At 66.6% G+C, this 56,377-nt stretch carries 49 protein-coding genes, 9 tRNA genes and 1 pseudogene (2 of these 59 running past the window's edge); 34 read left to right on the top strand and 25 right to left on the bottom strand.

Features of this window, described 5'->3' with window-relative positions; all coding sequences use genetic code 11:
* Positions 1-1,537, top strand: a pseudogene (locus ABE472_RS06950) (response regulator); it begins 406 nt to the left of the window's first position.
* Between the two features lie 55 nt (positions 1,538-1,592).
* Entirely contained in the window at positions 1,593-2,381 is a 789-nt protein-coding gene (locus tag ABE472_RS06955; RefSeq protein WP_346465945.1) for a CHAD domain-containing protein, read from the top strand.
* A gap of 18 nt (positions 2,382-2,399) precedes the next feature.
* Here the strand turns inward: ABE472_RS06955 and ABE472_RS06960 are convergent, their stop codons facing one another.
* The 3 genes from ABE472_RS06960 to ABE472_RS06970 all read right to left on the bottom strand — a co-directional run bounded on the left by ABE472_RS06960 (position 2,400) and on the right by ABE472_RS06970 (position 6,893).
* Entirely contained in the window at positions 2,400-5,144 is a 2,745-nt protein-coding gene (locus ABE472_RS06960) for a UvrD-helicase domain-containing protein (protein WP_346465946.1), read from the bottom strand.
* A 146-nt stretch (positions 5,145-5,290) separates the two neighbouring features.
* Positions 5,291-6,505, bottom strand: coding sequence for an MFS transporter (locus ABE472_RS06965; RefSeq protein WP_313211126.1), 1,215 nt, complete (start codon positions 6,503-6,505; stop codon positions 5,291-5,293).
* 163 nt (positions 6,506-6,668) lie between these two features.
* The gene (locus tag ABE472_RS06970; protein ID WP_346465947.1) at positions 6,669-6,893 is read right to left on the bottom strand and encodes a hypothetical protein; all 225 of its coding nucleotides are present in this window, start codon (positions 6,891-6,893) and stop codon (positions 6,669-6,671) included.
* A 154-nt stretch (positions 6,894-7,047) separates the two neighbouring features.
* Between ABE472_RS06970 and ABE472_RS06975 the strand changes: the two genes are divergently transcribed.
* The gene (locus ABE472_RS06975; protein WP_346465948.1) at positions 7,048-8,043 is read left to right on the top strand and encodes a GAF domain-containing protein; all 996 of its coding nucleotides are present in this window, start codon (positions 7,048-7,050) and stop codon (positions 8,041-8,043) included.
* Between the two features lie 38 nt (positions 8,044-8,081).
* Here the strand turns inward: ABE472_RS06975 and ABE472_RS06980 are convergent, their stop codons facing one another.
* From ABE472_RS06980 to ABE472_RS06995, 4 genes are all read right to left on the bottom strand, one after another.
* Positions 8,082-8,321 (bottom strand): DUF1653 domain-containing protein, encoded by a 240-nt coding sequence (locus tag ABE472_RS06980; protein WP_313211129.1) that lies wholly within the window; start codon positions 8,319-8,321, stop codon positions 8,082-8,084.
* 64 nt (positions 8,322-8,385) lie between these two features.
* Positions 8,386-10,170 (bottom strand): EAL domain-containing protein, encoded by a 1,785-nt coding sequence (locus ABE472_RS06985; RefSeq protein ID WP_346465949.1) that lies wholly within the window; start codon positions 10,168-10,170, stop codon positions 8,386-8,388.
* Positions 10,171-10,280: 110 nt separating this feature from the next.
* Positions 10,281-10,649, bottom strand: coding sequence for a response regulator (locus tag ABE472_RS06990; protein ID WP_121037386.1), 369 nt, complete (start codon positions 10,647-10,649; stop codon positions 10,281-10,283).
* Positions 10,642-11,799 carry an ATP-binding protein gene (locus ABE472_RS06995; protein ID WP_346465950.1) on the bottom strand — a complete coding sequence of 386 codons (1,158 nt, stop codon included), beginning with the start codon at positions 11,797-11,799 and terminating at the stop codon, positions 10,642-10,644. Before ABE472_RS06995 ends, ABE472_RS06990 begins: the two co-directional genes overlap by 8 nt.
* A gap of 154 nt (positions 11,800-11,953) precedes the next feature.
* Between ABE472_RS06995 and ABE472_RS07000 the strand changes: the two genes are divergently transcribed.
* From ABE472_RS07000 to ABE472_RS07015, 4 genes are read left to right on the top strand one after another with little or no spacing between them, the layout of a single operon-like run.
* The gene (locus ABE472_RS07000; RefSeq protein WP_313211132.1) at positions 11,954-15,064 is read left to right on the top strand and encodes a response regulator; all 3,111 of its coding nucleotides are present in this window, start codon (positions 11,954-11,956) and stop codon (positions 15,062-15,064) included.
* Positions 15,037-15,885, top strand: coding sequence for a CheR family methyltransferase (locus ABE472_RS07005; RefSeq protein WP_346462618.1), 849 nt, complete (start codon positions 15,037-15,039; stop codon positions 15,883-15,885). Before ABE472_RS07000 ends, ABE472_RS07005 begins: the two co-directional genes overlap by 28 nt.
* The gene (locus ABE472_RS07010) at positions 15,885-16,469 is read left to right on the top strand and encodes a chemotaxis protein CheB (RefSeq protein WP_282257514.1); all 585 of its coding nucleotides are present in this window, start codon (positions 15,885-15,887) and stop codon (positions 16,467-16,469) included. Before ABE472_RS07005 ends, ABE472_RS07010 begins: the two co-directional genes overlap by 1 nt.
* Entirely contained in the window at positions 16,466-17,584 is a 1,119-nt protein-coding gene (locus tag ABE472_RS07015) for a hybrid sensor histidine kinase/response regulator (RefSeq protein ID WP_313211133.1), read from the top strand. The genes ABE472_RS07010 and ABE472_RS07015 overlap by 4 nt, the downstream gene beginning before the upstream one ends.
* Before the next feature lie 45 nt (positions 17,585-17,629).
* Here ABE472_RS07015 and ABE472_RS07020 read toward each other — a convergent pair whose 3' ends face one another.
* From ABE472_RS07020 to ABE472_RS07030, 3 genes are all read right to left on the bottom strand, one after another.
* Entirely contained in the window at positions 17,630-17,812 is a 183-nt protein-coding gene (locus ABE472_RS07020; RefSeq protein WP_313218681.1) for a hypothetical protein, read from the bottom strand.
* A gap of 61 nt (positions 17,813-17,873) precedes the next feature.
* Entirely contained in the window at positions 17,874-18,053 is a 180-nt protein-coding gene (locus ABE472_RS07025) for a hypothetical protein (RefSeq protein ID WP_313211135.1), read from the bottom strand.
* 175 nt (positions 18,054-18,228) lie between these two features.
* Positions 18,229-18,843: a TlpA disulfide reductase family protein gene (locus ABE472_RS07030; protein ID WP_346462617.1), complete on the bottom strand. Its 615-nt coding sequence runs from the start codon at positions 18,841-18,843 to the stop codon at positions 18,229-18,231.
* 241 nt (positions 18,844-19,084) lie between these two features.
* On the opposite strand from ABE472_RS07030, the gene mntR reads away from it, so the two are divergent.
* The 5 genes from mntR (at position 19,085) to ABE472_RS07055 (ending at position 22,936) form a co-directional block, all read left to right on the top strand.
* Positions 19,085-19,543, top strand: a complete 459-nt coding sequence (mntR, locus tag ABE472_RS07035) for a manganese-binding transcriptional regulator MntR (RefSeq protein WP_313211137.1) — start codon at positions 19,085-19,087, stop codon at positions 19,541-19,543.
* Complete coding sequence (tadA, locus tag ABE472_RS07040; protein ID WP_313211138.1) at positions 19,536-20,060, top strand: tRNA adenosine(34) deaminase TadA; 525 nt, start codon at positions 19,536-19,538, stop codon at positions 20,058-20,060. Before mntR ends, tadA begins: the two co-directional genes overlap by 8 nt.
* A gap of 100 nt (positions 20,061-20,160) precedes the next feature.
* The gene (gene orn / locus ABE472_RS07045; RefSeq protein ID WP_313211139.1) at positions 20,161-20,730 is read left to right on the top strand and encodes an oligoribonuclease; all 570 of its coding nucleotides are present in this window, start codon (positions 20,161-20,163) and stop codon (positions 20,728-20,730) included.
* 114 nt (positions 20,731-20,844) lie between these two features.
* Complete coding sequence (locus ABE472_RS07050) at positions 20,845-21,705, top strand: EcsC family protein (RefSeq protein ID WP_345784559.1); 861 nt, start codon at positions 20,845-20,847, stop codon at positions 21,703-21,705.
* A gap of 118 nt (positions 21,706-21,823) precedes the next feature.
* Positions 21,824-22,936 carry an alkene reductase gene (locus ABE472_RS07055; RefSeq protein ID WP_313211141.1) on the top strand — a complete coding sequence of 371 codons (1,113 nt, stop codon included), beginning with the start codon at positions 21,824-21,826 and terminating at the stop codon, positions 22,934-22,936.
* Positions 22,937-23,358: 422 nt separating this feature from the next.
* Here the strand turns inward: ABE472_RS07055 and ABE472_RS07060 are convergent, their stop codons facing one another.
* Together ABE472_RS07060 and ppsA are read right to left on the bottom strand one after the other, a co-directional pair.
* Positions 23,359-23,826: a transposase gene (locus ABE472_RS07060; RefSeq protein WP_346465951.1), complete on the bottom strand. Its 468-nt coding sequence runs from the start codon at positions 23,824-23,826 to the stop codon at positions 23,359-23,361.
* A 180-nt stretch (positions 23,827-24,006) separates the two neighbouring features.
* Positions 24,007-26,385 (bottom strand): phosphoenolpyruvate synthase, encoded by a 2,379-nt coding sequence (ppsA, locus tag ABE472_RS07065; protein WP_313211142.1) that lies wholly within the window; start codon positions 26,383-26,385, stop codon positions 24,007-24,009.
* Between the two features lie 143 nt (positions 26,386-26,528).
* Here ppsA and ABE472_RS07070 point away from each other — a divergent pair, with 143 nt between their 5' ends.
* From ABE472_RS07070 to ABE472_RS07080, 3 genes are all read left to right on the top strand, one after another.
* Positions 26,529-27,350 carry a pyruvate, water dikinase regulatory protein gene (locus ABE472_RS07070; protein WP_019184148.1) on the top strand — a complete coding sequence of 274 codons (822 nt, stop codon included), beginning with the start codon at positions 26,529-26,531 and terminating at the stop codon, positions 27,348-27,350.
* A gap of 83 nt (positions 27,351-27,433) precedes the next feature.
* Entirely contained in the window at positions 27,434-27,943 is a 510-nt protein-coding gene (locus tag ABE472_RS07075) for a DUF1249 domain-containing protein (RefSeq protein ID WP_313211143.1), read from the top strand.
* Between the two features lie 57 nt (positions 27,944-28,000).
* Positions 28,001-28,489, top strand: coding sequence for an 8-oxo-dGTP diphosphatase (locus tag ABE472_RS07080; RefSeq protein ID WP_313211144.1), 489 nt, complete (start codon positions 28,001-28,003; stop codon positions 28,487-28,489).
* A gap of 18 nt (positions 28,490-28,507) precedes the next feature.
* Here the strand turns inward: ABE472_RS07080 and ABE472_RS07085 are convergent, their stop codons facing one another.
* Positions 28,508-29,158, bottom strand: a complete 651-nt coding sequence (locus tag ABE472_RS07085) for a methyltransferase domain-containing protein (RefSeq protein WP_313211145.1) — start codon at positions 29,156-29,158, stop codon at positions 28,508-28,510.
* 377 nt (positions 29,159-29,535) lie between these two features.
* Here ABE472_RS07085 and ABE472_RS07090 point away from each other — a divergent pair, with 377 nt between their 5' ends.
* The 10 genes from ABE472_RS07090 (at position 29,536) to ABE472_RS07135 (ending at position 40,984) form a co-directional block, all read left to right on the top strand.
* A complete protein-coding gene (locus ABE472_RS07090; RefSeq protein WP_070474651.1) occupies positions 29,536-30,150 on the top strand; it encodes a CDP-alcohol phosphatidyltransferase family protein in 615 nt (204 codons plus the stop codon).
* Between the two features lie 52 nt (positions 30,151-30,202).
* A complete protein-coding gene (gene phaE / locus ABE472_RS07095; RefSeq protein ID WP_346465952.1) occupies positions 30,203-31,291 on the top strand; it encodes a class III poly(R)-hydroxyalkanoic acid synthase subunit PhaE in 1,089 nt (362 codons plus the stop codon).
* Positions 31,288-32,358: a class III poly(R)-hydroxyalkanoic acid synthase subunit PhaC gene (gene phaC / locus ABE472_RS07100; RefSeq protein WP_313211147.1), complete on the top strand. Its 1,071-nt coding sequence runs from the start codon at positions 31,288-31,290 to the stop codon at positions 32,356-32,358. Before phaE ends, phaC begins: the two co-directional genes overlap by 4 nt.
* Complete coding sequence (locus tag ABE472_RS07105) at positions 32,355-32,726, top strand: YfeK family protein (RefSeq protein WP_346465953.1); 372 nt, start codon at positions 32,355-32,357, stop codon at positions 32,724-32,726. Before phaC ends, ABE472_RS07105 begins: the two co-directional genes overlap by 4 nt.
* A gap of 47 nt (positions 32,727-32,773) precedes the next feature.
* Positions 32,774-32,977 carry a PspC domain-containing protein gene (locus ABE472_RS07110; protein ID WP_123729552.1) on the top strand — a complete coding sequence of 68 codons (204 nt, stop codon included), beginning with the start codon at positions 32,774-32,776 and terminating at the stop codon, positions 32,975-32,977.
* Entirely contained in the window at positions 32,974-33,432 is a 459-nt protein-coding gene (locus ABE472_RS07115; protein WP_313211149.1) for a hypothetical protein, read from the top strand. Before ABE472_RS07110 ends, ABE472_RS07115 begins: the two co-directional genes overlap by 4 nt.
* A gap of 159 nt (positions 33,433-33,591) precedes the next feature.
* Positions 33,592-33,807 carry a hypothetical protein gene (locus ABE472_RS07120; protein ID WP_313211150.1) on the top strand — a complete coding sequence of 72 codons (216 nt, stop codon included), beginning with the start codon at positions 33,592-33,594 and terminating at the stop codon, positions 33,805-33,807.
* Positions 33,808-34,013: 206 nt separating this feature from the next.
* Positions 34,014-36,389: a Tex family protein gene (locus tag ABE472_RS07125; protein WP_346462611.1), complete on the top strand. Its 2,376-nt coding sequence runs from the start codon at positions 34,014-34,016 to the stop codon at positions 36,387-36,389.
* Positions 36,390-36,640: 251 nt separating this feature from the next.
* Positions 36,641-38,839, top strand: coding sequence for a PAS domain S-box protein (locus tag ABE472_RS07130; protein ID WP_346462610.1), 2,199 nt, complete (start codon positions 36,641-36,643; stop codon positions 38,837-38,839).
* A gap of 297 nt (positions 38,840-39,136) precedes the next feature.
* A complete protein-coding gene (locus tag ABE472_RS07135) occupies positions 39,137-40,984 on the top strand; it encodes a methyl-accepting chemotaxis protein (RefSeq protein ID WP_313211153.1) in 1,848 nt (615 codons plus the stop codon).
* Between the two features lie 53 nt (positions 40,985-41,037).
* On the opposite strand, the gene ABE472_RS07140 is transcribed toward ABE472_RS07135, so the two are convergent.
* Positions 41,038-41,124 (bottom strand) — tRNA-Leu (locus tag ABE472_RS07140).
* Between the two features lie 124 nt (positions 41,125-41,248).
* Here ABE472_RS07140 and ABE472_RS07145 point away from each other — a divergent pair.
* Positions 41,249-41,629 carry a response regulator gene (locus ABE472_RS07145; protein ID WP_346462607.1) on the top strand — a complete coding sequence of 127 codons (381 nt, stop codon included), beginning with the start codon at positions 41,249-41,251 and terminating at the stop codon, positions 41,627-41,629.
* 7 nt (positions 41,630-41,636) lie between these two features.
* Here the strand turns inward: ABE472_RS07145 and ABE472_RS07150 are convergent, their stop codons facing one another.
* The gene (locus ABE472_RS07150) at positions 41,637-42,593 is read right to left on the bottom strand and encodes an SOS response-associated peptidase family protein (protein WP_313218660.1); all 957 of its coding nucleotides are present in this window, start codon (positions 42,591-42,593) and stop codon (positions 41,637-41,639) included.
* A gap of 105 nt (positions 42,594-42,698) precedes the next feature.
* Here ABE472_RS07150 and ABE472_RS07155 point away from each other — a divergent pair, with 105 nt between their 5' ends.
* On the top strand, positions 42,699-43,115 hold the full coding sequence (locus ABE472_RS07155; protein WP_102789523.1) for a GNAT family N-acetyltransferase: 417 nt from the start codon (positions 42,699-42,701) through the stop codon (positions 43,113-43,115).
* A gap of 50 nt (positions 43,116-43,165) precedes the next feature.
* Here the strand turns inward: ABE472_RS07155 and ABE472_RS07160 are convergent.
* From ABE472_RS07160 to ABE472_RS07205, 10 genes are all read right to left on the bottom strand, one after another.
* Positions 43,166-43,241, bottom strand: a tRNA-Glu gene (locus ABE472_RS07160).
* Between the two features lie 49 nt (positions 43,242-43,290).
* Positions 43,291-43,366: transfer RNA gene (locus tag ABE472_RS07165), tRNA-Ala, on the bottom strand.
* A gap of 104 nt (positions 43,367-43,470) precedes the next feature.
* Positions 43,471-43,546: transfer RNA gene (locus ABE472_RS07170), tRNA-Glu, on the bottom strand.
* A gap of 49 nt (positions 43,547-43,595) precedes the next feature.
* A tRNA-Ala gene (locus tag ABE472_RS07175) sits at positions 43,596-43,671 on the bottom strand.
* A 134-nt stretch (positions 43,672-43,805) separates the two neighbouring features.
* Positions 43,806-43,881, bottom strand: a tRNA-Glu gene (locus ABE472_RS07180).
* A gap of 50 nt (positions 43,882-43,931) precedes the next feature.
* A tRNA-Ala gene (locus ABE472_RS07185) sits at positions 43,932-44,007 on the bottom strand.
* Positions 44,008-44,231: 224 nt separating this feature from the next.
* Positions 44,232-44,307: transfer RNA gene (locus ABE472_RS07190), tRNA-Glu, on the bottom strand.
* 53 nt (positions 44,308-44,360) lie between these two features.
* Positions 44,361-44,436, bottom strand: a tRNA-Ala gene (locus ABE472_RS07195).
* Positions 44,437-44,518: 82 nt separating this feature from the next.
* Entirely contained in the window at positions 44,519-46,804 is a 2,286-nt protein-coding gene (locus tag ABE472_RS07200) for a heavy metal translocating P-type ATPase (RefSeq protein ID WP_346462700.1), read from the bottom strand.
* Positions 46,805-46,887: 83 nt separating this feature from the next.
* Positions 46,888-47,286, bottom strand: a complete 399-nt coding sequence (locus tag ABE472_RS07205) for a heavy metal-responsive transcriptional regulator (RefSeq protein ID WP_313218658.1) — start codon at positions 47,284-47,286, stop codon at positions 46,888-46,890.
* A gap of 210 nt (positions 47,287-47,496) precedes the next feature.
* Between ABE472_RS07205 and ABE472_RS07210 the strand changes: the two genes are divergently transcribed.
* The 7 genes from ABE472_RS07210 to ABE472_RS07240 form a co-directional block, all read left to right on the top strand.
* Positions 47,497-48,561, top strand: a complete 1,065-nt coding sequence (locus ABE472_RS07210; RefSeq protein ID WP_313218656.1) for a helix-turn-helix domain-containing protein — start codon at positions 47,497-47,499, stop codon at positions 48,559-48,561.
* A 114-nt stretch (positions 48,562-48,675) separates the two neighbouring features.
* Positions 48,676-49,476, top strand: a complete 801-nt coding sequence (locus ABE472_RS07215; RefSeq protein ID WP_313211158.1) for a TlpA disulfide reductase family protein — start codon at positions 48,676-48,678, stop codon at positions 49,474-49,476.
* A gap of 39 nt (positions 49,477-49,515) precedes the next feature.
* Positions 49,516-50,328, top strand: a complete 813-nt coding sequence (dsbG, locus tag ABE472_RS07220) for a thiol:disulfide interchange protein DsbG (protein WP_346465954.1) — start codon at positions 49,516-49,518, stop codon at positions 50,326-50,328.
* 487 nt (positions 50,329-50,815) lie between these two features.
* Positions 50,816-52,249 (top strand): DcaP family trimeric outer membrane transporter, encoded by a 1,434-nt coding sequence (locus ABE472_RS07225; RefSeq protein WP_313211160.1) that lies wholly within the window; start codon positions 50,816-50,818, stop codon positions 52,247-52,249.
* A 51-nt stretch (positions 52,250-52,300) separates the two neighbouring features.
* Positions 52,301-53,650, top strand: coding sequence for an arginine/agmatine antiporter (adiC, locus tag ABE472_RS07230; protein WP_121037144.1), 1,350 nt, complete (start codon positions 52,301-52,303; stop codon positions 53,648-53,650).
* A gap of 21 nt (positions 53,651-53,671) precedes the next feature.
* Positions 53,672-55,960 carry an Orn/Lys/Arg decarboxylase N-terminal domain-containing protein gene (locus ABE472_RS07235; RefSeq protein WP_346462606.1) on the top strand — a complete coding sequence of 763 codons (2,289 nt, stop codon included), beginning with the start codon at positions 53,672-53,674 and terminating at the stop codon, positions 55,958-55,960.
* 28 nt (positions 55,961-55,988) lie between these two features.
* On the top strand, positions 55,989-56,377 hold the 5' portion of the coding sequence (locus ABE472_RS07240) for a cation diffusion facilitator family transporter (protein ID WP_313211162.1). It continues 514 nt past the right edge of the window; 389 of the gene's 903 nt are visible here — the first part of the coding sequence; the start codon lies at positions 55,989-55,991; its stop codon lies off the right edge, out of view.

Consider the following 56,377-nt stretch of genomic DNA (forward strand, 5'->3'; position numbering starts at 1 on the left):
AGGCGCGGTTCCGCGAAATCTTCCGTCACATCAATGCCCCGATCGCGGTATTGGATGCGTCGCTCAACGCCCATGATGCCAACGATGCCTTTACCCGTCTGCTGGGTCAGCAGGCAGGACCAGGCCAACTCGATCAGCTGCTGCAGGATCAGCTCGCCCCGCTCAGTGCATTGAAAGTGGCGTTGGCCGAAGGCGAGCGCTGGCAGGGTACCTTCAGCCTTCGGGTCGGCGGGGTCCTGCGCATGACCGAATGGCGGGTGACCCCGTACCAGGCCGCCGGGCAGGGCCTGGTGCTGATCGAAGACACCACCGAACACCATGCGCGCGCCAACGAGCAGCGCCAGGAACTGGAAAGCGCCACGTCCGAACTGGCGTTCCAGATCGCCGAGCGCGAGCGCACCGAGATCGAGTTGATGCAGGCGCAGAAGATGGACGCGCTGGGCCAGCTCACCGGCGGCATCGCGCACGATTTCAACAACCTGCTGACCACGATCATCTCCGGGCTGGACATGATCGAGATCGCCGCCTCCAGCGGTAAATGGGACAAAGCTTCGCGCTACGTCGAGATCGCCACGGGCTCGGCACACCGTGCCGCTGCGCTGACCCAGCGCATGCTGGCGTTTGCCCGCAAGCAGCCGCTCGATCCGCAGACCTTCGATGTGGTCGCGCGGGTGCGCTCGCTGGAAGACATGCTGCAGCGATCGATCGGTGAGAACATCGAACTCGAGCTGGAACTGGGCGTTGAACCCCTGATCGCGGTCGCCGACCCGAACCAGTTCGAGAACGTGATCCTCAACCTGGTCATCAACGCCCGCGATGCACTGGCGGGCCAGGGGCTGATCCGCATCCGCGCCGGGCGGCCCGGATCGAGCGCGACCATGAGCTGGCGCCTGGCCACTACATCACCGTGACGGTGCTCGACAATGGCGTCGGCATACCCGCAGAGCTGTTGACCAAGGTATTCGAGCCCTTCTTCACCACCAAGCCGCAGGGCGAGGGCACCGGGCTGGGGTTGTCGATGACCTACGGGTTCGCGCGGCAGTCCGGTGGCAGTGCGCGCATTGCCAGCGAACGTGGCGAGGGCACCGAGATCGAGCTGCTGCTGCCCGAGGGGCAGCTCCAGTCTGCGGCCCACGACACATTGGCACCCGCACAGCTGACCCGTGGCAGCGCCGAGCGGATTCTGCTGGTCGACGATACCGATTCGGTACGCATGATGGTCCGGGAGATGCTGGTCGAGGCCGGTTACCAGGTCGTGGAAGCCATCAACGCACAGCAGGCCCTGTTGGAACTGCATTCGGACCGTGACCTGGACCTGCTGCTGTCCGATGTGGGTCTGCCGGGCATGAACGGCCGTGAGCTTGCCGATGCGGCTCGGGTGTTGCGCCCGCATTTGCCGGTGCTGTTCGTCACCGGTTACACGGAGAGTGCAGCCGTCCGCAATGAATTCCTGGGGCAGGGCATGTCATTGCTGCCCAAGCCGTTCAGCGTGAACGAGCTGCTTCGGGGCGTGCGGCAGATGTTCAACCCGGGCTGAGCTGGCGGACCGCCGGCATGGGTACAATCCCCCGACGCCTCCGGGGGAAACCGCCATGTCGCCACCCGCCATCGGCCCTGCCGCCCGCGCACTGGCAGACCGTGAGTGCAGGGCCATCGCCGCTGCGCTGGCGCTCCAGCCCGATGTCCACGATGCCGTGCATCGGGCGCGCAAGACGATCCGCCGCCTTCGCGCGCTGCTCGCCGTGCTGGAGAGCAGCGACCTTGAGACCGCCCGGACCGACGCGAGCCTGCGCCGGCTCGGGCAAGGGTTGTCGGCCTTGCGCGATGCCCATGTGGTGGTGGAGACCTGCCAGCACCTCGCCGCGCAGCAGCCCGCCCCGCCGTGGACGGAGGTGTGCAGGCGGTTGATGGCGCGGCGCGACGTAGTGCTCGCCCGGGCGCTGGCGCGCGACCCGGCGTTTGCGCGTCGTCACGCGGCGCTGCTGCGTATCGCCGGCGAACTCCAGGCGCAGCCATGGGACGCGCTGAGCGGGCGCGATCTCCGCAGGGGTCTGGCCCGCAGTGAACGCCGTACTGCCAAGGCGGAGAAGCGCGCTGCCCGCACTGGAGATCCGCAGGACCTGCATCGCTGGCGGCGCAGAGTGCGTCGCCTGCGGATGCAGCTGGAGGCGATGCCCGCGCTGGACAGTGCGCTTGCGGCCTCGATCAAACGGAAAGGGCCGGGCCACCAGGCGCGCGCGCTGCATGCGCTGGGTGATCAGCTTGGCAGGCAACAGGACCTGCGGATGGTCCGCAACCTGGTGCGGGTGATGCCGGGCGTGCCGGAACGGCGTGGCTTGCTTGCGCAGATCGATGCCGCACTGGCCGCTGCGCTCGGCTGAGCAAGGCAAGCGTATCCCTCAGGCCCCCGCGACCGTACGCACGCCGGCATGGCCCCCTGCCTTCGGCGGCTTGTACTCGCAGCGGGGATACGCCGAGCATGACTGGAACGCGCCATACGGCCCGGTGCGCGGCACGATCACCCCCACCTTGCAGGCGGGACAGGCCTGCTCGTGGATCGTGTCTCCGGCCATCGAGGTCACGCGTACCGCGCCGTCGTTGACCAGTTCGGTGAGGAACGCCGAACGTCGGCCCTGCACGGTGAACATCGCCACCGAACGGCGCGCGCGCGTCAGCGCGACGTAAAACAACCGGCGTTCCTCACCGAGCGGGTACGCATCGCCGTCGGGCATCGCCAGCGCCAGTACGGGGTCATCCGCGCGCGCGTTGGGGAAGCGGCGATCCAGCATGCCGGGCAGGATCACGTAGTCCGCTTCCATGCCCTTGGACCGGTGTGCGGTGAGGAAGCTGACCTGCATGTGCTGCCCGTAACGCGCGTTCCAGCTGGCCGGAAGCATCGCGCGCTCGGCGTTGTAGCGGCCCAGCACGAAGACGGTGACCTTGCCGTCCCGGCCTGGCGGTACCTGGCCGGTCAGCAGCTGCTGGTGCAGTCGTTCGAGGTACTGCTCGACCGCGCCGGCCAGCCGGTCGCGCGAGGCCACCTGGAAGGCCTGCAGCACCGCGCCATACGCCGGGGTGAGCGAGTGGACCTGCTTGGGTATCTGGGTTGGATTGCGTGACACGAACGCACTGGAGACATCGCACAGCGCCTGCGGGCAGCGGAACGTCTGTTCAAGCTTGAGCACCTGGCCCGGGCCGAACCAATCCAGGAAGCCGGTCATCACCGAGACGTCCGCGCCGGCGAACCGGTTGATCGACTGCCAGTCGTCACCGACCGCGAACAGATGTTTGCCCGGCGCCTGCACCAGCGCGCGGCACAGACGCGCCCGGGCGCGCGAGGCATCCTGGAATTCGTCGGCCATCACCAGGTCGAACGGCGCGACACAGCGACCCTGTTCCAGGTGCTCGGCAGCCTGGTTGAGCATGTCCTCGAAGTCGATCCCACCTTCCGCGACCAGCGCATCGTCCCAGCCGTCCAGGATCGGAATGATGAGCTCGAGGAACAGGCGGTAACGGTGTTTGAAGTGATCGTCCGGCAGCCCGCGCAGCCGCTCGACCATGTCCTGCACGTGCAGGCCGTTGCTCTTGGCGTGGCTGATGAAGGTCCGGACCAGGCCGATCAGGTCGGTATCCGGCATCGGTGTCGCGCCGCCCTCGGGCAGTTCGCGGTCGGGATTCGGGTCGAGCTCGAGACCGCGCTGTGACAGTGCATCGCCCAGCCGCAGGAACAGTTCGCCCGTGCGCAGTTCGTGCGAGGAGGTCTCGATCCGCTCGGCGCCGTGGGAGCGCGGGTGGCCATCCGGCGGCGCCGGCGACGGGCCGTGTCCATCCGGGGCGAGGTGGTCGTGGTTCAGCCCGATGCCCGGGTAGCAGAAATCCGGCCGGTACTGGCGGTACTCGTCCGTGCCGGCATCGAAGGCGTGCCGCCGGGCGTACGCATAGTCCACGCCGTTGTAGAACAGCCAGTCCGCGATCACGCATTCTTCGATGCTGCGCACGCGCTCACCCTGCAGCGTACGCACGTAGCCCTGCCCATCCTTGTCCCATTCCTCGGCATCCAGCGGCCCGCCGGTGACGGGCAGATCACGACCGAACACCAGCCGGAACAGGTCCCACTGGGTACGGAAATGGAGAGAGCGGTCCTTGAGCTGGTCGATGATCTCGGCCAGCCGGTGAAAGCCCTGCGTGGCATCCACGGCCCACTCCGGCACCTGCGGCATCCGCCCCGTGGCCTGGGCGATGATGTGCCGGCCCAGCGCGTGGAAAGTACGCGCCTCCACCCGGACCTCGCCCAGGCCAATGCGATGGAACGCGCGATCGGCGCGTGTCTGCAGTTCCGTGGCGGCCTCCTTGTTGAAGGCGAGCATGACGATGCGCTCTGGCGCGACGAGGCCGCGTTCGATCGCGTACGCCGCCTTGGCCACCATCGTCGAGGTCTTGCCCGAACCCGCGGCGGCCACCACCTGGACGCGGTTGTCGAAGCAGATCACTGCCCGGGCCTGCTCATCGGTGAGCGGGCGGCTTTCCACGTGATCCAGCAACGCACGGCTGGCCATCCGCTCGCGCGCCTGATGGGCCTCATTGCGGCGTGCCCACATCGCTGGCCAGTCGGCCAGCCACAGCATCAAGGTTGCTTCGATCGCAGCGGGATCACCCTCGAGTTGGCTGCGCAGCGCGGCGTTGTCGAACACCGCCCACAGCGCCTCTTCCTCCAGTGGCAGGGCGGGGCGCGCCTGCAGCAGCGCCTGTTGTTGCTCGTGGGTCAGCCACAGCGCTTCCTCGTCGGCCCGTTCGGTGGCGGTCTGCACCTGGCCAAGCCAGCGCTCGATCGCGGCGTAGGCCTGCTGGAACAGGGCGACATGGTCGCGCTGGCGCTGTTCACCGCGCAGCTCGGCCAAGGTGGAGGCCAACTGTCGAGCCGAAGCGGCGTTCAGGCCGCCGAGCGTCAGCGGGGCCTGCCCGTCGCGGTGCAGGGTAAGCCGTGCCCACGGCAGGCGCGGGTGCACCTGCAGTGCCTCCAGCGGCGCGGGGCAGGGGCGGCCGTCCACGGTCAGCACCAGCTGGTCGCCTTCCAGGCGCAGGCGCCAGTGCGGTGATCGCGTGAGGCGTTGACCCCAGTCGCTCGGGGCCCATTCGTACGTCATCGGTGTATCCAGGTGCGGCCATCGTTGCGGCCGTGGCCGGAACAGCACGGGTGGCGCGGTTTGATCGGATGCCCATGATAGGGGAAACCAAAAAAAATCCCTGCCTGGGCAGGGAGTTGAATTGGCCGACGGGGCTGGCGGTGCGCTTACTGCTGCAGCACCGGCACGCTGCGCGAGCGGCGATCCACCAGCATCGCCACGCCCCAGAGCAGCAGGCCGCCCAGCGCGGTGGCGGCGCCCACGTAACCGGTCACCGCCGGGCTGAAGCCGGCGCCGATCGCCATGCCGCCGAACCACGGCCCCAGTGCGTTGGCGGTGTTGAACGCCGCGTGGTTGGAGGCGGCCGCCAGCGTCTGCGCTTCGCCCGCCACATCCATCAGGCGGGTCTGCAGTACGGCCGCCAGGGCGCCCATGGTGCCGACGGCAATGATCATCGGGAACACGCTCCACACCGACTGCGCGGCCAGCGGGAAGGCGAGCAGCACCAGGATCGACCAGACCAGCACCACGGCCGCGGCGCGGAACTGGAAGCGGTCCACCAGCCAGCCCCCGGCCACGTTGCCGATGATCGCGCCGATGCCGAAAATGCCCACCGCCAGCGGCATCCACGATTCGGCCAGGCCGGTGACCTGCACCAGGGTCGGGGCGAGGTAGGTGAACACGCAGAACATGCCGGCAAAACCGACCGAACCGATCGCCAGCGCCAGCCACACCTGGGTGCGGTTGAAGGCGCGCAGCTCGCGCATCGGCGAGGTGCGGACTTCATCCGGATCGGGCAGCAGGAAGCGCGCGATCATGGCCACGGTGGCAATCGCCAACACACTGACCACCGCGAAAGCAGTGCGCCAGCTGAGCTGCTGGCCGAGCCAGGTGGTCAGTGGGTTGCCGACCAGGATGGCAACGGACAGGCCGAGCAGCACCTTCGAGACCGCCGCGCCGCGCTGGGCCGGGGGACTGATCGCGGCGGCCACCAGCATTGCCACGCCGAAATACGCGCCATGCGGCAGACCGGCGACGAAGCGGGCCAGCAACATCGTGCCGTAGTTCGGCGCCAGCGCGCTGGCCAGGTTGCCGATGGCATAGAACCCCATCAGCGCCAGCAGCAGGTTGCGGCGAGCGAAGCCGGCACCGGCAAAGGCCAGTACTGGTGCGCCGACCACCACGCCGACGGCGTAGGCACTGATCAGGTGGCCGACCTGTGTTTCGCTGATGGACAGACCACGGCTGATCTCAAGCATCAGCCCCATGCTGGCGAACTCGCTGGTGCCGATGGCGAAGCCGCCCAGCGACAAGGCCAGCAGAATCAGAGTGCGCTCGCGCGGCGAGAGCCGGGCGGCCAGAGGGACGGAGGAGGAGCTCATGCAGGCGGCGGCGTCGATCGGGGGAGCGCGGCATTGTACTGCTGCGGCGCAACATTAATCAGGCCCTTGGGTAGAACGCTGGATCCGCGGGACACTGCGCACCTGCGGCAAGGGCATCCGGGTCAGCCCGGGACGCCCGTCCTGATGGGCTGTTGTCGAGTCTTCACGGATAGCGCTCGGGCCTGAACGGCAGTCCCTCCGGCGTGTCCAGCGGGGGGCTGACCCCATGCGCACGGCTGAGAATCTCGTTGGTCCGCTTCTGTTCGGCCAGGATCTCCCGCAGCAGCCCCTTGATGCCGAAGATGGCGAAGGGAACGAAGATCCACAGCAGCCCGAACAGCGCCCAGCCGAGGCCAATCAACAGCGAGAAACCGTCCAGCACGTGCATTCCTTTGTCAGTGGCAGAGATGTCCGTGCGCGCATGATGGCCGCTGCACCGTTCGGGCGGCTTCGGTCAAGGCCAGTCTCGCTCATTCGTGCGACAATTTGCCTTCAAAGCCACCACCTGTCGATGGCTGCGCCATGTGGCCATAGGGGTTGTGATGTCTATCAGTACGGGCTTTCCAGCGCTCATCGGCTTTGATCTGCCCGGTCTGCAGGATGGGGCTGGCGCGTCACGCGTGATCGTCACCGCGCTTGTGGATGGCACGCCCCCCAGTGACTGGATGCGCATCCTGCACCGTCTGGCGTGGCCATCGCTGCGCCTGGATCACGGCGTCGAGCAGATCCGGCTGGTCGGGCAGGGCATCCATTTCGTGGGCGCCATCAAGGACCCGCGCGCGTTGTCCGCGTCGGTGCGCGGTCTCTTCAACGAGGTCAACGCGAAGGTGCTGGATCGCCGCTTGGCCGCGATGGAGAACCCGCTCGACGACGACGGTCCCGGCGCGGCGCCCTTGGCGGATCCTGCGATCTCGGCGGATCCACGTCTGGACGATGTCGCGGCGTTGCTGGCGATGCCTGCCGTGCCGGGCATGCTGGAACTGGCCAGTGCGATGACCGGCATGCGTTTCGTCGCCGTGGCACGCGTCACGGCGGATCGATGGACGGCATGCGCCGTCCATGACGGCCTCGATTTTGGTCTGCGGCCGGGCGAAGACCTGGTGCTGGAAACCACCATCTGCGATGAAATCCGTGAGCATCGCCATCTGGTGCAGTTCGATCAGGCCAGCACCCACCCGGTATTTTCCAGCCACCCCACGCCGGCGTTGTACGGGTTCGAGAGTTACATCTCGGTTCCGATGTTCCGCCGCGATGGCGGGTTCCACGGCACCCTGTGCGCGCTGGATCCGAATCCCTCCAGGCTCGATACCGCCACGGTGAAGGCATTCGAGATCCTGGCCGGCGTCATCGGCGCGCAGCTGGAGGTGCCGGAGGCATCCGCCGAGGCGGGCCAGAAGGTGGCCAGCATGAGTGATGCACTGTCGGTGCTGTCCGGTCAGGTCGACGCACTGGAGGCGGCGATGCTGCCGGAGCAGTTCCGCACGGTGACCGCGCGGTTGCGTGAGCTGGTGGACGCGCGAGGGGCAGTCCTGGGCTGATCGCGCCGCTGGGCAGCGCTGCGCAGGTCTTTGTCCCCTCAGCCGTCTACCTCGACCCGCGCAAAACGCGCACGCCACTGCCCGTCCACCTCCACCTGCGCGACGAACATCTCGAACGGACGCACCCACAGCCCGATCTCCGAATCCAGCGGCCGGTACAGCACCATCGGCGCCAGCGTTTCGCTGTGGCGGACAACGCCGATCACTTCGTAGTTGCCGCCTTTGAAATGGCGGTAATGGCCGAGCGGCAGGGCGGGCAGCGGGGTGAGATCGGTCATGGTCTGGCAGCGAGGCAGGCGGGCTGGCCATTATCGCCCGGGCTGCCGATGGCGTCGCGGGGTCTCAGCCGGCATCCGGCAACGGACCGGCGCGGCAGGCACTGACCAGCTGCAGCACCGCGTCAGGGTGCATGGGCCGCGCGAGGTGATAGCCCTGTGCTTCGTCGCAGCCCCACAGCCGCAACAGCGAGAGCTCGGCTTCGTTCTCCACGCCTTCGGCTACCGTGCGATACCCGAGCTGCCGCGCGAGCTTGATGATGGCCTCCACCTTGAGCCGCGCGGTGCGCGAGCGCGCCAGCCCGGTGACCAGCGTCTGGTCGATCTTGATGTGGCTGATCGGCACCTCGCTGAGGTAACCGAAATTGCTGTAGCCGCTGCCGAAGTCGTCAATCGCGATGCGCACGCCGGCAGCCGCCATGTCGCGCAACTGCGGCAACGCCGCAGGATGATGGTTGAGCCATTGGCCTTCGGTGATTTCGATTTCGATCACGCCGGGGGCGAGACCGTACGCGTGCAGTCGCTCCGACAGGACGCTCCATACGCATTGATCATCGAAGTCGCGTGGCGAAAGATTGATGGAGAGGCTGAAGCCGGGCACGCGCTCCTGCCATTGCGCGGCCTGGGCCAGGGCGTGATCGATGACCCAGCGGCTGATCGCCGGCATCAGCGCGGTGCGCTCGAGCACCGGGATGAATTCGCCGGGGCTGACCGGACCCAGCATCGGGTGGGTCCAGCGCAGCAGTGCCTCGGCCGATACCGGCAGCCCGTCGAGCAGATCGAAGCGTGGTTGGTACACCAGGCTGAACTGGTGCTGGGCCAGCCCGCGCCCGGCGTCGGAGGCCAAGCGGTAACGCCGGCGAAGGGCATCGTCGCGTTCCTGCGAGTACCAGCACAGGCAGGCATCGGTCTGGATCGCGTGGTGCATGGCGACCAGGCATTTGCGGACCAGATCCGCGGTCTGGCCCGGGACGGGGCGGAAGTCGCATACACCGGCGTGGAACTGCGGCGACATCGGAATGCGGCCGGCCATCAGCGGCCGGCGCATACGGATGCGCAGGCGCTCAAGCAGTGCCTCGGTCTGGTGGTGCGAGTGGTCCGGCAGCAGGAAGGCGAAGCGGGTCACGCCCACGTGATAGACCTGTGCGATATCGCGCAGCACGTCCTGCACCCGCAGCGCCGCTTGGCGCAGCAAGGTTTCCACCGGCTTCATGCCCAGCGCCTGGCCGGCCTCGTTGGCACTTTGCAGATCGAATACATCCAGCAGCACTGCGGTGAATGCATGCGACTGGCCACGGCGGGACAGGGCATTGAGGTCGGCCTGGAACTGCTGCCGGTTGGGCAGGCCGCTGATCTGCTCGCGCCGGCCCAGCGACATCTTCAGCTCCATCTGCGCGACCACCACCCGTGACAGCGTCTGCAGCTGCAGCTGTTCTTCGGCCGACAACTGACGGGGCTCACGGCCCATGATGCACAGCGTGCCGAGTGCGATGCCGGCCTTGGTGATCAGCGGGGCACCAGCGTAGAAGCGCAGCTGCTGCGGGCCGGTCACCAGGGCATTGTCGGCAAAACGCGCATCCAGGCGCAGGTCCGTCACCTGCAGCACGGCGCTGGCGCCCAACGCCCATGCGCAGATCGATGCGTGCCGTTCGTTGCGGGTGAGCGTCAGCCCGACGCGCGAGATGATGTGCTGGTGCTCGGCATCGAAGATGGACACCAGCGCAATTGGAACGCCGAAGGTAAACGCCGCCAGTTCGGTGATCGGGTCCAGCGCAGTACCCAACGCAGGGTCCATCACGTTGAGCGCTTCGATCAACGCCATCCGATCTACATCATCACTTCTGTCCAGCATCTACCGCACCCTGTTCCGACTACACCACTACTATCCCCAGTGGAATGCAGAACCGATGTGAAGCAGGAGCGGCGCGGATGAAGCGTTCACGCTGGCGGCAGTGCGCTCGCTCAGCAGGGCGCGACCGGTGACTGCAGCAACGTCACCAGCTGGCGCAGACGATACGGTTTGGGCAGGAATTCGACATGTTCGGGCAGCGGCGGCAGCTGCGAGCGGGCGTAACCGGAGGCCAGGATGATGCGCGCATTGGGTAGCACATCGGCCACATGCTCGCTCAACTCAACCCCACTCATGCCGTTGGGCATGCTGATATCGCTGAACACCACATCGAAACCGCCCGGGTCCTGCATCAGCCGCAGCGCGGCCGGGCCGTCGTCGGCGGTGTGGATTTCAATGCCGAAGTCCTGCAGCGCCTGGCCGATCAGTTCACGCAGGTCCTGCTGGTCTTCGACCATCAATACGCGTAGGGGCTCAGACATGCTCGACTTCCTCAATGACAGGTAACAACAGACGGACGGTGGTCCCGCGTCCGGGGGCGGTTTGTACGTCGACGAAGCCGTCGCACTGGGAAACGAAGCCGAACACCTGGCTCAGCCCCAGTCCGCTGCCTTTGCCGATTTCCTTGGTGGTGAAGAACGGCTCGCTGGCGCGCTCGGCGACGTCCGGGGGCATGCCATTGCCCTGATCGGTCACCGCGATGGCGACATAGTGGCGGCGCATGGGCTGGGACAGATCCGGCGCCAGCCGCTGTTCGACCTCGGCCGTGATCGTGACCGTGCCGCCTTGGGGCATCGCTTCGCCACTATTGAGCACCAGATTCAACACGGCGCTGTGCAACTGTACGCCATCGGTGACGATCGGGGGCAGATCCGAGGTCAGATCCAGCTGCACCTCGATGCCCGCCGGGCAGGCGCGGCGCAGTACGGGCAGGGCATCGAGCAGGAAATCCTGTACCAGGACCGGCTCGCGCACCAGCGTCTGATCAGCGGAGAACGCCAGTAGTTGGCGGGTCAGCAGCGAGCCGCGGTCGGCGGCGGCATGGGCCAGGTCCACCAGCGCCTGGGTGCGCCCGTCGGCGCCGGGGCGCAGGGCGATCAGGTCCAGGGCGTTGCCGATGGTGGTCAGCAGGTTGTTGAATTCATGGGCCAGGCCGCGGGTCAGCCGGCCGACATTGTCCAGTTGGCGCTGCTGCACGTGCGCGCGCTGCGCATCCTGCAGCAGGCGCTGGGCCTGGTAGCGTTCGGTGACATCCTGGGTGACCTTGACGAAACCGAGCAGGCAGCCGTCTTCGCGGACAGGCTCGATCACCTCGCCGGCGCGGAACCGCTCGCCATTGCAGCGCACCCGCCACCCTTCACCGACGAAGCGGCCATGGTCCCGGGCGTGCGCCAGCGCCTGCTCCGGGACGCCCAGCTGCTGGTCTTCGGGGGTATAGAACAGGCTGACGTGCTTGCCGATGACGGCCTCGGCGGCATAGCCCTTGACCCGTTCGCAGCCACGGTTCCAGCTGCAGATACTGCCCTGCGTATCGAGCAGATAGATCGCGTGATCGCTCACGTTGTCGATCAACAGCTTCAGCTGCCGGCTTTCGTCGGCGAGCGGTGCAACGCTGGATACGGCCTGGACCACGACGGTTATCGACTCCCCCGATAAGGGACCGAACCGTAGGGGCGACGATGTGAAGAAAGTGTCAAGAACGTGCGGCAAACACGCTGACTTCCGGCGCTTAACACCCGTTTACCGCTTCGGGTACCATCAGGCCCCTTTTAAGCTGGAACACGGCATGAATTCTGCGCCTACCTCCCGTGACCGTTGGATCTGGCTTGCGTCGGCCGCCTTGATGGCCGCCACGCTGGGCACGGAGATGGTGGTGCCGCTGGGCTACGCGGTCTGGTTGACCTACTTCATGGCGGTCGGCATCACGCTGTTCCAGCGCCGGATGGAAGTACCTCTGCTGGTGGCGATCGGGTCCTGCATCCTGCTTGCGGTGGGCTACAACGTGGCGCCGTCCAGCAGCAACTCGGCGTTCTCCTTCGTCAACCGCAGCATCGGCGGCGTTGCTTTCCTGATGATGGCGCTGACCGTGATGAAGGCCATCGGTGCGCGCCGTGAAGCGGCCGATGCGCTGTGGCTGCAGGCCGGCGAAAACGTGGTGGGTACCAGCCTGCAGGGTGATCCCACCCCGCGTGAACTGGCCGATGCGGCCATGCGCGCGCTGTGCGCGCAGCTCAATGCGGATGTGGGGGCCATGTATCGCCTGCAGGGCGAGCGGCTGGTGCTGGTCGGTGGTGCGGCGCTGCCTTCGCAGCTGCCGGAGACGCTGCCCGCCCATACCGGGCAGTGGGGCGAGATCATCCGGGAGGGCCGCGCGCGTCGGCTGGAGGACAGCGACAGCCCGCTGGATATCGATACCCCCCTGGGCCGCACTACCGTGCACCAGCGCCTGCTCGGGCCGATCACCGCCGATGGCGTGGTGATCGGCGTGATCGAGCTGGGCCGGGCCGGCGTCTCGCCTGCGCGTGGCCTGGAGATGGCGCTGCTGCTGCAGTGCGCCGAGCCGATCGGCATCGCGCTGCGCGCGGCGCTGCTCAATGCGCAGCTGGTGGAACTGCTGGAGGAAACCCAGCGCCAGAGCGAAGAGCTGCAGACGCAGCAGGAAGAGCTGCGCGTGGCCAACGAGGAACTGGAAGAGCAGAGCCGCAGCCTGCTGCATTCCCAGGCCAACCTGGAGCAGCAGCAGGCCGAGCTGGAACAGACCAATGTGCAGCTCGAAGAGCGCACCCACGAGCTGGAGTCGCGCCAGCAGGCGCTGCTGCTGGCCCAGGCGCAGCTGGTCCAGAACAGCGCCGAACTGGAGGCCAGTTCGCGCTACAAATCCGAATTCCTGGCCAACATGTCCCACGAGCTGCGCACGCCGCTCAACAGCTCGCTGATCCTGGCCAAGCTGCTGGCCGACAACAAGGACGGCACGCTGACCGCCGAACAGGTCAAGTACGCCCAGGCGATCCATTCCTCCAACAACGACCTGCTGGCGCTGATCAACGACATTCTGGACCTGTCGCGGATCGAGGCTGGCCATGTCGAGCTGGTCGAAGAAAACCTCGCGGTTTCCAGCGTCCTGCAGCGCCTGAAGGAAACCTTCGAGCCGATGGCGGTGCAGAAGGGGTTGAGCCTGGAGATCAGCGCCGCGCCGGACGCGCCGGCCCAACTGCTGGCCGACAGCCAACGCCTGCAGCAGATCCTGAAGAATCTGCTGGCCAATGCGGTCAAGTTCACCGAACACGGCGGCGTGTCGTTGAAGGTGCGCAGTGCCGGGGCAGGACGGATCCAGTTCGCCGTGTCCGATACCGGCATCGGCATTCCCGAAGAACAGACCGCGGTCATCTTTGAAGCTTTCCGCCAGGCCGATGGCAGCACCCGCCGCCGTTACGGTGGCACCGGGCTGGGGCTGTCGATCTCGCGCGATCTGGCGGCACGCATGGGCGGCAGCATCACCGTCTCCAGCGAGCCGGGCCGGGGCAGCTGCTTCACGCTGGAGCTGCCGCTGCTGGCCGGTGGTGGTACCGGCAGCCCTCACAACGTCGTGCACGACGTACGTCCCGCCGCCGTGGCAGCACCGGCCGTGCCTGCCGCTGCTTCGCTGGGCCGTGCCCACGCCGAATCCACCCCTGCACCCGCGCCCGCGGCCAGGGTGATGGATGACCGGGGCCGCCGCAGCCGCGCGGGCCGGATGATCCTGGTGGTGGAGGACGATACGGCGTTCGCCAGCGCGCTGGTCTCGATGGCGCACGAACTGGACTTTGATTGCGTGGTCGCCGGCACTGCCGAGGAAGCGCTGAGTCTGGCTGCCGAGTTGCGCCCCAATGGCATCCTGCTCGATATCGGCCTGCCCGATGTCTCCGGGCTGAGCGTGCTGGAGCGCCTCAAGCGCGACCCGGCCACGCGTCACATCCCGGTGCACGTGGTGTCCGGGCTGGAGCGTTCGCAGGTGGCGATGGAGCTGGGCGCGATCGGCTATGTGATCAAGCCGGCCACGCGCGAGCGCCTGCTCGGCGCGATCCAGCAGCTGGAGGCCACCAGCCAGCGCGACATGCGCCGCCTGCTGATCGTCGAGGACGACAGCGAGCTGCGCTCCAATCTGCAGTTGCTGCTCGGCCGCGACCAGCTCGAGATCACTGGGGTAGGCACCATCACCGAGGCGATGGCCGAACTGGCCGGCTCCACCTTCGATTGCATGGTCACCGACCTGGCGCTGCCCGACGGCACCGGCTATGACCTGCTCGAGCGCATGGCCGGCAATGATGCCGTCGCGTTCCCGCCGGTGATCGTCTATACCGGCCGCGCGCTGACCCGCGATGAAGAGCAGCGCCTGCGCCGCTATTCCAAGAGCATCATCATCAAGGGCGCGCGTTCGCCCGAGCGCCTGCTCGATGAGGTGACCCTGTTCCTGCACAGTGTCGAGGCCTCCCTGCCGACCGACCAGCAGCGCCTGCTGCGCGAGGCCCGCCGCCGCGATGCGGTGCTCGATGGCCGCACCGTGCTGCTGGCCGAGGACGATGTGCGCAACATCTTCGCGCTGTCCAGCGTGCTCGAGCCGCTGGGCGTGACCCTGGATATCGCCCGCAACGGCCGCGAGGCGCTGGAGAAGCTGCGCCCCGAGATCGACCTGGTGCTGATGGACATCATGATGCCGGAGATGGACGGGCTGACCGCCATGCGCGAGATCCGTGCCGACAACCGCTGGCGCGACCTGCCGATCATCGCGCTGACCGCCAAGGCGATGCCGGACGACCGCGAGCACTGCCTGCAGGCCGGTGCCAATGACTACATCGCCAAGCCGATCGACGTGGACAAGCTGGTCTCGCTGTGCCGGGTGTGGTGCTCGCGCCGATGAATGAAACGGAGCTGTTCGACCTGGAGTTGAAGCTGTTGCTGGAGGCGGTCTACCAGCGCTACCACTACGACTTCCGTGACTATGCGCTGGCATCGCTGCGGCGGCGCATGCGGCATGCCATGGCGCGCTTCGACTGCCCGACCATGGGGGCGCTGCAGCACCGGCTGCTGCACGAACCGGAGACCTTCGCCCAGGCGATGCAGTACTTCACCGTGCAGGTCTCGGAGATGTTCCGCGACCCGCCGTATTTCCGGATGCTGCGTGAGCACGCCGTGCCGGTGCTGCGCACCTATCCGTCGATCAAGCTGTGGATCGCCGGGTGCAGTACCGGCGAAGAGGTATGGTCGCTGGCGATCCTGCTGCATGAGGAAGGCCTGCTCGACCGCGCGATCATCTACGCCACCGACATCAATCCCGAAGCACTGCAGGCGGCCGAATCCGGGGCGTTCGCGCTGGACCGGCTGGCGCAGTTCAGCCGCAACTATCTGGCCGCCGGCGGCACCGGGTCGCTCTCGGATTACTACAGCAGCGGCTACGGCAGCGTGGTGTTTGATCGCCGCCTGAAGCGCAACATCGTGTTCGCCGACCACAGCCTGGCCACCGATACCGTGTTCTCCGAAGTCCACCTGGTGTCCTGCCGCAACGTGCTGATCTATTTCCAGCGGCCCCTGCAGGACCGCGCCATCGGCCTGTTCCACGAGGCGCTGGTCCATCGCGGCTTCCTGGGGCTGGGCAGCAAGGAATCGCTGCAGTTCGGCGCGCACGCCGATCTGTTCGAAGCCTGCGCGCGCGACCAGCGCCTGTATCGGAAGCTGGCCTGATGAGCGGCGCGTCGCAACGCAGCCGGTTCGATCTGGTGGTCATCGGCGCGTCGGCCGGGGGGGTCAGTGCGCTGCAGGCGCTGCTGTCATCGCTGCCGACGACACTGGCGCTGCCCGTGCTGGTGGTGCTGCATCTGCCACGTGATCGACCGAGCCGCATTGCCGGCCTGCTCGACGCCGGCTGCCCGCTGCCGGTGCGCGAGGCCGAGGACAAGCAGCCCCTGCAGCCGGGCACCGTCACCTTCGCGCCGCCGGATTACCATCTGCTGGTCGAGGACCGTGCCACGCTGGCGCTGTCGGTGGACCCGCCGGTGCTGTTCTCGCGTCCGGCCATCGATCCGCTGTTTGAAAGCGCCGCCGATGTGTTCGGTGATGGCGTGCTGGCGATCCTGCTGACCGGCGCCAGCGCCGATGGCAGTGATGGCGTCGCCGCTGTCCGCCAGGCCGGCGGCGAAGCCTGGATCCAATGCCCTGAGGAGGCGTATTCCTCGATGATGCCCGCATCCGCCCTGGCGCACGCCGGTGCCGATGCGGTGCTCCCGCTCACCTCCATCTGCACGCGTATGAAAGGTCTTACCCGATGAACCTGATCGAACCCGCCGGGTCGACTGCCACCACCGATTGCGTGAAGCTGCTGATTGTCGATGACATTCCGCAGAACCTGGTCGCGATGGAGGCGCTGCTGCGCCGCCCCGGCCTGGAGATCCTGTGCGCGTTGTCCGGTGCCGAAGCGCTCGAGCTGCTGCTGGAGCATGAAGTCGCGCTCGCGCTGCTGGATGTGCACATGCCGGAAATCGACGGGTTTTCGTTGGCCGAGCTGATGCGTGGCTCGCAGCGCAGCCGCGATGTACCCATCATCTTCCTGACCGCCTCACCGAACGACCCCGTGCGGGCCTTCAAGGGCTACGAATCCGGCGCCGTGGATTTCCTGCACAAGCCGATCGAGCCGCAGGTGATCATGAGCAAGGTCAATGTGTTCATCGAGCTTTACCAGCAGAAGCAGCTGCTGAAGACGCGCAACGAGGCGCTGGAGCATGCGCTCAAGCTCAATGAGACGATGATGGCTGTGTTGACGCACGATCTGCGCACGCCGCTGGCATCGATCCTGCTGTGCGCCGATAAGCTGTCGCTGGATCTGCCCGACGATGGCGCGGTGCAGCGCACGCTTGGCCACCTTGAGAACAGTGCGCAGCGGATGGCGCGGATGGTGGATCAGTTGCTGGATTTCTCGAAGATCCGCACCGGTGGCCTGCGCCTGCACAGCACCGAATGCGATCTGGCGGACGTGGCCGCCTCGGTGGTGGCCGAGATCGGGCGTGCGCATCCGCAGGCGACGATCGAGCTGCAGGTCCAGGGCGATGCCCACCTGCAGGGCGATCCGGATCGCCTGGCGCAGCTGCTGTCCAACCTGATCGGCAACGCCGTGCTGCACGGTGGCGATGCGCCGGTGGTGGTGCGCCTGGAAGGCGAGCGCAGCGCGCCGCTGCGGTTGCAGGTGCGCAATGCCGGGCAGATTCCCGAGGCGTTGCTGCCGCGGTTGTTCGAACCGTTCAAGGCCAGTTTCCACGATAGCCGCGGGCTGGGGCTGGGCCTGTTCATCGCCAGCGAGTTCGCGCGTGCGCATGGCGGCACGCTGGTGGCGCAGAATCACGATGGCACGGTGCTGTTTGAGACTACGCTTCAGCGTCGACCACGCTGATGCCGATAGAACCATCCCGGCATTGTGCCGGGATGGTCGTGGTGCTTACAGCGGCTCGCAGCACAGATACAGGCCATGGCCGCCGTAGGTGCAGCCGGGCTGATCTTCGCAGCCTGCCAGGGGCTTGGGCTGGCTTGAGGTCGCCAGCGCCTGGCTCGATGCGAAGGCCAGTGCGCAGATCATCGTGACGGCGCTCAGGGACGACAACAACAGCTTCTTCGACTTCATGGTCTATCTTTCCCTTTGTGGATGATGTTGACGGTCGAACGTGCTCGCACGGAAGAGGGCGTTACACCGGCTGGCAGCAGCGGATTTCGCTATGCCCGCCATAGGTGCAGCCGGGCTTGTAGGGACAGCCCTCCAGCTGTTTGGGTTGGCTGGAGGTTGCCACCGCCTGGCTCGAAGCAAACGCCAGGGCACAGACAACAGCGATACCGCCAAAGACCGAGACGAGTTTCTTGGACTTCATGGTGTTTCTCCTGTTGTGGATCATGCGGATGCAGCGGGTGGTGCGCGATGCGGTTTACCGGGCAGGCGGATCCGTCAGCGGGGAGGGGAAGGAAAACCGACGAACTGTCGATCCGCCCCATAAGCCGGCGCGGACAGACCTTGGGTACGCCGCCGGGGAGCGGCGTCAGGGGGAATCAGCCTGCCGGAGCGGGCACCGCACTGCGCGCAGCGTTCACCACGAAGGCGCCGGTGATGGCATTGACCGCGCTGTCCTTGAGTTGGCCGACGTGGCGATAGATCACTTTGCCGTCCTGGATCACCACCACCATCGGCACCATGGTTGCGGTGTAGCGTTGCCGGATCCGGTCATCGGTATCGTTCACCACCGGAAACGCGAAGCCATGCTGGCGTGCGTAGTCCGCAGCGGTTTCATGCGGCGGCAGGCTGACGCCGATCATCTCGAAGGCACGGTGGCCGTTGTTCCGTCCGGCGGCGTCCAGCGCCTGGATCTGCGGCACGGAGGCCAGGCAGAACTTGCAGGCAGGAGAGAAGAAATACAGGACCTGGCGGCCGCTGGCCGGGCCGGCGAGGGTGACCGCCTGCCCGTCCAGTGCCGTGGTGCCGAGTGCTTCAGGCTGGGCGCCTTCCGGAAGGCCGTGAGCGGCCTTGGAGATCTGTTCGACCTTGCTCACCAGCAGCGCCTGCTGCTGGCGGAGCTGCCGGTTCTGCACGGCCAGCGCGGTCATCAGCGCGGCCAACACGATGATCAGAGCGAGGCTGCCGTACTTCCGTAGCGCGGATGCGTCCATGCTGCTCCTTGGCCTTCGGCCGGGTCCATGGCTGAGTAGGTGGGGTATATATCCGGCACCAAAAATCATTTGTCAAACGAAAGATCCTGTGAATGAGGCGTCGGTTTGATTCTGGTCTCTATCTGTTGCCAGCCGGGGCGCTCCGACCACGCGTGGCCCACCCGGATCAGTCGCAAACCCCCGTGAGGTAAACTGTCCGGGTGCCGCAGCCCTTCGCCACCGGCCTATTGCTGGAGCCACCATGCCGTCCCCGACCCGTAAAGCCACCTCGCCCCTGATCGACGCCCAGGTGCATGTCGAGGGCTTTGTGCAGGTGCGTGAAGCGCGCCGGTCCGAGCTGGTCGAGGATTACGTGGAGCTGATCGCGGACCTGATCGCCGATGGCCGCGAAGCCCGCCAGGTGGATATCGCCACCCGGCTCGGGGTTGCACAGCCCACGGTGGCCAAGGCGCTCAAGCGGCTGGTCAAGGAGGGTTGGGCGATCCAGCGGCCGTATCGCGGCGTGTTCCTGACCCCGGCCGGCGAGCAGCTGGCGGTGGAGATGCGCGCCCGCCACCAGATGGTGGAGCAGTTCCTGCTGGCGCTGGGCGTGGACGCCGATTCGGCGCGCCGCGACGCGGAAGGGATCGAGCACCACGTCAGCGAGGCCACCCTGGCCGCCTTCGAGGCCTTCGTGCGCAAGGCCAACGGCCATGGTTGAGCGCCTCGCCCCGCCACCACCACTGGGCGTGCCGGTGCACGACCAGGATGAGCATTGGATGCGCCACGCGCTGGGCCTGGCGGAGCGTGCCGAGCGTGAATTCAATGAGATTCCGGTCGGCGCGGTGCTGGTCGGTGCCGATGGCACCGTGCTCGGCGAAGGCTGGAACCTCAACATCGCCGACCATGATCCCAGCGCGCATGCCGAGATCGTGGCGATGCGGCAGGCGGGCAGGGCGATCACCAACCACCGGCTGATCGGCAGCACGCTGTACGTGACGCTGGAGCCGTGTGCGATGTGTGCCATGGCCATCGTGCACGCACGCGTGGCGCGGCTGGTGTATGCGGCCACAGACCCCAAGACCGGTGCCTGCGGCAGCGTGTTCGATCTGATCGGCGACGCGCGCCACAACCACCGCGTGGAGATCCATGGTGGCGTGCTCGCCAAGGACGCCAGCACCCGGCTGACCAACTACTTCCGCGCCAAGCGCGGCAAGCCGCCACTGCTGCTGGAATAAGGTCCCCGCAGCGACAGGGTCGTGACGGGTTGGCGGTATCATGGGCGCCTTATCCATTCCCGGTCGCGGCGCAAGCGGTGGCCCAGCACAAGGCGAACACATGGCGGACAACGGCGCAGAAGGCGAGCGACTGATCTGGATCGATCTGGAAATGACCGGTCTGGACACCGACAACGATGCGATCATCGAGATCGCCACCGTGGTGACCGATGCGCAGTTGAAGGTGCTGGCCGAAGGCCCGGAATTCGCGATCCATCATCCGGTCGAGCGGCTGGAAGCGATGGACGAGTGGAACCGCAACCAGCATCGTCGTTCCGGCCTGTGGCAGCGCGTGGTCGAGAGCACCATCACGCCCGGGCAGGCCGAAGCGCAGACGATCGCCTTCCTGCAGCAGTGGATCAAGGCGGGCGCCTCGCCGATGTGCGGCAACTCGATCTGCCAGGACCGTCGCTTCCTGCACCGTGAAATGCCGCGTCTGGAAAAGTACTTCCATTACCGGAATCTGGACGTTTCCACGATCAAGGAACTGGCCAGGCGCTGGGCCCCGGGCGTGGCCGCCGGCGTCGGCAAGACCGCCAGCCATACCGCGCTGAGCGACGTGCATGATTCCATCGAAGAGCTGCGCCATTACCGTCAATTCATGGGCGCGCTGTCGGGCCTGCCGGCCTGACCCGAACGCCGGGCGTCGCCCGGCAACGCGGCCTGTGCGCAGGCGTTCAGCCACCGGCAGGCGAGGCAACGAGCGGTATACATCGGCGGCGCTATGATCGCGGCCATGAACGCCATGACCTCGCCACAACCGCCGCCGTTGGAGTCCTCGATCCTGCCCACCTCGCAGGACTGGCGCGACCTGCAGCGTGCGGTGGACCTGCTGGAATCGCCCACGCTGACCGCCAAGATGGCCAATCTGATCGGTTCGCCGCTGGAGTTCGCGGTCAAACGCCTGCCCGATTCGGTGTCCCGCCGCATCCATGGCGCGGTCGAAGCGGCGCTGTTCAAATCGGCCCAGGCGGCGTTGTGGACGATGGACAACACGCCGGGCAAAGCGGCTTCCACCCGCTGGCACAAGCTGGCCGCGGCCACCTCCGGTGCGGTCGGCGGCGCGTTCGGTTTCACCACGCTGTTCATCGAGCTGCCGGTGTCCACCACGATCATGATGCGCTCGGTGGCTGACGTGGCCCGCAGCGAAGGCTTCGACCTGCGCGAGATGAGCACCCGGCATGCCTGCCTGGAAGTGTTTGCGCTGGGCGGCAACTCCGGCAAGGACGATGCCAGCGAGACCGGCTACTACATCACGCGTGGCTTCACTGCCGAGGTGATGCGCCACCTGTCGGCCGAGTTGGCCGGCCGCGCGGTCGGCGGCAGCCCGGTGATGATCGGGCTGACCCCGAAGGAAGCCGGCAAGTGGCTGGCCAAGCTCGTGGAGAAGGTCGCCGCGCGTTTCGGTGTGGTGGTCACCGAGAAGTTCGCCGCGCAGGCGGTGCCGATTGTCGGGGCGGTGGCCGGCGCGACGCTCAACACCATGTTCACCGACTACTACCAGGACGTGGCGCGCGGCCATTTCATCGTGCGCCGCCTGGAGCGGACCTACGGGTACGAGACCGTGCGGGCGGCCTACTCGATGCTGGCGGCCGAGCGTACCTGATCGATCGTTGCATCGGCGGCACAACTGTTTTGCCGTCGCAGGTCTGTTGAGCGGGCAGCCCTGTCCCCATCCTTGTCGGCATCCCCGCTGCGGCGGCGCTCCCGATCAAGGATTTCCCATGCTGTTCTCCCCCTATACCCGCGGCACCCTGACGCTGCCCAACCGTATCGTGATGCCGCCGATGACCCGCTCACGGGCCGGCGAGGGCAATGTCGCGACACCGTTGATGGCCGAGTACTACGCCCAGCGGGCCTCGGCCGGCCTGATCGTCAGCGAAGGCACCCAGATCAGCCAGCAGGGCCAGGGCTACGCCTGGACGCCGGGCATCCACGACGAGGCCCAGATTGCCGGCTGGCGCGGCGTCACCGATGCTGTGCACGCTGCCGGTGGCCGCATCGTCGCCCAGCTCTGGCACGTCGGTCGCGTCTCGCATGTGGCCCTGCAGCCGGGTGGCGCCGCCCCGGTGTCCTCGTCGGCGCTGCTGGCCGAGGGCGTCAAGGTGTTCGTCGATCCCGAGGGCCGTGGCCCATTGAGCGGCGTCGGTGAGATGGTGCAGCACTCGATGCCGCGGGCACTGGCCATCGACGAGATCGCCGGGATCGTGGGTGACTACGCGGCGGCCGCGCGCAACGCGATCGCGGCAGGATTCGATGGTATTGAGCTGCACGGTGCGAATGGCTATCTGATCAACCAGTTCATCGATTCCCAGGCCAACCAGCGCACCGATGCCTACGGTGGCTCGCTGCAGAACCGCCTGCGCTTCCTGCGCGAGGTGGCCGAAGCGGTGGCCGAGGAAATCGGTGCCGAGCGCGTCGGCGTGCGTCTGGCGCCGCTGACCACGCTGCAGGGCGCGGTGGACGACACGCCGCAGGCGACCTACCTGGCCGCCGCGCACCTGCTCGATCAGATCGGCGTGGGCTATCTGCATATCGCCGAAGCCGACTGGGAAGATGCCCCGGTGATGCCGGCCGCCTTCAAGGAAGCGCTGCGCATGATCTACCGTGGCACGCTGATCTACGCGGGCAAGTACACCGTGGAGCGCGCTGAGGAGGCGCTGGCGAAGGGCTGGGCCGACCTGATCGCCTTCGGCCGGCCGTTCATCGCCAACCCGGACCTGCCGGATCGGCTGCAGCAGGGCCTGCCGTTGAACCCGTCGGACAAAGCGACGTTCTTCGGGGGCGGGGCGGAAGGGTTCACCGACTACGCAGTGGCCGAGACCGCCGAGGCCTGAACGCGCACCGCGTAGAGCCGACCGTTGGTCGGCTACTCTCCTCTCCGACGCCATGCATACGTGATCCGCCGTGCGATGCGCGGCAGCCGACCAACGGTCGGCTCTACCAGCCGACTAGCAGTCGGCTCTACCGGTGCTTAGGCCCCGATCCATGGTGGGTAGAGCTGACCGTTGGTCAGCTGCTCTCCCATCCGACGCCATGCATACGTGATCTGCCGTGCGATGCGCGGCAGCCGACCAACGGTCGGCTCTACCAGCCGACTAACGGTCGGCTCTACCGGTGCTTAGGCCCCCGATCCATGGTGGGTAGAGCTGACCGTTGGTCAGCTGCTCTCCCATCCGACGCCATGCATACGTGATCCGCCGTGCGATGCGCGGCAGCCGACCAACGGTCGGCTCTACCAGCCGACCAACGGTCGGCTCTACCCGGGCGGATGGTCTTCGGTGGGCCATCTGCACCACGAGAAGGGATACTCACCGATCGCTTCCGCCAGGCCGGCACGGACCGGGTTGGCGAGGATGTAGGTGGCTTGGCGTCGCAGGTCTTCGTCCTTGCGCAGTGCGTGGTCGTAATAGCCGGGTTGCCAGACAGGCCCGCTGCGGCCCAACTGCCGATTGATGAGCAGGCTGCTGCGTGATTTGAAGCGCTGCATGCATGTGCCCAGTGCGCCCTGCCGGAGCTGCATCAACCAGTGGACGTGATCTGGCATGACCACCCACGCAAGGTTGCAGACCCGATGCTCGTCTTCCATGGCATGCAGCACCTGCATGACGTGCCCGGCCAGGTCGGGCTGGTGGAAGTGGGGTACACGCGCATGCGTGATGGTCGTCAGCGCGTACACGATGCCGATGCACGAGTGGCGACCGTAATGAAGGCGTGGGCTGGGCATGCCTGCAGGGTGCCCGTCGCTGTGCAGGGCAGCCATCAGGCGATGTGCCGTTGGGGTGTGGGGGATGGGCGGGCGCAGCCGACCAACGGCGCAGCCGACCAACGGTCGGCTCTACCGATGCTGCACAAAACAACACCCCGCTTGCGCGGGGTGTTGATTTTCATCGCGTTGCCGAGGGGATCAACCCTTGGCTTTGAGCTTGGCCAGACGCAGCCAGGTATCCACCACGGTGTCCGGATTCAGCGACACCGACTCGATCCCTTCCTGCATCAGCCATTCGGCCAGGTCCGGGTGATCGGACGGGCCCTGGCCGCAGATGCCGACGTACTTGCCCTTGGCGCGCGCCGACTTGATCGCCATCGACAGCAGCTTCTTCACCGCCGGGTTCCGCTCGTCGAACAGGTGCGCGACGATCGACGAATCGCGGTCCAGGCCCAGGGTCAGCTGGGTCAGGTCGTTGGAGCCGATCGAGAAGCCGTCGAAGATCTCCAGGAACTCATCGGCGAGCAGTGCGTTGGACGGCACTTCGCACATCATGATGATCTTCAGGCCATTCTCGCCCTGCTTGAGGCCATTCTGTTCGAGCACCTCGACGACCTTGCGGCCTTCTTCCAGGGTACGCACGAACGGGATCATGACCCACAGGTTGTCCAGGCCCATCTCGTTGCGCACGCGCAGCACGGCCTGGCATTCCAGGGCGAAGGCGGCCGAGAAACTCGGATCGACGTAACGGCTGGCGCCGCGGAAGCCGATCATCGGGTTCTCTTCGTGCGGTTCGTAGTTGCTGCCGCCGATCAGGTTGGCGTACTCGTTGGACTTGAAGTCCGACAGGCGCACGATCACCGGGTTCGGGGCAACCGACGCGGTCAGCGTGGCGATGCCTTCGGCCAGGCGACCGACGTAGAAGCTGACCGGATCAGCGTAACCGGCGATCTTCTCGTCGATCTTCTTCTTGGTCGCCGCGTCCTGGCGGTCGTACTCCAGCAGCGCGTTCGGGTGGATGCCGATGTGGCTGGCGATGATCATTTCCAGACGGGCCAGGCCGATGCCGGCGTTCGGCAGCTGGCCGAAATCGAAGGCACGTTCCGGGTTGGCCACGTTCATCATGATCTTCAGCGGCGCCGGCGGCATGTTGCCCAGGTCCGTGGTGGTGCGCTCGAACTCGAGGATGCCGTCGTAGATGAAGCCGGTGTCACCCTCGGCGCAGCTCACGGTGACCTGCTGGCCGTCCTGGATCAGCTGGGTGGCGTTGCCCGAGCCGACCACGGCCGGCACGCCCAGCTCACGGGCGATGATCGCCGCGTGGCAGGTACGGCCACCGCGGTTGGTCACGATGGCCGAGGCGCGCTTCATCACCGGCTCCCAATCGGGGTCGGTCATGTCGGCGATCAGCACGTCGCCGGGCTGCACGCGGGCCATGTCGTCCAGGGTGCGCACCACGCGGGCGGTACCGGCACCGATCTTGGCACCGACGGCGCGGCCTTCGGCCAGCACCTTGCCGTCCTTCTGGTTCAGTGCGAAACGTTCGATCTGGGTGGCATGGCCACGCGACTTCACGGTCTCCGGACGCGCCTGCACGATGAACAGCTTGCCGCTGACACCGTCCTTGGCCCACTCGATATCCATCGGGCGGCCGTAGTGCTTTTCGATGACCAGCGCCTGCTTGGACAGTTCCTGCACGTCCTCGTCGCTGATCGAGAAGGTGTTGCGCAGCTCGGCCGGGGTGTCTTCGATGCGCACGCGCTCACCGGGGACATCCGAATACACCATGCGGATCGCCTTGCTGCCGAGCGAGCGGCGCAGGATCGCCGGCTTGCCGGCGCTCAGGGTGGGCTTGTAGACGTAGAACTCGTCCGGGTTGACCGCACCCTGCACGACCATTTCGCCCAGGCCGAACGAGGAGGTGACGAACACCACGTCGCGGAAGCCGGACTCGGTGTCCAGGGTGAACAGCACGCCGGAGGACCCCACGCCCGAGCGCACCATCAGCTGCACGCCGGCGGACAGGAACACGTCCTCGTGCTTGAAGCCGTGGTGGACGCGGTAGGCGATCGCGCGGTCGTTGTAGAGCGAGGCGAACACTTCCTTGACCTTGAGCACGACATCGTCGGCGCCGGTCACGTTGAGGAAGGTCTCCTGCTGGCCGGCGAAGGAGGCATCGGGCAGATCCTCGGCAGTCGCCGAGGAGCGCACCGCGACCGCCACGTCGCCGCCGCCGTTTTCGCTGCACAGTTTGGCGTAGGCGGTGCGGATGTCCTGGTCCAGCGCCGGATGCAGCGGGGCATCGATCACCCAGCCGCGGATTTCCTTGCCGGCCACGGTCAGGGCACCGACATCTTCCACGTCCAGCGTGGCCAGCTTGTCGAAGATGCGCTTGGACAGGTCGTTGTGGGCGATGAAGTCCTTGAAGGCTTCAGAGGTGGTTGCGTAACCGCCGGGGACAGACACCCCCAGACCGGCAAGATTGCCGATCATTTCGCCAAGCGACGAATTCTTGCCGCCTACGCGGGCCAGATCGGCCAGGCGCAGTTCGTGCAACCACAGGATGTTCTCGTTCAAGCGCGATGCTCCGTTTGGCCATCGCCCGAGGCGGGCTGGATGGCCACGTCCGTAGGAAGAAGCCGATATGATGCCGGGCAGACCGCTGTCGGCACAAGCTTGTATCGACGGCCTTTTTAAGCTTCGGAGGGGGTAAAAGCCGTATGTCGACGATCCGTCCGGTGTTCTACGTGTCCGATGGAACCGGTATCACCGCTGAAACCATTGGGCATAGCCTCCTGACCCAGTTCTCCGGGTTCAGCTTCATCACCGACCGAATGTCGTTCATCGATGATCCGGAAAAAGCGCGGGAAGCCTGTGAAAGGATCCGTGCAGCGGGGGAGCGGTACCAGGTTCGGCCGATCGTGGTCAGTTCCTGCGTGGACAGCGGACTGAGCATCATCCTGGCCGAAAGCGGCGGGTTGATGCTGGACGTGTTCGCCCCCTTCATCGAGCCCCTGGAGCGCGAACTGGCGGTCAACCGCCACTCCCGGGTGGGCCAGGCGCACGGCATGGTGGACTTCGAGACCTACCACCGGCGCATCAACGCGATGAACTTCGCGCTGACCCACGATGACGGCATTGCCATCAACTACGACGACGCCGACGTGATCCTGGTGGCGGTGTCGCGGGCCGGCAAGACCCCCACCTGCATCTATCTGGCCCTGCATTACGGGGTCCGCGCGGCCAATTACCCGCTCACCGATGAAGACCTGGAGCAGGACCGCCTGCCGCCGCGCCTGCGCCCGTACCGCAAGAAGCTGTTTGGGCTGACCATCGACCCGGACCGCCTGCAGCAGATCCGCCAGGAGCGCCGCCCGAACTCGCGCTACGCCAATCTGGAGACCTGCCGCCGCGAGGTCGCCGCCGCCGAGACGATGTTCCGGATGGAGCGGATCCCGACGTTGAGCACCACCCACACCTCGATCGAGGAGATCTCCAGCAAGGTGCTGGGCACGCTGGGGCTGCAGCGCGAGATGTATTGACCGGTGTGAACCGGTGGTGGGCCGCCCCTTTGGCCGGGCGGCTGCCGCCCCCACGTTGGGAGATCAACGTGTAGGATCGACCCATGGCCCAGGCATCGCCCCGTATCGAACGCATTCCCCGGCTCAGCCGCCTGAGCTGGCTGATGGGCCTGTACGCCGAGAACTACCAGCACCTGGTGCGCCTGTTCGCACCGGCGGAGCTCGTCCCTGGCAGCTACGTCTCATCGATCGGTGATGGGCTGGATGTGCGGCTGGACGTGATCGAATGCCACCGCTATACGGTCGAGCTGCGCCTGACCTACGACTTCGCCGATCCGGTCACCGGGCAGCCGGATCCTTCGGCCTATGTGCGCCTGTACCGTGACGCCCGCCAGGCCGAGACGACGCATTGCTACGTCGGTCGCCGCTGGCAGGACGTGATGGGCATGTACCCGCCGCCGGCCCAGCTGATCAGCCACCGCATGCGGATGAACACCTTCCTCGGCAAATGGCTGGAATACCTGGCCGAGCGCGGCCACGGCGTGGCCACGCTGCGCCGCGATGGCGCGGTGGCGGCACCGGCCGACGCGCGCCGCACCAGCGTGGTGCCCTGAGCCGGCCCCGGACGGATCGCGCATAATCGGGGGTCTGTGTTCCCGAGCCTGTGCGAAATGCCCTATACCCCCATCGTGGCCACCCTGGGCTACGTGCTGTCCGCCGACGGCAAGCAAGTGCTGATGATCCACCGCAACGCCCGGCCCGGTGACCTGCACCTGGGCAAGTACAACGGCCTGGGCGGCAAGATGGAGCGCGATGAAGACGCCGCTGCCTGCATGCGCCGCGAGATCCGCGAAGAGGCCGGCATCGAGTGCGGCACCATGCGCCTGCGCGGCACGATCAGCTGGCCGGGCTTCGGCAAGAACGGCGAGGACTGGTTCGGCTTCGTGTTCGTCATCGATGACTTTACCGGCACGCCGCTGACCTCCAATCCGGAGGGCACGCTGGAGTGGGTGGACGTGGACAAGATCGACGGCCTTCCGCTATGGGAAGGCGACCGCAGCTTCCTGCCACTGGTCTTCGACGATGAGCCGCGCGCCTTTCATGGCGTGATGCCGTACCGCGATGGCGCCATGCAGTCCTGGAGTTACACCCGGCTGTAGTGCCGGCCAGCGCCGGTATTACCGGCGGGCCAGCAACAGGTGGAAGTGCTTGGTCACCTCGCGCCCATCGTTGCTGCGCCCGGTTTCGTGGTGGGCGCGCCAGCCTTGTACGGTCAACCCAGCGCTGCGCAGGGCCTGCTCGACCTCGGCCAGCTCATGCAGGTGGAACCCATGTGCTGTGAACGGCAGCGTGCGCATGAAAGCGGCATCGCCGAAGGCCAGGCAGAGCCGGCCGCCGGGGCGCAGCACGCGCGCCAACTCGGCGAACGGGAATTTCAGTTCGTCCCAGAAGTACAGCGTGTTCACTGCCAGCGCCGCATCGATGCAGGCCGACTCCAAGGGCAGGGCATGGGCATCGCCCAGGTGGACCTCGGCACGATCCAGCAGCCCATGCGTGGCCAGCACCGCAGTGCCGGCCGCGACCATCGCCGCTGAAACGTCAATGCCCACATAGCGGCTATCCGGTGTACGCAGCAGATCGGGTGCGAAGGCTGCATTGCCCGGGCCGATCTCCAGGACCTGTTCACCGGGGGTGACTGACAGCAGGGCGATGGCGGCCCGGTTGAGGTCGCCGTTGCTGCGGTTCATCGATTCGGCCACGACGAGCGCGTGCTCACCGTGCGGGTGGCGCAACTGGGCGGCCAGATGGTCGGGGGAAAGCACGCGCAAGACTCCTGTCGGTGGGCGGCAGGACCTGGCGGCGGCGGAGTCCATCCACCAGCTTAGCCCACTGATGGCACCGATGGGCGCACGTGTGAAGGGGGATCGCGCCGCGGCAACGAGGATCGGTGATCAGGAAATCACCATCGTCGCCTCTGTTGAGACTGAGTTGTCCACAGGGGGTGTGGATGACTCGTGGGCAAGTTTGTGGATAAGCCGCGTCGGCCCCCGCCGGTGCTCGCTGTCAAGATGGGTGGCCAAAAATTCACCGCAGGTCGTGCTGGCGTGAACGGCGCGGCAAGGCTGGAGTACGGTGGCGTAGGGAACGCTGTCCCGGCGCGGGCCGCTCGCGGTACTCTCTTGCGATTGCCGCCACCTGATCCTTCATGAAACGTCACTTCTCGATGTTGCGCGAGTTCCACCTGGCCGACTGGTTCACCTTGGCCAACGCGTTCTGTGGCACCGGCGCGGTCTTTGCCGCCATGCGCTATCTGCAGGATGGCGAACGCAGCTATCTGCTGTTCGGCATGGCCCTGATCCCCTTGGCCTTCATTTTCGACGCGCTGGACGGGCGCATCGCACGCTGGCGCAAATCCAGCTCCACGCTGGGCCGTGAGCTGGATTCGCTGTCGGACATCATTTCCTTCGGTGTCGCCCCGGCCGCACTGGCCTACGCCTGCGGCATGCAGGGCGGCTGGGACTGGCTGGTGCTGAGCTACTTCGTCTGCTGCGGCGTCAGCCGCCTGGCCCGCTACAACGTGACCGCCGAAGCACTGGCCGGCGAGGGCGACAAGGTGCCGTACTTCGAAGGCACCCCGATCCCGACCAGCCTGGCGCTGGTGGTGGTGCTGGCCGTGGCGGCGAGCGTCGGGGCCACCGGCGCGGACCTGTGGCTGGGCCAGTGGCAGCTGGGCCCGTGGCAGTTGCACCCGCTGGTGCTGCTGTTCGCGCTGTCCGGCTCGCTGATGATCAGCAAGACCCTGCGCATCCCCAAGCCGTGAGGCAGGGCAGCGCGGCATTGCTATCATCGTTTCCCGAGACGGGAGGACGGTCATGACCACGGCGGGCAGCGGCAGCGGCGCAGGCGATGTAGAAGCCCTGGCGCGGCAGTATTTCAGTGCCTGGGGCGATGCCCTGCGGCACGCTGCGGCACCGCCCGGCCACACCGCCGGCCCCGAGGGGCAGGGCAACTGGCAGCAGGCGATCGACTGGTGGGCGCAGATGATGCCCAACGCGGCCAGCCGCCCGGCCGACGAGGCCGTGCACCGTTTCCGTGAACAGGCCGGTGGGTGGTACGGCACGATGCAGCAGGTGGCCGCGCAGTTTGCCGGCCGCGACACCACCAGCGCCGAGGTGGCGCAGGCGTGGCGCACGGCGGTGCTGGGGCAGGGTGACGGGCTGCTGCAGTGGATGCTGCAGGGCGCACGCGGACATACCCACACCGAGGGCCCGGACCTGCTGCAGCTGTTGGAAACCCTGCAGCGTCAGCTCGGACCATGGCTGCAGAGCCCGGCGTTTGGTCCCGGCCGTGAGCACCAGGCCCGCTGGCAGGCGCTGCTGCGGGCCCAGCAGGACTACCAGGCGCACTCGCGCGATTACGTGGATCAGATCAAGCAGGCGCTGGACGATGCGTTCACCCTGTTCGAGCAGCGCCTGGCCGAGCACGAGCAGCCGGGCAACCAGCTGACCAGCGCGCGGGCGATGTTCGATCTGTGGATCGATGCGGCCGAGGAGGCCTATGCGAAGGTTGCGCTGTCCGAGCCGTTCCAGGCGGTGTACGCCTCGCTGGGCAATGCCCAGATGCGGCTGCGCGCGGCCACCCAGCAGGAGATCGAACGGCTGACCGAGAGTTTTGGGCTGCCGACGCGCACCGAAATGGATGCAGCGCATCGCCGGATCGCCGAGCTGGAGCGGCTGGTGCGCCGCATGGCCGCTGGCGCAGCCGCGGGTGCGGCACCTGCCAGCACGGCCAAGGTGCGCAAGGCTGCAGTGAAGCCAGCCGCCGCGAGCAAGCGCACAACCCGCGCTTCCAGGCCAGCCAACCCCACCAAGGCCACCGCCAACCCCAACAAGGCCACCAAGGCCGCCAAGGCCACCAAGGCCGCCGGAAAACCCACCAAGCCAAGGAAACGCAGCGCATGAAGGGCCCCCTGGGCTTCAATGCCGAAGACCTCCTGCAGGAGACCCTGGCCATGCAGCGCAAGCTGATGGATGGCCTGAAGCTGCTGCCTGCGGTGGACGATGTCGATTACGGCGTGACCACCCGCGAGGAAGTCTGGCGCGACGGCAAGGTCACGCTGTACCGCTTTGTCGGCACCGAGCCGCCGGTGCACGCCACGCCGCTGCTGATCGTCTACGCGCTGGTCAACCGGCCGTACATGGTCGACCTGCAGACCGACCGCTCACTGGTTCAGAAGCTGCTGGCTCTGGGCCACGATGTGTATGTGCTGGACTGGGGCTACCCGGACCGCTCCGAGCGCTACCAGACGCTGGAGGATTACCTGCTGCGCTTCGTGGATGGCGCGGTGGATCACCTGCAGGCGCACAACGGCGGCGAACCGATCAACATGCTCGGCATCTGCCAGGGCGGCGTGTTCGCGCTGTGCTATGCCGCGCTGCGTCAGGCCAAGCTGGCCAACCTGATCACGATGGTCACCCCGGTCGATTTCCACACGCCGGACAACATGCTCTCGCACTGGGCGCGCCAGGTGGACGTGGACCTGCTGGTGGACACGCTGGGCAACATCCCGGCCGATCTGATGAATGCCAGCTACCTGATGCTCAAGCCGTTCCGCCTCAACGTGCAGAAGTACGTGGGGCTGCTCGACATCCTGGACGACAAGGACGCGCTGGAAGATTTCCTGCGCATGGAGAAGTGGATCTTCGACTCGCCCGATCTCGCCGGCGAAGCGTTCCGTGACTTCATCAAGCAGTTCTACCAGGGCAATGGCCTGATGCACGACGGCGTGCGCATCGGCGACGCAACCGTCGACCTCCGGCAGGTGACGTTGCCGGTGTTGAACATCTATGCCGAGCAGGACCATCTGGTCCCGCCCGATGCGTCACGCGCGCTGCGCGGCCGGATCGGCAGCGCGGATTACACCGAGAGCAGTTTCCGCGGGGGCCATATCGGTATCTATGTCTCCGGGCGGGCCCAGCGCGAAGTGCCCGCAACCATCACCGGTTGGTTGAACGAGCGTTCGCAATGAAGCGTCCTCGCCTTCTCTGGCTGGCTGTGGGTCTGTTGGGCATTGGTACCGCCCACGCCGCACCCGGTGAAACCGCCCGCCGCGAGATCGCCGGCCTGATCGGCGCGCTGGACGGCTCCCCTTGCCGGTTCCAGCGCAATGGCAGCTGGCACGATGCGCCCGAGGCGCGGGCCCATCTGCAGCGCAAGTACGACTACCTGCTCAAGAAGGACAAGGTCGACACGGCCGAGCAGTTCATCGAACGCGCCGCCAGCCAGAGCAGCCTGAGCGGCAAGCCCTACCGGATCGCCTGTCCGGGCCAGCCGGAACAGACCGCCGCGGCGTGGTTCGGCGCGCGGCTGAAGGCCCTGCGCCAACGCACCCCGTAGACACGGTTCGCGCTAGAGTCGGCGCATTCCGGAACGAGACCCCGTGCATGAACACACCGCCGCGCCCGCTGTCCCGTTCGCTCAACGACCGCATGATCGCCGGCGTCATGGGCGGTATCGCGCATCGCTACGGTTGGAACGTCACCCTGGTACGGGTGCTGTTCGTGCTGATCTCGATCGGCTCGGCGGCCTTCCCCGGCATCCTGGTCTACCTGATCCTGTGGCTGTTGATCCCCAACGAGGCCGATTGAGCCTGTCACCGGTGCTGCTGCGCGCGCTGCAGGGGCTTGGCGCACTGTGGACCTCACCCAACACCCTGATCGGCCTGGCCGCCGGCACCGCCGGGATGCTGGCCGGTGCGCGTCCGTCGTGGAACAGGCGCGACTGCGCGATCGTGTTCCGTGAATTTCCGTGGGGCCCGGGCGGAGCGATCACGCTGGGCAACGTCATCCTGCACACGGGACCGGTGCTGGACGTGCCGTGCCGCACGTATGCGCACCAGGCCGGTTACGCCACCGAGCCGGTGATCGGGCTGCACGACCACGAGCGTGCGCACGTCTACCAGTATCTGGTGCTGGGGCCGCTCTACCTGCCGGTGTACCTGCTGTGCGGTGGGGTCAGTGCACGCAACCCGTTCGAGCGCGCGGCCGATGTGTATGCACTGCAGGGGCGGGGCTGGTGGCCATCACGTCGTGATGCGCAGTGAGGTTATCTCCGCGTTAAATCCATGTAAGAAAAACGTCGACAACGCGACGTCATCTGCATGCAAAAAAACGTTATTAGCCTGCATGACGAACCAGTCAGGTTTACCGGGGTAAGCTTGCAGCGCTGTATGAGCAACCGTTTTTCTGGAGGAACACATCACATGGCAATCGTTCTTTATGTCGGTGGTAGCAAGGATGGCGACAAGGGCCTGGTGCCCCATGGTTTCAGCAAGTCCCAGGCCGATACCGAGCTGGGTCCGGAGATCTACACCGAGCGGTTCATGGAACTGCAGGGTGTAGGCAAGGTGCGGGTGATGGCGTTGGAGTCGATGCAGGACGACATCGTCCACCAACGCGCGGCCGTGCATTACCGGTAAGCCAGCGATCCCGCGGAGGTGCCCGGTTGTCGCGGGCGCCCGCGCCGGCATCCCAGCCCCACGCAGGATGCCGGCGTGAATGCAGGACCCCTCGTGTGGTCATCGCCACGGGGCGACAGGTTCGGCCCGGCCTGTCAACGGCTTTCCCCCGCCGCCGCGCATCGCCAGAATGGGTTCTTTCCGCAAAGCGGCTCCGGCCGGAAGCAATGCCTGACATCAAGCTCGCACAGCAGATCGCCCAGACCATCGCCGATGAGATCGGTGCCCAGACCGCCCAGGCGCTCGCCGCCATCGCCCTGTTGGACGAAGGCGCCAGCGTTCCGTTCATCGCCCGCTACCGCAAGGAAGTCACCGGCGGGCTGGACGACACCCAGCTGCGTAACCTCGAAACGCGCCTGACCTACCTGCGCGAGCTGGAAGACCGCCGCGCCGCGGTGCTGTCCAGCATCGACGAACAGGGCAAGCTCAGCGACGAGTTGCGCAACGAGATCCTCGGTGCGGACACCAAGTCGCGCCTGGAAGATCTGTACCTGCCGTACAAGCCCAAGCGCCGCACCCGCGCGCAGATCGCGCGCGAAGCCGGACTGGAGCCGCTGGCCGATGGCCTGCTGGCCGATCCAAACCTGGACCCGCAGGTGTTCGGTGCCACCTTCGTCGATGCAGACAACGGCGTGGCCGACACCAAGGCCGCGCTGGAAGGTGCCCGCGCGATCCTGATGGAGCGTTGGGGCGAAGACGCCGCGCTGGTCGGCGAGCTGCGCACCTGGCTGGGCGAAAACGGCGTGATCCGCGCACGTGTCGCCGAGGGCAAGGAAGAGCAGGGCGCCAAGTACCGCGATTACTTCGAACACGCCGAGTCGCTGGCGAAGATTCCGTCCCACCGCTTGCTGGCACTGTTCCGCGCACGCCGCGAGGAAATCCTGTTCCTGGAACTGGATCCGGGCAACGATGCCGAGGCCGGCAATCTGTACGCCGAAGGCCGTGTCGCGCACAACGCGGGCATCCGCGACGCCGGCCGCCCCGGCGACCGCTGGCTGCTCGACGCCTGCCGCCTGACCTGGCGCGCCAAGCTGCACATGCACCTGCTGCTGGACCTGTTCAACCAGGCCCGCGAGAAGGCCGAAGCCGAGGCGATCGCGGTGTTCGGCGACAACCTCAAGGACCTGCTGCTGGCCGCCCCGGCCGGCCCCAAGAGCGTGCTCGGGCTGGACCCGGGCATCCGCACCGGCTGCAAGATCGCCGTGGTCGATGCCACCGGCAAGCTGGTGGCCACCGACACCATTTACCCGCACGAACCGCGCCGGCAGTGGGACCAGTCACTGCAGACGATCAAGCAGCTGTGCATGAAGCACAACGTGGAGCTGATCGCGATCGGCAACGGCACGGCCAGCCGCGAAACCGACAAGCTGGCCGGTGAGGTGATCAAGGCGTTGGGCGAGACCAGCCTGCAGAAGATCGTGGTCAGCGAGGCCGGTGCGTCGGTGTATTCGGCGTCCGAATTTGCCGCCAAGGAATTCCCGGACCTGGACGTGTCGATCCGCGGCGCGGTCTCCATTGCCCGTCGCCTGCAGGATCCGCTGGCCGAGCTGGTCAAGATCGAACCCAAGGCGATCGGCGTGGGCCAGTACCAGCACGACGTGGACCAGTACCGCCTGGCGCGTGCGCTGGATGCGCGCGTGGAGGACTGCGTCAACGCGGTCGGCGTGCACGTCAACACCGCCTCGGCGGCGCTGCTCTCGCGCGTGTCCGGGTTGTCGGCCACGGTGGCCGAAAACATCGTGCGCCACCGCGACGACAACGGTCCGTTCAAGCGCCGCAAGGACCTGCTCAAGGTGCCGCGCCTGGGCGACAAGACCTTTGAACAGTGCGCCGGCTTCCTGCGCATCGCCGATGGCGACCAGCCGCTGGACGCGTCCTCGGTGCACCCGGAAGCCTACCCGGTGGTGGAGCGCATCGTGGCCGCCACGGCACGCCCGATCAAGGCGCTGATCGGCGATGGCAGTTTCCTTCGCGGGCTCAAGGCCGAACAGTTCACCGACGCCACCTTCGGCGTGCCGACCGTGCGCGACATCCTGAAGGAACTGGAAAAGCCCGGCCGCGACCCGCGCCCGGAGTTCAAGGCGGCGCGTTTCGCCGAGGGCGTGGAAGAGCTCAAGCACCTGCAGCCGGGCATGATCCTGGAGGGCGTGGTCAGCAACGTGGCCGCGTTCGGTGCCTTCGTGGACATCGGTGTGCACCAGGACGGCCTGATCCACATCTCGGCGCTGTCGGACACCTACGTCAAAGACCCGCGTGATGTGGTCAAGGCCGGTGACATCGTCAAGGTGAAGGTGCTGGAGGTGGACGTGGCGCGCAAGCGCATCGCCCTGACCCGGCGCCTCGACGATACCCCGGCCCCGGCCAAGGCCCAGGGTGAGCGCGATGCGCGCCCGGCCGGTGGCGGCCGCCGTGACGGCGGGGCGGGCAATGGTCCGCGCGGTGGCGGTCGTGGCACCCCGTCCGGCCCGCGTCCGGGCAGCGCCGCACCGCCGGCCAACAATGCGCTGGCCGACGCCTTCGCCCGGGCCAAGCGCGGCGGCTGATCCCGCGGTGGGTGCCTGCCAGAGGCCGCCTTCGGGCGGCTTTTGGCGTTTTCAGGGGTCTCCAGGGGCAGGGGCACTTCTGGTTTGGCCCGGGTTTACGCACACTTCGCGTTGAATGCCCGTAGGGTGGGTGGACGGCGGGGAGCCCAGATGACAGACGACCAGGCAGGACCGGGCAACCGGGCGGGCTCCAGCGCCGATTACCGCGCTGGCGCAGGGCTGTGCGTGGCGTGTCGGACCGGAGCGCACGCATGAGCCGGCAACCGGACGCCCCCCAAGATGCGGCCGCCGCGCTGCGCGACATGGCCGAGCAGCGCCACCGGCTGGAAATGATCATCGAAGGTACTGCGGCGGGCACCTGGGACTGGGACATCCCGGGCAACCAGATGCGGGTCAACGAGCGCTGGGCGGAGATCGTCGGCTATACGCGTGAGGAACTGGCACCCATCACGCCGGAGACGTTCTTCAAGCTGGTGCATCCCGACGATCTGGCCCAGTCCAATACGTTGCTCGAAGCGCATCTGGAAGGTCGCTCGCCGCATTACGACAGCCTGTGCCGGATGCGCCACAAACAGGGCCACTGGATCTGGGTGCAGGACCGCGGTCGCGTGTATGAGCGCGATGGGCAGGGCCGGCCGCTGTGGATGGCCGGTGCGCATGCCGACGTTACCGAACTGCAGCAGGCCCGGCAGGAGGCGGCCAACATGCGCCAGCGCCTGCAGGCGGTGGTGGATGCCTCTGACGAGGTGGCGGTGATCGCCACCGATGTCGATGGGGTGGTCAACCTGTTCAATACCGGTGCGCAGAAGCTGCTGGGTTACCGCCCCGATGAAGTGATCGGCCGGGTCAACCCGGGGCTGTTCCACGATCCGGAAGAGATGCGCGCCTACCTGCAGCCCCATATGGAGGCGGACGGACGCCTGCCGACCGTCTTCGAGGCGTTGAGCGCGCGGGCGGCACAGGGCACCTGGTCGCATCAGTGGACGTTCCTGCGCAAGGACGGCGAGCGCAGGCAGGTGCGCCTGTCGATCAGTCCGCTGGACTGCGCCGGCGGCAACCGAATCGGCTACGTGGGCATGGCGGTCGACCTGACCCCGCTGCTGCAGGTCCGCGAACAGGCGTTCCTGGCCTCGGAAAAATTCGCCGGGGCGTTCTCGTCGGCCGCGCTTGGCATGGCCCTGGTGTCGCTGGAAGGGCGCTGGCTGGACGTCAACGATTCGCTGTGCGGCATCCTCGGCTACACCCGTGCCGAACTGCTGCAGATCGATTTCCAGACGCTCACGCATCCCGATGACCTGCACACCGACCTGGCCCTGCTCGGTGACCTGCTGGCCGGCCGCCGCGCGCATTACCACATGGAGAAGCGGTACCTGGGCAAGGCGGGCAACCTGGTCTGGGGGCGGCTGTCGGTCTCACTGGTCCGCACGGAAAATGGCGAGCCGCTGCACTTCGTCTCGCAGATCCAGGACGTGACCGCCCAACGGCTCAGTGGTCAGCAGTTGCGTGAATCCGAGCAGCGCACCCGCGTCACGTTGGATGCGGTGGCGGACATGGTGCTGACCCTGGACCTGCAGGGGGGGATCCAGTACGCCAACGCCGCGGCCACCCGCGCGCTGGCCGGGGAGGGCGCCGGGGTCCTGGCCGGCAGCCAGCTGCAGGAGGTGATGGAGCTCACGACCGAATACGCGCCGCGCTCCCCCTTGGATGTGGCCGTGCTGCTCGACCCGGACAGCAATGCAGTCGACCTGCATTCGGACCTGTTGCTGTCAGTGGGTGCGCATCTGCTGCCGGTCGACCTGACCCGTGCCTGGCTGCGCGATGAGGATGGCCTGACCAGCGGCGCGGTCTGGGTGATCCGTGACGTCACCCAGCAGCGTGCGCGCCAGCGCGAGGCGCGGCATCTGGCCGAGATCGATCCGCTGACCGAACTGAGCAACCGGCGCGGCTTCGAGGCGCATCTGCAGCAGGCCATCACCCGGGTCGCGCGGACCGGGCAGTCGGCCTCGTTGATGTATATCGACCTGGACCACTTCAAGCCGGTCAACGATACCCACGGCCATCTGGCTGGCGATGCCGTGCTGTGGGCGGTGGCCAGCGTGCTGCGGCATGGCGTGCGTGATTCGGACATCGTGGCGCGGCTGGGCGGCGACGAGTTCGCGGTGATCCTGGCCGGCTGTTCGCTCAAGCGCGCCCGCCGTATCGCCAGCGATCTGCTCGAGGCGATGCGGGGGTTGTCGATCCCCTGGGACCAGCGGCGGTTGAGCGTGGGCGCCAGCATCGGCATCGCGCCATTGTTCGGGGGCATGAGCGTGGATGACGCCGTGGCCGCCGCCGACGCGCAGTGCTACCGGGCCAAAGCGATGGGGCGCGACAACGTGCAGGTGGAGGCCGACGCTCTGGGTGCCGTGGACCCCCTTGACGCCCTGGATGCGAGCGAAAGCGGCGAGTGACGGCCGGCCGGGCCAGGCCCCGGCCGCGGCCGTTGATGGCCCTAAAGCTTTCAGAGTGTCCGCCGTTATATGACTCGCAGTTGCTGCCCGTCTGCTCACGTGGATATCTGGCCGTACACCTTTTTTACATGGTTCATGTTCGCCGGCCCGCCCGGTGTTTGAAGCCCATCGAAGTTGCGTCATCCCCACTGACGATCTTCGTGAGTCCCAGCCAACGGAATACCGCCACCGGGCCACCGCCCGGCGCTGACCTATTCGCTAACCGGACACCGAGGTCTAACGATGATTACTTCAGGCTTGCACACGCATGTGCCAGGTCGTGCCAGCGACGCCGACGCCGGGTCGTTGTGGCGAACGCTCACGGCACGGTTCGTTTCCCGTCGCGCGGCCCATGGCGCCGCGGCATCGGCCGCGCTGCAACGGCAGGCCGAGCTCGAAGATCAGATCAAGGCGCTGCATAGAGTCCAGGCCGTCATCGAGTTCCACCTCGATGGCACCATCGTGCACGCCAACGACAATTTCCTGCAGACGCTGGGCTACACGCTGGAGGAGATCCAAGGCAGGCACCACGCCATGTTCGTCGATGCCGAGTATGCGAAGAGCGCGGAGTACCGCGACTTCTGGGCCAACCTGGGCCGCGGTGAGTTCGACGCCGGCCAGTACCGGCGGATCGGCAAGGGTGGACGCGAGATCTGGATCCAGGCGTCCTACAACCCGGTCTTCGACAGCCACGGACGGCCGTACAAAGTGGTCAAGTTCGCGACCGACATCACCGCGCAGAAATTCCAGGCGGCCGATTTTGCCGGCCAGCTCGCCGCGATCAACAAATCACAGGCGGTGATCGAGTTCGATCTCGAGGGCCGCATCCTGGCCGCCAACGAGAACTTCCTCGCTGCCATGGGCTATGCACTGGAGGAGGTGCGCGGGCAGCACCATTCGATGTTCGCCGAGCCCGAGCATCGCCAGAGCGGCGAGTACCGGGCGTTCTGGGCCAAACTCGGCCGTGGCGAATACGACGCCGGCCAGTACAAGCGCCTGGGAAAGGGCGGTCGCGAGGTCTGGATCCAGGCCTCGTACAACCCGATCTACGATATGAACGGACGGCCGTTCAAAGTGGTCAAGTACGCTACCGACATCACGGCCCAGGTGCGTGACTCGCTGGCGCTGCAGCAGGCCGTCGCGCAGACGCGTGAAGTGGTGGCGGCGGCGCAGGGGGGTGATCTGACCGGCCATATCGCCACCCAGGACAAGACCGGCCCGATCGCCGAGTTGTGCGAGGGCATCAATGCGCTGGTCGAAGCGATGGCCGGCATCATCACCCAGATCAAGCTGGCAGCGGACACCATTGCCGTGGGTGCCAGCGAGATCGCCGAAGGCAACAGCGACCTGTCCGTGCGCACCGAGCAGCAGGCCGCTTCGCTGGAGGAGACCGCCGTCTCGATGAAGGGGCTGACCGCGACCGTGCGGCGCACCGCGGACAACGCCCGCCAGGCCAATGAGTTGGCCGGTGGTGCGGTCGAGGTGGCGGCGCAGGGTGGCCATGTGGTGCATGAGGTGGTCTCCACCATGTCGCTGATCAACGACTCCTCGCGGCGCATCGTCGATATCATCGGCGTGATCGACAGCATCGCGTTCCAGACGAATATCCTGGCCCTCAATGCCGCAGTGGAAGCGGCCCGTGCCGGCGAGCATGGGCGCGGCTTTGCGGTGGTCGCCTCGGAAATCCGCTCGCTGTCGCAGCGTTCGGCCGAAGCCGCCAAGGAGATCAAGCAGCTGATCGGCGACTCGGTGGAGAAGGTCGGGGCGGGTACGCGTCAGGTCGAAAGCGCGGGGCGCACCATGGACGAGATCGTGGTCAGCGTGAAACGCGTGAGCGATCTCATGGCCGACATCAGCGCGGCGGCCCAGCAGCAGAGCGAGGGCATCGAGCAGATCAACCAGGTGGTCGAGCACATCGACGAGAGCACCCAGCAGAATGCCGCGCTGGTCGAAGAGGCCTCTGCGGCGGCCCGCAGCATGGAAGAGCAGTCCACCCAGTTGCTGCAGACGGTGGCGGCATTCCGGGTGGCGGGGGCGACGGGAACGTCGCGACCGGCTGCGCCACCGGCGGCCAATGCCGCACATCCGACGCTTCGGCTGGTCTGAGCGGTAACGAAAAACGCGCCGGATCCGTCGATCCGGGGCGTTCTGGTTTTCCATGGTGCCGAAGGTGGGACTCGAACCCACACGCTTTTAAGGGCGGCGGATTTTGAGTCCGCTGCGTCTACCGATTCCGCCACTTCGGCTGGCTGGCCGCGTAGTGTATACAAGATGTCGACGTTTGTGCAGACCTGAATGCTTAAGTTCCTGTCAGGGTTTCACCTACGCAGGACGCTATACTCATCGCGCTGAACCATACAGGGAGTCGTCATGAGCGCGCTGCAGGATCTTCGGGTGCTGGTGGTCGAGAACGACGAAATGAGTGCCGCCCTGCTGCAGATGCAGTTGGTGCAGTCCGGCGCGGTGGTGGTGGGGCTGGCGGCCTCGGTATCCGAGGCGCTGCGTCTGCTCAGCGAGACCCAGCCACAGGTGGTGCTGCTGGATTACCGCCTGGCCAACAATGAAACCAGTGAAGCGGTTGCGGCGGCGTTGGCCGCGCGCCAGATTCCCTTCGTGCTGGCCACCGGCATGGCGACCGAGCACCTCCCCGAAGCCTTCCGGGCAGGCATCATCCTGACCAAGCCCTACCTGACGGCCGAGTTGAATGCCGCGCTGGGGCGGGCACGGATAGGCGATTCGGTCGTCGGCTGAGCAGCTCTCACGCCGCTTCGGCGTGCGCCAGTGTGACCGGTTCGCGATCGTCCAGGATCCGGTACAGCGCAGCGAGGTCGTGCGGGTCCGGGTTCAACCAGGCATCCAGATGTTCGCGCCGGATCGGTACGATGCAGCGGTCGTGCCCGGTGCGTGCCACATCGGACGGTGGCTCGTCGGTGATCGCGGCAAACGACAACAGCCGGCCCTCCGGCCCTTCCCACGCCGACCACAGGCAGGCGATCAACAGATCGCGCGGTGGCTGCGGGCTGAATTCCAGCACCACGTTCTCGGCTTTCTCGCCCGGCGACAGCATCCGCTGCTCCAGGGCATGCCGCGGCACGTGCTCGTAGAACGACTGCACCACCACCACGCCATGCTGGTGGCCGAACGCGGATTTCCAGTACGCCTCCAGGCTGTCGCGGCGCGCGTTGTAGGTGCCGGGATACAACACGTCGTTGCGCGCGGGCTTGTCCGGCAGCCGGCATTGGTAGCGCATCGGCTTGATCACGCGCTGGCCCTGCTCGGACACGATCACCGGCGCATAGACGCCGGGGAAAATGCGGCTGTCGCGCGGCACCAGGCCGGCGCGCTGCAGATCGGACAGGCGCGTCTGCGCACGTTCAATCCGGTTGCCCGCCACGCGCAGTTCATTGCGCGCCTTCTGCGTGGGACGTGCGGCCAGGTGTTCTTCGGCCGCCTTCCGCCGGGCGCTCTGCAGGCGCACCTCCTCATCCAGCGCCTGCATCTCCTCGGCATGCCATTGCTGTATTCGCGCCACGATCTCCTGGCCCTGCGCGGTGCGCGCGCCGGCGAAGCCATCGTCCATCGCCTTGGGCGTTTTCGGGCGTTGCTTGCCGGCGTCGTGGGCATACAGCTGGGCGAACTCGTCCAGGGACAGCATGGCCCCGTACTCACGGACCAGCTTGGTGTAATCGGCGCGGATCTGGGCGGAATAGCACATGGCGACGGAACAGGGTGGGCAGGGGGACAGGATAGGCCGGTGGGTCGCACATGCTGCGAATACGTTCGGGCATGCTGAGCGTCCATTCATTGCCGGACCCGTCTCATGTCGCTGCCTGCTGGTGTTCATTGCATCCCCCTGGCGCCCAGCGTGGAGGAATACCGCGCGCTGCGGGTGCTGGCCGGCCTGAGCCCGAAAACGGCCGAGGCGGCGGCGCGTGGCCTGCCCAACACGGTCTTCGGGGTGAGCCTGCGCGAGGATGACCGGTTGCTGGCGATGGGCCGGCTCATCGGCGACGGCGGCTGCTTCCTGCAGGTGGTGGATATCGCCGTGGTCCCGGACCGCCAGGGGCAGGGCCTGGGCAAGGCGGTGATGGCCGAGCTCGATGCCTGGCTGCACGCGAATGCGCAAGGTGCGTATGTGAGCCTGATCGCCGATGGCCAGGCGCACCGGCTGTATGCGCAGTTCGGTTTCACCGTGACCGCGCCGCGCTCGGTGGGCATGGCGAAGGTGGTGGCGTAGGCCCCATAAACAAACAGCCCCGACCGAGGTCAGGGCTGTTTGTTTGAAGCTGGCGTCCCCACGGGGATTCGAACCCCGGTCGCCACCGTGAAAGGGTGATGTCCTAGGCCTCTAGACGATGGGGACGCGTTAAACCGAATTTTGGCTTCTATCGGACGGCCTGTGTCCGGAGAAGTGGTGGAGCCAGGCGGGATCGAACCGCCGACCTCCTGCATGCCATGCAGGCGCTCTCCCAGCTGAGCTATGGCCCCACAGTTGTGCTGCGAGCCGCCTATCATAGCGGCGGTCTTGCCGAATGGGAAGAGGGTCGTCAAACAAAAAGCCCCGACCGAGGTCAGGGCTGTTTGTTTGAAGCTGGCGTCCCCACGGGGATTCGAACCCCGGTCGCCACCGTGAAAGGGTGATGTCCTAGGCCTCTAGACGATGGGGACGCGTTAAACCGAATTTTGGCTTCTATCGGACGGCCTGTGTCCGGAGAAGTGGTGGAGCCAGGCGGGATCGAACCGCCGACCTCCTGCATGCCATGCAGGCGCTCTCCCAGCTGAGCTATGGCCCCACGTTGTACCGCAAGCCGCCTAGTATATCTGCCTGTTCACGTTTGTGGAAGCCTTTCGGGCATCCGCATCGCAACCGCAGTAGGCGGTGAACAAAAAGACCCGGCATGCCGGGCCTCGGTGTTCTTCTGATGAGTGGCGTCCCCACGGGGATTCGAACCCCGGTCGCCACCGTGAAAGGGTGATGTCCTAGGCCTCTAGACGATGGGGACGCATAAACTCATCAAATTGTTCAGCACACCGAACGGCCTAAGGTCCGGAGTGGTGGAGCCAGGCGGGATCGAACCGCCGACCTCCTGCATGCCATGCAGGCGCTCTCCCAGCTGAGCTATGGCCCCACGATGCTGGAGGCGGAATTCTACGCGGCCGTGAAGCATTCGCCAAGTCTTTTTTCTGAAATACCGAAGAAAGAATGCATGCAGGCATCCATCTGCAGAGGCTGATCGTTGCCCGCGCGAGTGCACCAGCACGCACGCGATAAAACAGGCCGCCAATGCCGAGCGTTGCTCGATGCGGCACAAACAAAAAGCCCCGACCGAAGTCAGGGCTGTTTGTTTGAAACTGGCGTCCCCACGGGGATTCGAACCCCGGTCGCCACCGTGAAAGGGTGATGTCCTAGGCCTCTAGACGATGGGGACGCACGAAAACTTCAAATTTTGTCACTGCAATCTGATCGGCCTAATGATCGGATTGGTGGAGCCAGGCGGGATCGAACCGCCGACCTCCTGCATGCCATGCAGGCGCTCTCCCAGCTGAGCTATGGCCCCACGTCTTGAGGAGCGAAATCATAGCGACGACGTTTTGGATTGGCAAGAAAAAAGTGAAGAAATATCGTCATGCAATCCGCGGTCACTCGCCGGGCAGTCGTTGATGGCGCAGCCGCAGTGCATTGCTGATCACCGAGACCGAACTCAGACTCATCGCCACCGCCGCCAACATCGGCGACATTACGATGCCCAGCGGATACAGCACGCCGGCTGCAACAGGAATGCCGAGGCCGTTGTAGAGAAACGCAAAGCCCAGGTTCTGCCGCATGTTGCGCACGCTTGCAGTGGACAGCTGGCGCGCACGCAGGATGCCGCGCAGATCGCCCTTGACCAGCGTGACCTGTGCGCTCGACATCGCCACATCGGTGCCGTTGCCCATCGCGATGCCAACGTCCGCACTCGCCAGCGCCGGCGCGTCGTTGATGCCATCGCCGGCCATCGCCACCTTGCGGCCCTGCGCCTGCAGCGAACGGATCAACGCGGCCTTGTCGGCGGGGCGCATCTCGCCGTGGACGTCATCCAGGCCGAGTTCCCGCGCGACGGCTTCCGCGGTGGCCGCGCCGTCGCCGGTGGCCATGACGATGCGCAGGCCATCGCGGTGCAGCTGCACGATCGCTTCGGCGGTGGAGGCCTTGATCGGGTCAGCCACCGCGAGCAGGCCGCCAAGCTGGCCATCGACGGCGAGGTACATCACGCTGGCCGCGGTGCTGCGCAAGTGCTCGGCACGTTCGCGCAGCGTGTCCAGCGCGATACCGTGTTCGTCCATCAACGCGGTATTGCCAAGCAGCAGCTGCCTGCCGTCCACCGCGCCCTGCACACCCATGCCGGTGAGGGAATCGAAATCGTCCACGCTGGCCAGCGGCATCCCGCGCGCGCGTGCTTCGGCCACGATCGCGGCCGCCAACGGATGCTCGCTGCCCTGGTCCAGGCTGGCCGCCCATTGCAGGATCTGATCGGCAGCGAAGGGCGCCACCGCCTGTACGTCACGGAACGCTGGCTTGCCCTCGGTCAAGGTACCGGTCTTGTCGACCACCAGCGTGTCGATCTGGCGCAGTGCCTCGATCGCCTCGGCATCGCGGAACAGCACCCCGTGCTGCGCGGCGCGACCCGTGGCGACCATGATCGTCATCGGTGTGGCCAGCCCCAACGCGCACGGGCAGGCGATGATCAGCACCGCTACCGCGCTCAGTACCGCATGCGTCCATGACGGCGCCGGACCGAACAGTCCCCAGCCGAGGAACGTCAGCACCGCGACCGACAGTACCGCCAGCACGAACCAGTACGCGACGGTGTCGGCCATGCGCTGCATCGGGGCGCGTGAGCGCTGCGCCTGCGCCACCAGCTGCACGATCTGCGCCAGCATGCTGTCATCGCCAAGGCGATCGGCACGGACGACCAGGCTGCCAGTGCCGTTGAGTGTCGCGCCGATCACCGTGTCGCCCACGGCCTTGGCCACTGGCACCGGCTCACCGGTGAGCATGGATTCATCGATGGAGGAGCGGCCTTCGACGACCGTGCCATCCACGGGCACCTTCTCACCCGGGCGCACGCGCACGCGGTCGCCGGGCTGCAGCGCGGTAATGTCGACGTCTTCCTCACGGCCATCCGCGCGCAGCACGCGTGCGGTTTTCGGTGCCAGGCCGAGCAGCGCCTTGATCGCGGCGGATGTTCTTGCCCGTGCGCGCAGCTCCATCAACTGGCCGAGCAGCGTGAGCGAGATGATCATTGCTGCGGCCTCGAAATAGACGCCGACATGCCCGTGCTGCTGGAACGACGGCGGGAACAGACCGGGCGCGACGGTGGCGACCACGCTGTAGCCGTACGCAGCGAGCACACCCGTCCCGATCAGGGTCCACATGTTCGGGCTGCGGCTGCGGATCGACTGCGCCCAGCGCTGCAGGAACGGCCAACCGGCCCACAGCACCACCGGCGTCGCCAGGGCCAACTCGATCCACACCCGCAGATCGGGCGCCAGGCCATGCAGCACGGGGGTCATCGCCAGCATCGCCAGGGCCATCGTCGCCACACTCAGCGGCAGGCTCCACCAGAAGCGGCGGCGGAAGTCGGTCAACTCGGGGTTCTCGCCTTCCTCAAGGCTGGGCATCTTCGGCTCCAGCGCCATGCCGCACAGCGGGCAGGTGCCGGGGCCTTCCTGCACGATCTGCGGGTGCATGGGGCAGGTGTACAACGTGCCGGTGGGGCCTGGTTCGGCGATGTGCGATGCCGGATCCAGATAGCGCTGCGGGTCGGCCAGGAATGTTCGTCGGCAGCCATCGCTGCAGAAGGGGTAGTCGCTGCCGTCATGGTGGGCATGGTGGGCCGTGGCGGCCGGGTCGACTGCCATGCCGCAGACCGCGTCGGTGGTCATCCCGGCGCCGGGCGACGTCTTGCCACCGCAGCAGGTTGGGCCGTTGTCCGCACGGGAGGCCTTGCTGTGGCCGTGGGTGGCGTTCATTGGCGAGACTCGGTCAATGCCGTCAGGATCGGGCACTGTTCCTGATCGCCATGCCCGGGGCAGGCATCGACCAGCTGCTTGAGCGCGCCGTGCATCCGCTGCAGTTCGTTGATGCGCTGTTCGATGTCGGTGAGCTTGCTCACCGCACTGTGGCGGATCTGCGCCATGTCCTGGCCACGTTGATCGCTGAAGCCAAGGAGATCGGCGATTTCATCCAGGCTGAAACCCAGTGCCTTGGCGCGGCGGATGAACTGCAGGCGCGTCAGGTCGCTCTCGCTGAAGACCCGATAGCCGCCGGCGCTGCGCCGTGCGGTGGGCAACAGCTGCTGCCGTTCGTAGTAGCGCACCGTGTCGATGGGCACGCCGGCCTGGCGCGCGAGCTGTCCAATGTTCATGAGCACCTCGTGGATGACCGCTCCATTCTGAACCTTGGAGTCTGCTCCAGAGTCAAGCCTTGCTGGAACGCCACTGGAAATTCAGTTGGCGTGAAATTTACAACTAGTTGCATGGTCGCCCTCCCGGGACGGCCGTAGCCTCAGGCCATCTTATGTATCGATCTGTTCTGCCAGCCCCACGTTGGCAGACACTGTCCCAGGAGAATGGCCATGGACGCACCCCGCAACACGTTGCAGCCGGACCGCCGGCCGGACACGCCAACCCTGATGGAAGTCGCCGTGGTCGAATTCCCCGGTAGCCTGCGTGCCGCCGCCCCGATCCTCTCCGAGCTGGCCCAGCGGTGCAACCGCACGGTAGCCGCCGGCCGCCGCACCGGCGCACGGATGCTGGTCACCCGCTGGACGATGTCCGCCCGCGGCATGCAGCGGGTTGCCGGGGTGGAACTGTTCGGCGATGCGCTGCCCGCGATCATCGTGGTGCCGGGCAGTGAATCCAGCTGGACCATGGCGCCGCCGGATGAGCGTCTGCTGGCCTGGCTGCAGGAATGCCACGATGGCTGCAGCCTGCTCGCCGGCTGCGACGAAGGCGGGCTGCTGCTGGCCGCCGCCGGCGTGCTGGCCGGGCGCTCGGTCAGCGTTCCCGATCCCGCGCGCTGCCCGGCGCTGCGCACGATGGTGCCCAGTTGGCTGCCCAGCGAACGCACCCTGGTCGATGATGGTGACCTGTTGACCTCCTCCGGCCAGGATGCCTGGAAGTACCTCAGCCTGCGCCTGCTGGCCCGGGTGTACGGGCAGAGCGTGATGAACACCGTCATCCAGCAGCTGCAGTTGGTGATCCCGCGCACCGAACTGCATGACCTGGAACGTTTCAGCCCGAATTTCGCCCACGGCGACCGCTGCATCCTCAAGGCACAGCGCTGGCTGCACGGCATCGCCGCACGCGGCGCGGGGCTGGACGACATCTGCGCACAGGCCGGCCTGGAGCCGCGGACCCTGCAGCGCCGGTTCCTCAAAGCGACCGGCATGCGTCCGATCGAGTACTGCCAACGCCTGCGCATCGCCAAGGCGCAGTTGCTGCTGCAGGCGGGCGGGCTGGTCGACCAGGTGGCGTGGGCGGTGGGCTACTCCGACCAGAGTGCGTTCCGGCGGCTGTTCCTGCGCATCGTCGGGCTGACGCCGACACGCTATCGGCGCCAGGTGGCCGCGCAGCAGCGTGAGCGTGCGGCGTCGCACCCGGGCACCCGGGCGGTCGAACCGCTCCGCTCGGCGGCCTGAATCGCGCAACACCGGCACGCTTGATCCATTGACGCCTTGCTGGGACCATGCCGGCGGGCCCGATGCAACAGCCGTCGCCGCGTGGCAGGTCCCGGGCGATCGCGGAGAGAAACAATGATCAGCAGTGTAGGCCCGGTACCGCTTGCGGTCGTGTGGGTGTTGGTGGGTCTCGGCATTGCGATGCTGGTGGCCAGTGTGGTGCGTGCTCCGGCAATCGAGGGCGCACCGCGTCCGCGATCGGTGGTGGTGGACATGCTGCTGCTGGGCCTGCTCGCCGGGCGGGCAGGTTTCGTGATCTGGCATGCGGGCGACTATGTGGCCGATCCCTGGTCGGTGCTGCGTGTCGGAGATGGCGGGTTCCTGCTGTGGCCGGCACTGCTGGTCGGGCTGGGGTGGGGCGGGTGGCGCCTGCGTCGCTGGCCCACCCTGCGCCGCCCCGTGGGTGCCGCTGCGCTGGCAGGCCTTGTCGGTTGGGCCGTGCTGTCCACGGGCGCCGGCTGGCTGCAGCAATCGCGGGTGTCATTGCCGGCGATCACGCTGACATCGCTGCAGGGCGCGCCCGTCGCGCTTGACGAGACCCGCGGCGAGCCCGTGGTGATCAACCTCTGGGCGAGCTGGTGCGGCCCGTGCCGCCGCGAAATGCCGGTACTGGCACGCGCGCAGCAGCGCCATCCTGATATCCGCTTCCTGTTCGTCAACCAGGGCGAGACGCGTGAGGAAGTGGATGCCTTCATGTCGGCCGAACACCTGTCGCTGCGCAATGTGCTGCTCGACGAAGAGGCGCGTGTTGCCGAACGGCTGCAGGTACATGCGTATCCGACTACCCTGTTCTTCGATGGGCAGGGCCGGCTGCGGCACCTGCACCTGGGCGAGCTGACAGCCGCCGGCCTGCAATCCAAGCTCGACGACCTGTAAGGGTCGCGGGTCGTTTGTTCCATGAATCCAGGAGTCTTCATGACGTTGAAATCCTCGCGCACGCTGATCACCGCGCTGTCCGCCGTGCTGCTGATCACACTGGTCGGCTGCAGCCAGGCGCAGACGCCGAAGGCCACGGCCGAGAAAGCCGGCGGTGAACGCCCGGCGGTGCTGAAGGGCATCGAGAAGCATGGGTTCGAAGTGATCGGCGAGTTCGACGCACCCGGCGGCCTGCGCGGTTTTGCCGGCGTGGTGGGTGGGCAACAACCAGCGGCGGCGTATGTGACGGCCGATGGGAAGAATGTCGTGGTGGGCAGTCTGTTCGATGCCAACGGTGAAGATGTGGGCGCCGCGCCGCTGGAGAAGCTGGTGGCCAAGCCGATGTCCGAGCGCTCGTGGAAGAAGCTCGAGGAGAGTGCGTGGGTGCGTGACGGCAAGGCTGACGCGCCGCGCGTCGTCTATACCTTCAGCGATGCGAACTGCCCGTACTGCCATCGGTTCTGGGAGGCCGCGCGGCCGTGGGTGGACGCGGGCAAGGTGCAGCTGCGCCACGTGATGGTCGGTGTGATCCGCGAAGACAGCCCCGCCAAGGCGGCCGCGATCCTCACCGCGCCCAACCCCAGCGCGGCGCTGCTGGAGAACGAGCGCCTGTTCGACAAGGGCGGCATCAAGCCGGCGGCATCGCTGACGGCGGAAGTCGCCAACAAGCTCGATGCCAATCAGGTGCTGATGATCGAGCTCGGTTTCCAGGGCACACCCGGCATTCTGTTCAAGGACGCCCAGGGAATGGTGCAGCGCCGTTCCGGCATGCCGCAGGGGGATGACATGACCGTGGTGCTCGGCCCGCGCTGAGCACTGGCGACCGTAGTGCCACAACGCGCCGGGCATTGCCCGGCGCGTTGCGTTTGGGCGGCCGGATATCCGCTGGGTAGTGGGGGGGGCGACGCGCTGTCGCGTTCGACTTGATCTGGATCAAGGCTGAAAACGCCTGCGTCGCTACGCTTCCCTGCATGCGCTATCTCCTGGATTTCCCCGCCTGCAGCGGACACCTGGCCACCCAGTCAGAAAACTGCCTGAGAACGTTCACGGCGCTCTCACTTTGCGATTGTTACTCAGAGCGCTGGCGGCCGCGCGTCAACGCGGCGGTCATCAGGGATGAGGGGATCCCGTGCGAGCGTACCCATGCAGGCGATGTGTCCGATGGCGTGACCGCCACCGAACCACGCGTCGGCAGAGGTCGCGCGCATTGCAGTGCCGGGCTGCGTGCTCACCACCTGCGACGTTGTGAACGTCAGCCGGTGTTGACCCGCGGGACTGTGTACGGTTCAAGGAGGACGTGATGCGCTTGGCTGTGTTGACGGTCGCATGCGTGGCAGCGTTGGCTGCGGCGCCGGTCCATGCGCAGGATTCGGCTGCCGCGTTGCGGCAGGACATCCAGACGCTCCGGCAGACGCTGGAACAGATGGAAGAGCGCCTGCAGGCCATCGAATCCGGCAAACCTCCGCCCACGTCACCGAGGGTCACGGCGGCACCTGCGCCGAGCACGAGCGTCCCCGCCGCACCTTCGCCAGCGCCCCTGACCGCCCAGGCACAGGTGCCCGGCATGGGGCAGGCCATCCTTCCGCAACGCGACTCCGTTGCTGATCCGTCCACCGCCGCATCCCGCCCGGACAGTGCCGCCGGCCCGACCGATCCCGAGCTGAAAGGCTTCTTCGCGATCCCCAACACCGATACGCTGATCCGCATCGGCGGCTACGCCAAGCTCGATGCGATCGCCGATTCACGGGCGGCCGGCGACCAGGAGCAGTTCATTACCTCCTCGATCCCGGTCGGCAGTGCGCACCGGGATGTCTCCAACTTCACCCTGCATGCCAAGCAGACCCGCTTCAGCTTTGAAGCGCGGCGGCCGACCACCCATGGCAACCTGCGCTTCTACCTGGAGAACGACTTCTTCGGCAGCAGCGACAGCTATCAGTTCCGCCTGCGCCATGCTTACGGACAGCTCGGCAATACCTACGCCGGCTATGGCTATTCGACCTTCATGGATGCCGACAGCCTGCCCGACACCCTGGATTTCGCCGGGCCAGGGGGGGCGGGCTACCTGCTGGTGGCCGGCATCCACCACAGCTTCGCGATGGGCAAGGGCAACACGCTGACCGTGGCTGCCGAAGATCCGGATACCCAGTTGAGCAACCCCGCCGAGGGGATCATGCCGGTCGATCAACTGCCGGATGTCACCGTTACCGCGCGCATGGAGCGCGACTGGGGCCATCTGCAGTTGGGCGCGGTCGCCCGCAGCCTGGGCTACGACGGCGATGCAGGCGACGGCCGTCGTTTCGCCGGCGGCCTGCAACTCAGTGGCTCGGCCGCGGTGGGCGAGCAGGACCTGCTGCTGTTCGGGATGCTCGGTGGCAAGGGCCTGGCCCGCTATACAGCCGACCTGACCGGTTCGGGCATGGATGCGGTGGTGACCGCAGACGGGCGCCTGCAGGCGTTGTCGCTGTACGGCGGTTTCGTCGGTTACACGCATTACTGGTCGCCGCTCTGGCGTTCCAACCTGATCTACGGCCAGCTCACCAGCGGGCGCAACGAGGCGCTGGCCGCCGATGCGTTCCGCCAGAGCCGCTATGGCGTCTTCAATCTGCTCTGGAGCCCGGCACCGTCGTGGACGATGGGCATGGAACTGCTCTACGGACAACTGGAACAGCAACGCGGGCAACGCGGCGACACGATGCGGCTGCAGGGCAGCCTGCAATACAACTTCATCAAGTAACTCCCACCGCCCGGCACGACCGGGTCCCTGCCTGGCAAAGGAGCAAACGTCATGGCACAAGCAAAGAAAATCGGGGTCGTCGGCGCCACCTTCCTGGTGGCCGGCAACATGATGGGGTCGGGGGTGTTCCTGCTGCCCTCCAGCCTGGCCAAGATCGGCACCGCCTCCATCTGGGGCTGGCTGATCACCACGGCCGGCGCGCTGCTGCTGGCGTTCGTGTTCGCCAAGCTCGGCAGGCTCGCGCCCAAGGCCGGTGGCCCGTATGCCTATGCACGCGATTGGTTCGGCCCCTACATGGGCTTCCAGACCAACACCATCTACTGGTTCGCCAACTGGATCGGCAACGTTGCCATTCCGATCGCGGCGGTCGGCTACTTCAGCTACTTCTTCCCGATCCTGTCCGAGCCGCTGCCGCGCTGCATCGCCGTGCTGGCGCTGGTGTGGGCGCTGAGCTTCGCCAACGTCATCGGCCCGTCGTTCGTCAGCAAGCTGCAGACGGTGACCACCAGCTTCGCCCTGGTACCGATCCTGGGCATCGCGATCTTCGGCTGGTTCTTCTTCGATCCGACCATTTTCAAGGGCGCCTACAACGTCTCCGGTGAATCCAACTTCGGCGCGATCTCCAGTGCGGCGGCGTTGACGCTATGGGCCTTCATCGGCGTGGAATCGGCGTCGGTGACCGCGGGTGTGGTCGAAAACCCCGAGAAGAACGTGGCCCGCGCGACGCTGGCCGGCGTGTTCCTGGCGGCGATCGCCTACATCGCCAGCTCCTCGGTGATCATGGGCATGGTGCCCAACGGCGACCTGCAGGTGTCCGATGCGCCGTTCGCACTGGCGGCGGCCAATGCGGTGGGCGGCTGGGGCGGGGCGCTGGTGAGCCTGTGTGCGTTCGTGGGTGCGGCCGGCTCGCTCGGCGGCTGGATCCTGCTGACCGCGCAGAGCGCCAAGGCCGCCTCCGATGACGGTCTGTTCCCCAGCATCTTCAGCAAGACCAACAAGGATGACGTGCCGGTAAAGGGCGTGCTGATCGTGGCGGTGCTGATGACCCTGGCGGTGCTGGTCACCTCCACCTCCAAGACCGCCTCGGCCCAGTTCGATGTGATCACCTCCGCGGCGGTCGTGCTGACGCTGCTGCCGTACATCTACTCCTGCGTGGCCTGCTATTTCGTGGTGGAGCGCTCGCACACGCTGGTCCATACCGGCGCGTTCTGGCTGCTGACCAGTGTCACCGTCGTGTACTGCCTGTGGGCGATCTTCGGCTCGGCCGGCAACATCGTGCAGTACGCCTTCCTGTTCGTGTTGTTCATCACGGTGTTCTATCCGTTCTTCAGCGAGGAGCGTCGCCGCCAGCGCGGCCAGCTGCCCGCGCTCGACGCCGCCGTCCGCACGACGCTTTCGTGATCTTCCCCCAGGAGAATCCCTGTGTACTTCAAGTCCCTTGATTACCCGATCATCGTCATCGACGATGACTACGAATCCCCGCGCATCGGCGGCATCCTGATCCGTGCACTGGTGGACGAGCTGCGCAAGAATGACCAGCGCGTGCTGTGCGGGCTGACCCTGGCCGATGCGCAGGCCGGTGCGCGCACCTATGTGGCGGCCTCGGCGGTGCTGATCTCCATCGATGGCACCGAGGAGAACCCGGAGCAGTTCCAGCGCCTGCTGGGCTTCCTGCGCGAGCAGACGGCCCGGCGCGCCAACCTGCCGGTCTTCCTGTACGGCGAACGGCGCACGATCGAGAAGGTGCCGAGCAAGCTGCTGAAGTTCGTGCACGGCTACATCTTCCTGTTTGAAGACACCAAGAGCTTCATCTCGCGCCAGGTGATGCGTGCGGCCGAAGACTACATGGCCAATCTGCTGCCACCGTTCTTCAAGGCCCTGATCCACCACACCGCCGAATCCAACTACTCCTGGCATACGCCCGGGCATGCCGGCGGCGTGGCGTTCACCAAGTCGCCAGTGGGACGTGCGTTCCACCAGTTCTACGGGGAGAACACGCTGCGCAGCGATCTGTCGATCTCGGTGCCGGAGCTGGGCTCGCTGCTGGACCATACCGGCCCGATCAAGGAGGCCGAGAACGAGGCGGCGCGCAACTTCGGCGCCGACCATACCTTCTTTGTCACCAACGGCACCTCCACCGCCAACAAGATCGTCTGGCACGGAACCGTGGGGCGGGGCGATGTGGTGTTCGTCGACCGCAACTGCCACAAATCCCTGCTGCATTCGCTGATCATGACCGGCGGCATCCCGGTGTACTTCACCCCCAGCCGCAACGCGCACGGCATCATCGGCCCGATCAGCCTGGATCAGTTCACCCCCGAATCGCTGCAGCAGGCCATTGCTGCCAACCCGCTGGCGAGCAAGGCCTACAAGGCCGGGTCCAAGCCGCGCATCGCGGTGGTGACCAACTCGACCTACGACGGGCTCTGCTACAACGCCGAGAAGATCGCCGAGGAGATCGGCAGCGCGGTGGACTTCCTGCATTTCGACGAAGCCTGGTACGCCTACGCCGCCTTCCATCCGTTCTACGAGAACCATTACGGCATGGCCAAGGGCAAGCCGCGTGAGCAGGATGCGATCATCTTCACCACGCACTCCACGCACAAGCTGCTGGCCGCGTTCTCGCAGGCCTCGATGATCCACGTGCGCAACGCGGCTTCCCGTGAGCTGGACGCCGAGCGCTTCAACGAAGCCTTCATGATGCACACCACCACCAGCCCGCATTACGGGGTGATCGCGGCCTGCGATGTGGCCTCCAAGATGATGGAGGGCGCGGCCGGCGAATCGCTGGTGCAGGAGATGCATGACGAAGCGATCGCCTTCCGCCGCGCGATGCTGCATGTGCGCGAGGACCTGGGCCGGGACGACTGGTGGTTCAGCGTCTGGCAGCCGGACAAGCTGGAGCGCTCGCTGGCCAAGGGCGACGCACCGGCCCCGATGGTGGCCAAGCGCAGCGAGTGGTACCTGCAGCCGGATGCGCACTGGCACGGCTTCGATGGCCTGGTCGACGACTACGTGCTGATCGATCCGATCAAGGTGACCCTGCTCACGCCCGGGCTGTCGATGGACGGCGAAATGGGCCAGCGCGGCATTCCGGCCGCGGTCCTGAGCAAGTTCCTGTGGACCCGCGGCATCACGGTGGAGAAGACCAATCTCTATTCGGTGCTGTTCCTGTTCTCGATGGGCATCACCAAGGGCAAGTGGAGCACCCTGGTCACCGAGCTGATGGCCTTCAAGGAGCTTTACGACTGCAACGCGCCGTTGACCCGCGCGCTGCCGCAGCTGGCCGCCGAGTTCCCGATCGCCTACGCCGGCTGGGGCCTGCGCGATCTGTGCGATGCGCTGCATGCCTTCAACGCCGAGTTCGGCGTGGCCCAGGTGATGCGCGCGATGTACGTGGATCTGCCCGAGCCGGTGATGACGCCGGCCGAGGCCTACGACCACCTCGTGCGCGGCCAGATCGAGCGGGTCGACATCGAGCAGATCAGCGGCCGTATTGCCGGGACCATGCTGGTGCCGTACCCGCCGGGCATTCCGACCATCATGCCGGGTGAGCGCTTCGGCACCAGCGATGAGCCGATCATCCAGTCGCTGCGGATCGCCCGCGAGCAGAACGCGCGTTTCCCGGGCTTCGAGTCGGATGTGCACGGGCTTATCATCGATACCGACGGCGATGCGCCGAGCTACAAGGTGGAGGTGCTGAAGGTCTGACGCCTGCGCGCAGGACCCTCGGCCAGCGATGGATACAGCACGCGAGCAGCGGGTCCTCACGTTTTCCATCGGGGTGACGATGGCGGTCAGCGCCATCGGCTTCGTCGGTGGCCTGCTGGTAGGCTCGCAGGCCATCCTGTTCGACGGCGTCTACAGCCTGGTGGATGTGGCGCTGACCCTGGTGGCATTGTCGGTGCTGCGGCTGGTGGCGCGGGAAGAAAGCCCGCGCTTCCAGTATGGGTACTGGCACCTGGAGCCGATGGTGGAGGCCCTTGGCGGGGCGATCCTGTCGCTGGCCTGCATCTATGCGTTGGCCAACTCGGTGATCGGGCTGACCACCGGGGGTCATGAGGTCAAGGCGGGGCCTGCGCTGCTGTGGGCCGCCGTCCTGTGCGTGAGCAACCTGGCCATGGCGGC

The organism is Stenotrophomonas sp. TWI809, from assembly GCF_039673205.1.
GTDB lineage: Bacteria > Pseudomonadota > Gammaproteobacteria > Xanthomonadales > Xanthomonadaceae > Stenotrophomonas.

What these genes read in the sequence shown, in the direction of transcription:
- ABE472_RS07050 (WP_345784559.1), top strand. Translation starts at nt 20,845, where the DNA reads ATGACCTCGCCACAACCGCCGCCGTTGGAGTCCTCGATCCTGCCCACC.
- ABE472_RS07010 (WP_282257514.1), top strand. Translation starts at nt 15,885, where the DNA reads ATGAGCGGCGCGTCGCAACGCAGCCGGTTCGATCTGGTGGTCATCGGC.
- ABE472_RS06960 (WP_346465946.1), bottom strand. Translation starts at nt 5,144, where the DNA reads ATGACGTACGAATGGGCCCCGAGCGACTGGGGTCAACGCCTCACGCGA.
- ABE472_RS07015 (WP_313211133.1), top strand. Translation starts at nt 16,466, where the DNA reads ATGAACCTGATCGAACCCGCCGGGTCGACTGCCACCACCGATTGCGTG.
- ABE472_RS07150 (WP_313218660.1), bottom strand. Translation starts at nt 42,593, where the DNA reads ATGTGCTATTCCGCCCAGATCCGCGCCGATTACACCAAGCTGGTCCGT.
- ABE472_RS06990 (WP_121037386.1), bottom strand. Translation starts at nt 10,649, where the DNA reads ATGTCTGAGCCCCTACGCGTATTGATGGTCGAAGACCAGCAGGACCTG.
- mntR (WP_313211137.1), top strand. Translation starts at nt 19,085, where the DNA reads ATGCCGTCCCCGACCCGTAAAGCCACCTCGCCCCTGATCGACGCCCAG.
- ABE472_RS07200 (WP_346462700.1), bottom strand. Translation starts at nt 46,804, where the DNA reads ATGACCACCGACGCGGTCTGCGGCATGGCAGTCGACCCGGCCGCCACG.
- ABE472_RS06985 (WP_346465949.1), bottom strand. Translation starts at nt 10,170, where the DNA reads ATGCTGGACAGAAGTGATGATGTAGATCGGATGGCGTTGATCGAAGCG.
- ABE472_RS07215 (WP_313211158.1), top strand. Translation starts at nt 48,676, where the DNA reads ATGATCAGCAGTGTAGGCCCGGTACCGCTTGCGGTCGTGTGGGTGTTG.
- ABE472_RS07205 (WP_313218658.1), bottom strand. Translation starts at nt 47,286, where the DNA reads ATGAACATTGGACAGCTCGCGCGCCAGGCCGGCGTGCCCATCGACACG.
- ABE472_RS06980 (WP_313211129.1), bottom strand. Translation starts at nt 8,321, where the DNA reads ATGACCGATCTCACCCCGCTGCCCGCCCTGCCGCTCGGCCATTACCGC.
- ABE472_RS07125 (WP_346462611.1), top strand. Translation starts at nt 34,014, where the DNA reads ATGCCTGACATCAAGCTCGCACAGCAGATCGCCCAGACCATCGCCGAT.
- dsbG (WP_346465954.1), top strand. Translation starts at nt 49,516, where the DNA reads ATGACGTTGAAATCCTCGCGCACGCTGATCACCGCGCTGTCCGCCGTG.
- ABE472_RS07090 (WP_070474651.1), top strand. Translation starts at nt 29,536, where the DNA reads ATGAAACGTCACTTCTCGATGTTGCGCGAGTTCCACCTGGCCGACTGG.
- tadA (WP_313211138.1), top strand. Translation starts at nt 19,536, where the DNA reads ATGGTTGAGCGCCTCGCCCCGCCACCACCACTGGGCGTGCCGGTGCAC.
- ABE472_RS07225 (WP_313211160.1), top strand. Translation starts at nt 50,816, where the DNA reads ATGCGCTTGGCTGTGTTGACGGTCGCATGCGTGGCAGCGTTGGCTGCG.
- ABE472_RS07080 (WP_313211144.1), top strand. Translation starts at nt 28,001, where the DNA reads ATGCCCTATACCCCCATCGTGGCCACCCTGGGCTACGTGCTGTCCGCC.
- ABE472_RS07075 (WP_313211143.1), top strand. Translation starts at nt 27,434, where the DNA reads ATGGCCCAGGCATCGCCCCGTATCGAACGCATTCCCCGGCTCAGCCGC.
- ABE472_RS07055 (WP_313211141.1), top strand. Translation starts at nt 21,824, where the DNA reads ATGCTGTTCTCCCCCTATACCCGCGGCACCCTGACGCTGCCCAACCGT.
- ABE472_RS07145 (WP_346462607.1), top strand. Translation starts at nt 41,249, where the DNA reads ATGAGCGCGCTGCAGGATCTTCGGGTGCTGGTGGTCGAGAACGACGAA.
- ABE472_RS07155 (WP_102789523.1), top strand. Translation starts at nt 42,699, where the DNA reads ATGTCGCTGCCTGCTGGTGTTCATTGCATCCCCCTGGCGCCCAGCGTG.
- ABE472_RS07120 (WP_313211150.1), top strand. Translation starts at nt 33,592, where the DNA reads ATGGCAATCGTTCTTTATGTCGGTGGTAGCAAGGATGGCGACAAGGGC.
- ABE472_RS07000 (WP_313211132.1), top strand. Translation starts at nt 11,954, where the DNA reads ATGAATTCTGCGCCTACCTCCCGTGACCGTTGGATCTGGCTTGCGTCG.
- ABE472_RS06955 (WP_346465945.1), top strand. Translation starts at nt 1,593, where the DNA reads ATGTCGCCACCCGCCATCGGCCCTGCCGCCCGCGCACTGGCAGACCGT.
- adiC (WP_121037144.1), top strand. Translation starts at nt 52,301, where the DNA reads ATGGCACAAGCAAAGAAAATCGGGGTCGTCGGCGCCACCTTCCTGGTG.
- phaE (WP_346465952.1), top strand. Translation starts at nt 30,203, where the DNA reads ATGACCACGGCGGGCAGCGGCAGCGGCGCAGGCGATGTAGAAGCCCTG.
- ABE472_RS07060 (WP_346465951.1), bottom strand. Translation starts at nt 23,826, where the DNA reads ATGCCCAGCCCACGCCTTCATTACGGTCGCCACTCGTGCATCGGCATC.
- ABE472_RS07130 (WP_346462610.1), top strand. Translation starts at nt 36,641, where the DNA reads ATGAGCCGGCAACCGGACGCCCCCCAAGATGCGGCCGCCGCGCTGCGC.
- ABE472_RS06975 (WP_346465948.1), top strand. Translation starts at nt 7,048, where the DNA reads ATGTCTATCAGTACGGGCTTTCCAGCGCTCATCGGCTTTGATCTGCCC.
- ABE472_RS07020 (WP_313218681.1), bottom strand. Translation starts at nt 17,812, where the DNA reads ATGAAGTCGAAGAAGCTGTTGTTGTCGTCCCTGAGCGCCGTCACGATG.
- ABE472_RS07110 (WP_123729552.1), top strand. Translation starts at nt 32,774, where the DNA reads ATGAACACACCGCCGCGCCCGCTGTCCCGTTCGCTCAACGACCGCATG.
- ABE472_RS07210 (WP_313218656.1), top strand. Translation starts at nt 47,497, where the DNA reads ATGGACGCACCCCGCAACACGTTGCAGCCGGACCGCCGGCCGGACACG.
- ABE472_RS07105 (WP_346465953.1), top strand. Translation starts at nt 32,355, where the DNA reads ATGAAGCGTCCTCGCCTTCTCTGGCTGGCTGTGGGTCTGTTGGGCATT.
- ABE472_RS07070 (WP_019184148.1), top strand. Translation starts at nt 26,529, where the DNA reads ATGTCGACGATCCGTCCGGTGTTCTACGTGTCCGATGGAACCGGTATC.
- ABE472_RS07025 (WP_313211135.1), bottom strand. Translation starts at nt 18,053, where the DNA reads ATGAAGTCCAAGAAACTCGTCTCGGTCTTTGGCGGTATCGCTGTTGTC.
- orn (WP_313211139.1), top strand. Translation starts at nt 20,161, where the DNA reads ATGGCGGACAACGGCGCAGAAGGCGAGCGACTGATCTGGATCGATCTG.
- ABE472_RS06970 (WP_346465947.1), bottom strand. Translation starts at nt 6,893, where the DNA reads ATGCACGTGCTGGACGGTTTCTCGCTGTTGATTGGCCTCGGCTGGGCG.
- phaC (WP_313211147.1), top strand. Translation starts at nt 31,288, where the DNA reads ATGAAGGGCCCCCTGGGCTTCAATGCCGAAGACCTCCTGCAGGAGACC.
- ABE472_RS06965 (WP_313211126.1), bottom strand. Translation starts at nt 6,505, where the DNA reads ATGAGCTCCTCCTCCGTCCCTCTGGCCGCCCGGCTCTCGCCGCGCGAG.
- ABE472_RS07030 (WP_346462617.1), bottom strand. Translation starts at nt 18,843, where the DNA reads ATGGACGCATCCGCGCTACGGAAGTACGGCAGCCTCGCTCTGATCATC.